General features: G+C 69.3%; 53 protein-coding genes (1 of these 53 only partly in view). 35 read left to right on the top strand and 18 right to left on the bottom strand.

The genetic code is table 11. The features are described 5' to 3' along the window. From atpD to AC1DW0_RS21715, 24 genes are all read left to right on the top strand, one after another. Window positions 1–1,408, top strand: partial view of a F0F1 ATP synthase subunit beta gene (gene atpD, locus AC1DW0_RS21830; RefSeq protein ID WP_056205542.1) — the 3' portion only. 8 nt of this gene lie to the left of the window's left edge; the window shows 1,408 of its 1,416 coding nt (coding positions 9–1,416); its start codon lies off the left edge, out of view; the stop codon is at window positions 1,406–1,408. A gap of 71 nt (window positions 1,409–1,479) precedes the next feature. Beyond that, window positions 1,480–1,896, top strand: a complete 417-nt coding sequence (locus tag AC1DW0_RS21825; protein ID WP_056205540.1) for a F0F1 ATP synthase subunit epsilon — start codon at window positions 1,480–1,482, stop codon at window positions 1,894–1,896. 63 nt (window positions 1,897–1,959) lie between these two features. Continuing rightward, entirely contained in the window at window positions 1,960–2,760 is an 801-nt protein-coding gene (locus AC1DW0_RS21820; RefSeq protein WP_477947972.1) for a beta-ketoacyl synthase chain length factor, read from the top strand. Beyond that, a complete protein-coding gene (locus tag AC1DW0_RS21815) occupies window positions 2,744–3,562 on the top strand; it encodes a lysophospholipid acyltransferase family protein (protein WP_157282225.1) in 819 nt (272 codons plus the stop codon). Before AC1DW0_RS21820 ends, AC1DW0_RS21815 begins: the two co-directional genes overlap by 17 nt. Beyond that, a complete protein-coding gene (locus AC1DW0_RS21810; protein WP_056205536.1) occupies window positions 3,540–3,803 on the top strand; it encodes a phosphopantetheine-binding protein in 264 nt (87 codons plus the stop codon). The genes AC1DW0_RS21815 and AC1DW0_RS21810 overlap by 23 nt, the downstream gene beginning before the upstream one ends. Window positions 3,804–3,823: 20 nt before the next feature. Then, window positions 3,824–4,117, top strand: coding sequence for an acyl carrier protein (locus AC1DW0_RS21805; RefSeq protein ID WP_056205534.1), 294 nt, complete (start codon window positions 3,824–3,826; stop codon window positions 4,115–4,117). Between the two features lie 19 nt (window positions 4,118–4,136). Then, window positions 4,137–4,679 (top strand): COG4648 family protein, encoded by a 543-nt coding sequence (locus AC1DW0_RS21800; RefSeq protein ID WP_157282223.1) that lies wholly within the window; start codon window positions 4,137–4,139, stop codon window positions 4,677–4,679. Then, complete coding sequence (locus AC1DW0_RS21795) at window positions 4,669–6,360, top strand: ApeI family dehydratase (protein ID WP_477947969.1); 1,692 nt, start codon at window positions 4,669–4,671, stop codon at window positions 6,358–6,360. Before AC1DW0_RS21800 ends, AC1DW0_RS21795 begins: the two co-directional genes overlap by 11 nt. Next, window positions 6,357–7,094: a glycosyltransferase family 2 protein gene (locus AC1DW0_RS21790; protein ID WP_477947968.1), complete on the top strand. Its 738-nt coding sequence runs from the start codon at window positions 6,357–6,359 to the stop codon at window positions 7,092–7,094. Before AC1DW0_RS21795 ends, AC1DW0_RS21790 begins: the two co-directional genes overlap by 4 nt. Beyond that, window positions 7,091–8,032 carry an LpxL/LpxP family acyltransferase gene (locus AC1DW0_RS21785; RefSeq protein WP_477947966.1) on the top strand — a complete coding sequence of 314 codons (942 nt, stop codon included), beginning with the start codon at window positions 7,091–7,093 and terminating at the stop codon, window positions 8,030–8,032. Before AC1DW0_RS21790 ends, AC1DW0_RS21785 begins: the two co-directional genes overlap by 4 nt. Then, a complete protein-coding gene (locus AC1DW0_RS21780; protein ID WP_477947964.1) occupies window positions 8,019–9,557 on the top strand; it encodes an HAL/PAL/TAL family ammonia-lyase in 1,539 nt (512 codons plus the stop codon). The genes AC1DW0_RS21785 and AC1DW0_RS21780 overlap by 14 nt, the downstream gene beginning before the upstream one ends. Further along, entirely contained in the window at window positions 9,544–9,975 is a 432-nt protein-coding gene (locus AC1DW0_RS21775; protein ID WP_477947962.1) for an acyl-CoA thioesterase, read from the top strand. The genes AC1DW0_RS21780 and AC1DW0_RS21775 overlap by 14 nt, the downstream gene beginning before the upstream one ends. Beyond that, on the top strand, window positions 9,972–10,559 hold the full coding sequence (locus tag AC1DW0_RS21770) for an outer membrane lipoprotein carrier protein LolA (protein ID WP_477947960.1): 588 nt from the start codon (window positions 9,972–9,974) through the stop codon (window positions 10,557–10,559). The genes AC1DW0_RS21775 and AC1DW0_RS21770 overlap by 4 nt, the downstream gene beginning before the upstream one ends. Further along, window positions 10,552–12,849 carry an MMPL family transporter gene (locus AC1DW0_RS21765; RefSeq protein ID WP_477947958.1) on the top strand — a complete coding sequence of 766 codons (2,298 nt, stop codon included), beginning with the start codon at window positions 10,552–10,554 and terminating at the stop codon, window positions 12,847–12,849. Before AC1DW0_RS21770 ends, AC1DW0_RS21765 begins: the two co-directional genes overlap by 8 nt. Then, a complete protein-coding gene (locus AC1DW0_RS21760) occupies window positions 12,830–14,062 on the top strand; it encodes an NAD(P)/FAD-dependent oxidoreductase (RefSeq protein WP_457350568.1) in 1,233 nt (410 codons plus the stop codon). Before AC1DW0_RS21765 ends, AC1DW0_RS21760 begins: the two co-directional genes overlap by 20 nt. Further along, window positions 14,050–14,604, top strand: coding sequence for a DUF3261 domain-containing protein (locus AC1DW0_RS21755; RefSeq protein WP_477947956.1), 555 nt, complete (start codon window positions 14,050–14,052; stop codon window positions 14,602–14,604). Before AC1DW0_RS21760 ends, AC1DW0_RS21755 begins: the two co-directional genes overlap by 13 nt. Next, window positions 14,604–15,776, top strand: coding sequence for a beta-ketoacyl-ACP synthase (locus tag AC1DW0_RS21750; RefSeq protein WP_477947954.1), 1,173 nt, complete (start codon window positions 14,604–14,606; stop codon window positions 15,774–15,776). The genes AC1DW0_RS21755 and AC1DW0_RS21750 overlap by 1 nt, the downstream gene beginning before the upstream one ends. Next, window positions 15,766–16,230: a hotdog family protein gene (locus AC1DW0_RS21745; protein ID WP_477947952.1), complete on the top strand. Its 465-nt coding sequence runs from the start codon at window positions 15,766–15,768 to the stop codon at window positions 16,228–16,230. The genes AC1DW0_RS21750 and AC1DW0_RS21745 overlap by 11 nt, the downstream gene beginning before the upstream one ends. Beyond that, the gene (locus AC1DW0_RS21740; RefSeq protein ID WP_457321175.1) at window positions 16,227–16,961 is read left to right on the top strand and encodes a 3-ketoacyl-ACP reductase FabG2; all 735 of its coding nucleotides are present in this window, start codon (window positions 16,227–16,229) and stop codon (window positions 16,959–16,961) included. The genes AC1DW0_RS21745 and AC1DW0_RS21740 overlap by 4 nt, the downstream gene beginning before the upstream one ends. Before the next feature lie 124 nt (window positions 16,962–17,085). Continuing rightward, window positions 17,086–18,321 (top strand): beta-ketoacyl-ACP synthase, encoded by a 1,236-nt coding sequence (locus tag AC1DW0_RS21735; RefSeq protein WP_056205506.1) that lies wholly within the window; start codon window positions 17,086–17,088, stop codon window positions 18,319–18,321. A 27-nt stretch (window positions 18,322–18,348) separates the two neighbouring features. After that, on the top strand, window positions 18,349–18,861 hold the full coding sequence (locus AC1DW0_RS21730; protein ID WP_056205505.1) for a hypothetical protein: 513 nt from the start codon (window positions 18,349–18,351) through the stop codon (window positions 18,859–18,861). 94 nt (window positions 18,862–18,955) lie between these two features. Next, complete coding sequence (locus tag AC1DW0_RS21725; protein ID WP_056205503.1) at window positions 18,956–19,390, top strand: hypothetical protein; 435 nt, start codon at window positions 18,956–18,958, stop codon at window positions 19,388–19,390. A 16-nt stretch (window positions 19,391–19,406) separates the two neighbouring features. Continuing rightward, window positions 19,407–20,069: a 4'-phosphopantetheinyl transferase family protein gene (locus tag AC1DW0_RS21720; protein ID WP_477947949.1), complete on the top strand. Its 663-nt coding sequence runs from the start codon at window positions 19,407–19,409 to the stop codon at window positions 20,067–20,069. A 34-nt stretch (window positions 20,070–20,103) separates the two neighbouring features. After that, entirely contained in the window at window positions 20,104–21,009 is a 906-nt protein-coding gene (locus AC1DW0_RS21715; protein WP_477947947.1) for a polysaccharide deacetylase family protein, read from the top strand. Between the two features lie 121 nt (window positions 21,010–21,130). Here AC1DW0_RS21715 and AC1DW0_RS21710 read toward each other — a convergent pair whose 3' ends face one another. Then, window positions 21,131–21,868 carry a class I SAM-dependent methyltransferase gene (locus tag AC1DW0_RS21710; protein WP_477947945.1) on the bottom strand — a complete coding sequence of 246 codons (738 nt, stop codon included), beginning with the start codon at window positions 21,866–21,868 and terminating at the stop codon, window positions 21,131–21,133. Window positions 21,869–21,932: 64 nt separating this feature from the next. Here AC1DW0_RS21710 and AC1DW0_RS21705 point away from each other — a divergent pair, with 64 nt between their 5' ends. Further along, the gene (locus tag AC1DW0_RS21705; RefSeq protein ID WP_457350555.1) at window positions 21,933–22,769 is read left to right on the top strand and encodes a D-hexose-6-phosphate mutarotase; all 837 of its coding nucleotides are present in this window, start codon (window positions 21,933–21,935) and stop codon (window positions 22,767–22,769) included. 15 nt (window positions 22,770–22,784) lie between these two features. Here the strand turns inward: AC1DW0_RS21705 and AC1DW0_RS21700 are convergent, their stop codons facing one another. The 3 genes from AC1DW0_RS21700 to AC1DW0_RS21690 are packed head-to-tail and all read right to left on the bottom strand — an operon-like array spanning window position 22,785 to window position 24,836. Then, window positions 22,785–23,303 (bottom strand): TPM domain-containing protein, encoded by a 519-nt coding sequence (locus tag AC1DW0_RS21700; protein WP_457321163.1) that lies wholly within the window; start codon window positions 23,301–23,303, stop codon window positions 22,785–22,787. Further along, window positions 23,303–24,211 (bottom strand): TPM domain-containing protein, encoded by a 909-nt coding sequence (locus AC1DW0_RS21695; protein WP_477947943.1) that lies wholly within the window; start codon window positions 24,209–24,211, stop codon window positions 23,303–23,305. The genes AC1DW0_RS21700 and AC1DW0_RS21695 overlap by 1 nt, the downstream gene beginning before the upstream one ends. A 7-nt stretch (window positions 24,212–24,218) precedes the next feature. Then, window positions 24,219–24,836 carry a LemA family protein gene (locus tag AC1DW0_RS21690; protein WP_477947941.1) on the bottom strand — a complete coding sequence of 206 codons (618 nt, stop codon included), beginning with the start codon at window positions 24,834–24,836 and terminating at the stop codon, window positions 24,219–24,221. Between the two features lie 95 nt (window positions 24,837–24,931). On the opposite strand from AC1DW0_RS21690, the gene hemE reads away from it, so the two are divergent. The 3 genes from hemE to AC1DW0_RS21675 all read left to right on the top strand — a co-directional run bounded on the left by hemE (window position 24,932) and on the right by AC1DW0_RS21675 (window position 29,924). Further along, window positions 24,932–26,011 (top strand): uroporphyrinogen decarboxylase, encoded by a 1,080-nt coding sequence (hemE, locus tag AC1DW0_RS21685; RefSeq protein ID WP_477947939.1) that lies wholly within the window; start codon window positions 24,932–24,934, stop codon window positions 26,009–26,011. Window positions 26,012–26,330: 319 nt separating this feature from the next. Then, on the top strand, window positions 26,331–28,397 hold the full coding sequence (locus AC1DW0_RS21680) for a primosomal protein N' (protein ID WP_477947937.1): 2,067 nt from the start codon (window positions 26,331–26,333) through the stop codon (window positions 28,395–28,397). An 18-nt stretch (window positions 28,398–28,415) separates the two neighbouring features. Continuing rightward, on the top strand, window positions 28,416–29,924 hold the full coding sequence (locus tag AC1DW0_RS21675; RefSeq protein ID WP_477947935.1) for an alkaline phosphatase D family protein: 1,509 nt from the start codon (window positions 28,416–28,418) through the stop codon (window positions 29,922–29,924). 10 nt (window positions 29,925–29,934) lie between these two features. Here AC1DW0_RS21675 and AC1DW0_RS21670 read toward each other — a convergent pair whose 3' ends face one another. The 6 genes from AC1DW0_RS21670 to AC1DW0_RS21645 form a co-directional block, all read right to left on the bottom strand. Continuing rightward, window positions 29,935–30,624 (bottom strand): hypothetical protein, encoded by a 690-nt coding sequence (locus AC1DW0_RS21670; protein ID WP_477947933.1) that lies wholly within the window; start codon window positions 30,622–30,624, stop codon window positions 29,935–29,937. A gap of 450 nt (window positions 30,625–31,074) precedes the next feature. Next, on the bottom strand, window positions 31,075–31,440 hold the full coding sequence (locus tag AC1DW0_RS21665) for a hypothetical protein (RefSeq protein ID WP_477947931.1): 366 nt from the start codon (window positions 31,438–31,440) through the stop codon (window positions 31,075–31,077). A gap of 266 nt (window positions 31,441–31,706) precedes the next feature. Next, window positions 31,707–33,758, bottom strand: coding sequence for an ATP-dependent helicase (locus AC1DW0_RS21660; RefSeq protein ID WP_477947929.1), 2,052 nt, complete (start codon window positions 33,756–33,758; stop codon window positions 31,707–31,709). Between the two features lie 147 nt (window positions 33,759–33,905). Continuing rightward, window positions 33,906–36,545: a hypothetical protein gene (locus tag AC1DW0_RS21655; protein ID WP_477947927.1), complete on the bottom strand. Its 2,640-nt coding sequence runs from the start codon at window positions 36,543–36,545 to the stop codon at window positions 33,906–33,908. Window positions 36,546–36,704: 159 nt separating this feature from the next. Beyond that, window positions 36,705–37,292, bottom strand: coding sequence for a PEP-CTERM sorting domain-containing protein (locus AC1DW0_RS21650; protein WP_457320802.1), 588 nt, complete (start codon window positions 37,290–37,292; stop codon window positions 36,705–36,707). Between the two features lie 81 nt (window positions 37,293–37,373). Next, window positions 37,374–38,417 (bottom strand): serine/threonine-protein kinase, encoded by a 1,044-nt coding sequence (locus AC1DW0_RS21645; protein ID WP_056205473.1) that lies wholly within the window; start codon window positions 38,415–38,417, stop codon window positions 37,374–37,376. A 105-nt stretch (window positions 38,418–38,522) separates the two neighbouring features. Here AC1DW0_RS21645 and AC1DW0_RS21640 point away from each other — a divergent pair, with 105 nt between their 5' ends. Beyond that, the gene (locus AC1DW0_RS21640) at window positions 38,523–39,482 is read left to right on the top strand and encodes an AEC family transporter (RefSeq protein ID WP_477947925.1); all 960 of its coding nucleotides are present in this window, start codon (window positions 38,523–38,525) and stop codon (window positions 39,480–39,482) included. A gap of 286 nt (window positions 39,483–39,768) precedes the next feature. Here the strand turns inward: AC1DW0_RS21640 and AC1DW0_RS21635 are convergent, their stop codons facing one another. The 3 genes from AC1DW0_RS21635 to AC1DW0_RS21625 form a co-directional block, all read right to left on the bottom strand. Next, window positions 39,769–40,827 (bottom strand): PEP-CTERM sorting domain-containing protein, encoded by a 1,059-nt coding sequence (locus AC1DW0_RS21635; RefSeq protein WP_477947924.1) that lies wholly within the window; start codon window positions 40,825–40,827, stop codon window positions 39,769–39,771. 62 nt (window positions 40,828–40,889) lie between these two features. After that, window positions 40,890–42,251, bottom strand: coding sequence for a sensor histidine kinase (locus AC1DW0_RS21630; protein ID WP_477947922.1), 1,362 nt, complete (start codon window positions 42,249–42,251; stop codon window positions 40,890–40,892). After that, entirely contained in the window at window positions 42,251–43,594 is a 1,344-nt protein-coding gene (locus tag AC1DW0_RS21625) for a sigma-54-dependent transcriptional regulator (protein WP_477947920.1), read from the bottom strand. Before AC1DW0_RS21625 ends, AC1DW0_RS21630 begins: the two co-directional genes overlap by 1 nt. 187 nt (window positions 43,595–43,781) lie before the next feature. Here AC1DW0_RS21625 and AC1DW0_RS21620 point away from each other — a divergent pair, with 187 nt between their 5' ends. The 6 genes from AC1DW0_RS21620 to AC1DW0_RS21595 all read left to right on the top strand — a co-directional run bounded on the left by AC1DW0_RS21620 (window position 43,782) and on the right by AC1DW0_RS21595 (window position 50,805). Next, complete coding sequence (locus AC1DW0_RS21620) at window positions 43,782–45,452, top strand: OFA family MFS transporter (protein ID WP_056205693.1); 1,671 nt, start codon at window positions 43,782–43,784, stop codon at window positions 45,450–45,452. Between the two features lie 149 nt (window positions 45,453–45,601). Then, a complete protein-coding gene (locus tag AC1DW0_RS21615) occupies window positions 45,602–47,914 on the top strand; it encodes an FdhF/YdeP family oxidoreductase (protein ID WP_477947917.1) in 2,313 nt (770 codons plus the stop codon). Next, window positions 47,898–48,146: a hypothetical protein gene (locus AC1DW0_RS21610; RefSeq protein WP_457320816.1), complete on the top strand. Its 249-nt coding sequence runs from the start codon at window positions 47,898–47,900 to the stop codon at window positions 48,144–48,146. The genes AC1DW0_RS21615 and AC1DW0_RS21610 overlap by 17 nt, the downstream gene beginning before the upstream one ends. 89 nt (window positions 48,147–48,235) lie before the next feature. Further along, complete coding sequence (locus AC1DW0_RS21605; protein WP_457320817.1) at window positions 48,236–48,394, top strand: hypothetical protein; 159 nt, start codon at window positions 48,236–48,238, stop codon at window positions 48,392–48,394. Continuing rightward, window positions 48,391–50,142 (top strand): methyl-accepting chemotaxis protein, encoded by a 1,752-nt coding sequence (locus tag AC1DW0_RS21600; RefSeq protein WP_477947915.1) that lies wholly within the window; start codon window positions 48,391–48,393, stop codon window positions 50,140–50,142. The genes AC1DW0_RS21605 and AC1DW0_RS21600 overlap by 4 nt, the downstream gene beginning before the upstream one ends. Before the next feature lie 39 nt (window positions 50,143–50,181). After that, window positions 50,182–50,805 carry a glutathione S-transferase family protein gene (locus AC1DW0_RS21595; protein ID WP_056205458.1) on the top strand — a complete coding sequence of 208 codons (624 nt, stop codon included), beginning with the start codon at window positions 50,182–50,184 and terminating at the stop codon, window positions 50,803–50,805. A gap of 6 nt (window positions 50,806–50,811) precedes the next feature. Here the strand turns inward: AC1DW0_RS21595 and AC1DW0_RS21590 are convergent, their stop codons facing one another. From AC1DW0_RS21590 to AC1DW0_RS21570, 5 genes are all read right to left on the bottom strand, one after another. After that, window positions 50,812–51,690, bottom strand: a complete 879-nt coding sequence (locus AC1DW0_RS21590; RefSeq protein ID WP_477947913.1) for a hypothetical protein — start codon at window positions 51,688–51,690, stop codon at window positions 50,812–50,814. A gap of 6 nt (window positions 51,691–51,696) precedes the next feature. Then, window positions 51,697–52,065 carry a hypothetical protein gene (locus AC1DW0_RS21585; RefSeq protein WP_457389440.1) on the bottom strand — a complete coding sequence of 123 codons (369 nt, stop codon included), beginning with the start codon at window positions 52,063–52,065 and terminating at the stop codon, window positions 51,697–51,699. 272 nt (window positions 52,066–52,337) lie between these two features. Next, a complete protein-coding gene (locus AC1DW0_RS21580; protein ID WP_477947911.1) occupies window positions 52,338–53,171 on the bottom strand; it encodes a hypothetical protein in 834 nt (277 codons plus the stop codon). A gap of 234 nt (window positions 53,172–53,405) precedes the next feature. Further along, window positions 53,406–54,932, bottom strand: coding sequence for a Do family serine endopeptidase (locus AC1DW0_RS21575; protein WP_457446790.1), 1,527 nt, complete (start codon window positions 54,930–54,932; stop codon window positions 53,406–53,408). Between the two features lie 977 nt (window positions 54,933–55,909). Then, the coding region (locus AC1DW0_RS21570) for a hypothetical protein (protein ID WP_477947909.1) at window positions 55,910–56,160 on the bottom strand (251 nt) is incomplete at its 5' end.

Here is a 56,160-nt window from a genome sequence, read left to right as displayed (position 1 = left end):
CACGCAAGCAGCAGTCGGCAAGATCGTTCAGTGCATTGGCGCCGTCGTCGACGTGGAATTTCCGCGCGACCGCATGCCCAAGGTGTACGACGCGCTCAAGATGGAAGGCTCGGCCCTGACGCTGGAAGTCCAGCAGCAGCTGGGCGACGGCGTCGTCCGCACCATCGCGCTGGGTTCGTCCGACGGCCTGCGCCGCGGCACCGAAGTCTTCAACACCGGCGACACCATCAAGGTGCCGGTCGGCAAGGCGACCCTCGGCCGCATCATGGACGTGCTGGGCAACCCCATCGACGAGCGTGGCCCGGTCTCTTCCGAGCTGACCGCCTCCATCCACCGCGCCGCGCCGGCCTACGACGAGCTGAGCCCGTCGCAGGACCTGCTGGAAACCGGCATCAAGGTGATCGACCTGATCTGCCCGTTCGCCAAGGGCGGCAAGGTGGGCCTGTTCGGTGGCGCCGGCGTCGGCAAGACCGTCAACATGATGGAGCTCATCAACAACATCGCCAAGGCGCACAGCGGTCTGTCCGTGTTCGCTGGCGTGGGTGAGCGCACCCGTGAGGGCAACGACTTCTATCACGAGATGTCGGACTCCGGCGTCGTGGTCCAGGACAAGCTGGAAGACTCCAAGGTCGCCATGGTCTACGGCCAGATGAACGAGCCCCCGGGCAACCGTCTGCGCGTGGCACTGACCGGCCTGACCATCGCCGAGTCCTTCCGTGACGAAGGCAAGGACGTGCTGTTCTTCGTGGACAACATCTACCGCTACACGCTGGCCGGCACGGAAGTGTCCGCACTGCTGGGTCGCATGCCTTCCGCCGTGGGCTACCAGCCGACGCTGGCCGAGGAAATGGGCCGCCTGCAAGAGCGCATCACGTCGACCAAGGTCGGCTCGATCACCTCCATCCAGGCCGTCTACGTCCCTGCGGATGACTTGACCGACCCGTCGCCCGCCACGACCTTCGCCCACTTGGACGCCACCGTCGTGCTGTCGCGTGACATCGCTTCGCTGGGCATCTACCCCGCCGTGGACCCGCTGGACTCGACCAGCCGCCAGATCGACCCCAACGTCGTCGGCGAAGAGCACTACACGACGACCCGTGCGGTGCAGCAGGTGCTGCAGCGCTACAAGGAACTGCGCGACATCATCGCCATCCTGGGCATGGACGAACTGTCGCCGGAAGACAAGCTGTCGGTCGCCCGCGCCCGCAAGATCCAGCGCTTCCTGTCGCAGCCTTTCCACGTCGCCGAAGTCTTCACCGGCTCGCCCGGCAAGTACGTGCCGCTGAAGGAAACCATCCGCGGCTTCAAGATGATCGTGGCCGGCGAGTGCGACCACCTGCCCGAGCAAGCTTTCTACATGGTGGGAACCATCGACGAAGCTTTCGAGAAGGCCAAGAAGATCCAGTGAGGTTGACGGGGACGTCTCGGCGTCCCGTCTCTCACCAGACTTCTTCAATGGTTAGCTAAGGAAGATTGAACATGGCAACCCTCCACGTCGACGTGGTCTCCGCCGAAGAGCTGATCTTCTCGGGCGAGGCCAAGTTCGTCGCCCTGCCGGGCGAGAGTGGCGAGCTCGGCATCCTGCCGAAGCACACGCCGCTGATCACCCGCATCAAGCCGGGCGCCGTGCGCATCGAGCGCCCGGACGGCACCGAAGAGTTCGTCTTCGTCGCCGGCGGTATTCTCGAAGTGCAGCCGAACCGCGTGACCGTGCTGGCCGACACCGCCATCCGCGGCAAGGACCTCGACGAAGCCAAGGCCATCGAGGCCAAGAAGCAAGCCGAGGAAGCGCTGAAGAACGCCAAGAGCGAACTCGACCAGGCCGCGATCCAGAACGAGCTGCTCACGCTGGCGGCCCAGGTCGCGGCGCTGCGTAAGTTCCGCGCGAAAAGCTAAGGGCATTCCCTGGCTCAACTGCAAGCCCGCCTCTTGGCGGGTTTTCTACTTTCAGACCCGCCCATGACCACGCCCACCGCTGCCCCCGTTGCCGCCCAGGACGGCCTGGCCCTGCACGTCGAGCAGTGGGCGGCGTGGGCGCCGGGTCTGGCATCCCAGGACGACTGGCGGGCCTGGCTGCGTCAGCCGCAACCGGTTACCGCCGACGCACCGGCCGCGCCACCGCTGCCGGAAGTGCCGGCGATGGCGCGGCGGCGCATCGACCCGCTGGGGCGCGCTGCCCTGCAGGTGGCCTATTGGGCCCAGCAGGGCGTCGACGCGGCGGCGCTGGCGGCCATGCCCCTGGTGTTCGCGTCGCGCTGGGGAGAATTGGCGCGCTCGGTCGCCATGCTGCAGGACCTGGCTCAGGGCGAGGCGCTGTCACCGACCGCCTTCAGCCACTCGGTGCACAACGCCATCGGCGCCCAGTACTCCATCCAGCGCGGCATCACCGCCAATGTCAGCGCGGTGGCCGCGGGCGAGGTCAGCGCCGCCGCCGGCTGGGTCGAAGCCCAGGCGCTGCTCGCCGCCGTCGCGCCGGCCGTGCTGCTGACCGTGTTCGACGCGCCGCTGCCGGCGCTGTACGCCCACACCGGGCTGGATGCTCTGATCGCGCCGCCGCATGCCTATGCCCTGCGCCTGCGTTTGGCGCGTCCGGGCGAACCAGCGGTGCAGCTCACACGCCAGGTGTCGCAAGGCCCCAAGGCGCCCAGCACGTTGTCACCCAATCTGCAGCTGCTGCAGTGGCTGCTCGACCCCGCCGCCGAGCTGCGCCAGGTGGACGGCGCCGCGGACTGGCAGTGGCGCCATGTCGTCGCTCGATAGCCTGCTGTCCGACTGGTCCCGGGCCTGGTCCCGCGCCTGGCGGGTGCCGGCCACGGGTCTGAGCTTCGCCTGCTTCGGTATTGGCGGCCTGCTGATGGGCGTGCTCGCCTTCCCGCTGATCAACCTGCTGGTGTGGGACCCGGTGCGCCGCATCCGCTGGTCACGTGCGCTGGTGGGGGCCAGCTTTCGCGGCTTTATCGGCCTGATGACGCTGCTCGGTCTGGTGCGCGTGCGCTGGACGGGCGCCGAGCGCTTGCAGCGGCGTGGCCTGCTGGTGCTGGCCAACCACCCGACGCTGATCGACGTGGTGGCGCTGATCGGGCGCACGCCCAACGCCGATTGCGTCGTGCGTGCCGGGCTGGGCGACAACCCCTTCACCTGGGGGCCGGTGCGGGCCTGCAACTATTTGCGTAACGACCGTGGCAGCGAGGTGTTGGAAGGTTTCAACGCCAGCCTCCAGGCGGGCAGCAATCTGGTAATTTTTCCCGAAGGCACCCGAAGCAGGCCCGGGCATGCTTTGCAGTTGCAGCGCGGTGCGGCCCAATTGGCCCTGCGCACGGGCGTGGCCATCACGCCAGTGCGCATTCGCTGCGAGCCGCTGGGATTGAGCAAAGGCTGGCCGTGGTGGAAAACCCACGACCGGCCGTTACACCTGAGTCTGGATGTGGGCGAGGACATCGCCGTGACACCCTTTCTAGAGGGTGCTCACGGAGAATTCCCGCTCGCTGCAAGACGGCTCACGGGATACTTGCGGGACTATTTTTCTGGGGGAAAAGGCGATGGAACAGAGCCTGGAACTTGAAATCAAGACCTTGCTCATCGACGCCTTGAATCTCGAGGACATGAGCGCAGACGACATCGACGCCGAGCAGCCGCTCTTCGTCGAAGGCCTCGGCCTGGATTCCATCGACGCGCTCGAGCTGGGCCTGGCGCTGCAAAAGCGCTATGGCGTCACCATGTCGGCCGATTCGGAGGAAACCCGCCGCCATTTCCGCTCCATCCGGGCTTTGGCAGCTTTCGTGGCCACGAGCCGCAAGGGCTGAATCGCCAGGGAGTTCACACCATGACCGAACACGACATCTACACGCGCCTGTCGGCCATCCTGGTCGAGACCTTCGACATCGAGCCCGAGCGCATCCGCCCGGAAGCCCGGCTGTACGACGACCTGGACATCGACTCCATCGACGCGGTGGACCTCATCGTCAAGCTCAAGCCCCTGGTGGGCAAGCGCCTGCAGCCCGAGGCCTTCAAATCGGTGCGCACGCTGCAGGACGTCGTCAACGCCCTGACCGCGCTGCTGCAGCAGGCCGAAGAAACCACCGGTGAAGACGAGGCCGCGCTGCCGCGCGCCGCCTGATCCCGTTTCTCGCCCCAGCGTGCGCAACATCCTCTGGGTGGCGCTGACCGCCCTCTATCCCGTTCTCGTCTACCTGGGCCTCGCACATGCCGAGCCTCGGGTACTGGCGTTGCTGCTGCTGGCGCTGGCACTGGCGCGCTACCTCGCCTCGCGCAGCCAGCAGGCCCTCGCGATCGCGCTGGCCGGCCTGGTGCTGGCCGCGTTGACGGCCTGGTCCAACCAGCTGTTGCCGCTGAAGATCTACCCGGTGGCGATGAACCTGGCCATGCTGGTGCTCTTCGGCGCCAGCCTGTTCAAGGGCCAGACCGTCGTCGAGCGCCTGGCGCGCCTGCACGACCCCGAGTTGGACGCCCACGGCGTGGCCTACACGCGCCGCGTCACCATCGTCTGGTGCGGCTTCTTCATCGTCAACGGCAGCATCAGCCTGGCGACGGCCCTGTGGGCCAGCGAGCAGACCTGGGCGCTGTACAACGGCTTCATCACTTACGGGCTGATGGGCACCCTGATGGGCGGCGAGTGGCTGGTGCGCCGCCGCGTACGAGCCGGCAAGCATGTGGCGTGAACTGCGCCTCGGCCTTGCCGGTGCCCTGAGCCCGGCGCGGGCCGCTCAGCCCGTGGGTTGGCGTTCCGGCCGGGCTGTCATGTCGGCCGAGTTCCTGGCCCAGGCCGCTGGCTGGTTCGCGCATTTCCAGGCGCTGGCGACGGGCGACGTCGCACTGCATTTCGAAGACACCCTGCACGCCACCGCCGCGCTGTTCGGCGCCTGGCATGCCCGCAAGACCGTCTGGTGGCCCGGTGACGCGCTGCCGGCCACGGCGCAGCGTCTGTCCGAGCAGGTGGGGGCGTTTGCCGGCGACTGGCCTGGCCGCAGCGATGCCACTGCTGCCGTGGCCGATGCGCCCGTGCCGGATTGGCAGTCGCTGGACCCGCAGGCCCCCCAGCTCGTCGTTTTCACTTCCGGCAGCAGCGGCGAGCCCAGCGCCATCCCCAAGCAGCTGCACCAGTTGTTCGACGAGGTGCGCGCGCTGGAAGCCGAGTTCGGTGCGCGCCTGGACGGCGCCACGGTTCACGCCACCGTCAGCCACCAGCACATCTACGGCCTGCTGTTCCGCGTGCTGTGGCCACTGGCCGCCGGCAGGCCCACCGCGGCGAACCGCGTGGCCTATCTGGAAGACCTGCATGCCGTGCCCGGCCGCATCGCGCTGATCGCCAGCCCGGCCCACCTGAAGCGCCTGCAGCTCGCCGTCACCGGCGACCTGCCCGAGCGCCTGGCGGCGGTGTTCAGCTCCGGCGGCCCGCTGCCAGCCGATGCGCTGGCCCCCTGCGCCGAGCGCCTGGGTCAGACGCCCATCGAGGTCTACGGCAGCAGCGAGACCGGCGGTGTGGCCTGGCGCCAGCGCCCGCCTGGTGCGGGTGATGCCGAGCCCTGGCGCGCACTGCCCGGCGTCGAATGGCAACTGGCTGAGGGCCAATTGCAGCTGCGTTCGGCCCATATCGGTGGCGATGGCTGGTACACGGCCGCCGACCATGCCCGCGCGGAAGGCCCCGGCTTCGTGCTGTTGGGCCGCGCGGACCGCATCGTCAAGGTGGAAGAAAAGCGCGTGTCGCTGGCCGCCGTCGAGCAGGCCCTGCTGGCCAGCGGCCAGGTGCAGGAAGCCCGCGCGCTGCTGCTGCCGGGCTCGCGCCAGGAGCTGGGCGTCGTGTTGGTGCCCACGCCCGAGGCCTGGGGCGCCATCGACCAGGCCGGCCGCGCTGCATGGCTCGCGCCGCTGCGCGAACGCCTGGCCGCCCAGCTGGAGTCCACCGTGCGCCCGCGCCGCTGGCGCCTCGTCAGCGAATTCCCCGCCAACACCCAGGGCAAGACCACTCAGGCCGCATTGCAGGCCTTGTTCGACCCCATGCGCCCGCCCGCCCGGGTGCTGATGCGTGAGGCGCTGACGGTGCGGCTGCGCGTCGACATCGAGGCCCGCCATCCCGGCTTCGAAGGGCACTTTGAGGGCCAGCCTGTGCTGCCGGGCGTCGTGCAGCTGGATTGGGCAGAGCGCTTTGCACGCGAGCTGTTCGCACTGCAGCCGGCCTTTGCCGGGCTGGACCAGCTCAAGTTCCAGCAGGTCATCCGCCCCGGCGGCACCGTGGACCTCGAGCTGACCATCAATGCCGACGGCAGCGAGCTGCGTTTCGCGCTGACCAGCGAGCGCGGCGCGCACGCCAGCGGCAAGCTGCGCTTCGGAGCCGGCGTGTGAAGGTTTGCGCCGTCATCCCGGTCTACAACCACGGTGGCACGGTCGGTGCGGTCGCGGCCAAGCTGCGCGAGCAGGGCCTGCCGGTGCTGCTGGTGGACGATGGCAGCGCAGCCGCCACGGCAGCGCAGCTCGACGCCTTGGCGCGGCAGGACGGCATCCAGCTGCTGCGCCTGCCGCACAACCAGGGCAAGGGCGTGGCCGTCATCGCCGGCATGCGCCTGGCGGTCGAGCAGGGCTACACCCATGGCCTGCAGATCGATGCCGACGGCCAGCATGACGCCTTCGATGCCTCGCGCTTCGTGGCCGCCGCCCTGGCGCACCCTGAGGCGCTGATCTGCGGCTGCCCCATCTACGACGCGTCCGTGCCGCGCGCGCGGCTGTACGGGCGCTATGCCACCCACATCTGGGTCTGGATCAACACGCTGAGCTTCTCGGTGCGCGACTCCATGTGCGGCTTTCGCATCTACCCGCTGGCCGCCACGCTGCCGCAGCTCGCGCATGCCTCCATGGGCCGGCGCATGGACTTCGACACCGAGATCGCCGTGCGCCTCGTCTGGGCCGGCGTGCCGGTCGTCAACCAGCCCACGCGCGTGCACTATCCGGTCGGCGGCATCTCGCACTTCCGCGTCTGGCGCGACAACGTGCTGATCTCGGCCATGCACACGCGGCTCTTCTTCGGCATGCTGTGGCGCGCGCCGTTGCTGCTGGCGCGCAAGCTGCGGAGCAATCCATGACAGTGCGCGCTCAGCACTGGGCGTCGTTGGGTGAAACGACCTTCGTCAGCGGTATCTGGCTGCTGTACGGCGTGCACAAGCTCTTCGGCCGGCGCCTGGTTCGCTGGGCCATGTTTCCCGTGGTGGTGTTGCATTGGCTGACGCGCCCGGCGCTGCGCCGCTCATCGCTGGACTATCTGCGCCATCTGCACCGTGCCGAACCGGGCGTGTTCAAGCGTGAACCCGATTGGCGCGAAGGGCTGCGCCACGTCGCCTGCTTTGCCGAGACCATGCTCGACAAGCTGCTGGCCATGGCCGGCCGCTACCCGGCCGAGTGCGTGCGCGAGCAGGACTTCTCTCTCGTCGACGCCATGGTGGCCCGGGGCCAGGGCGGCATCTTCATCACTGCCCACATGGGCTGCCTGGAGCTGTGCCGCATGGTGGGCCGCACCAAGCAGGACCTGAAGCTGACGGTGCTGGTGCACACCCGCCACGCCCAGGCCTTCAACCGCATCCTCAAGCGCCTGGACCCGAGCTCCGCTGTCAACCTGCTGGAGGTCACCGACTTCGGGCCGGCCATGGCCATGCAGCTCAAGGAGCTGGTGGACGCCGGCGGCTGGATCGCCATCGCCGGCGACCGCGTGCCCATCCAATCCGCGCAGACCGTCAGCGTCGACTTCCTCGGTGCACCGGCGCCGCTGCCCGTCGGCGCCTATGTGCTGGCCGGCGTGTTGCACTGCCCGCTGGTGCTGCTGACCTGTTTGCACCGGGGGGCCGGCTATGAGATCCGCTTCGAGGTGCTGACCGAGCACATCAGCCTGCCGCGCGCCGGGCGCCGCGAGGCTCTGGCCCAATACGCCCAGAGCTACGCACGGATCCTGCAGCGCCGCCTGCGCGAATCGCCCTATGACTGGTTCAACTTCTACGCTTTCTGGGACAGCCCGCATGCCGTTGCCTGAGATTGTTTTCGATGGCCGCCCGCTGAGCCTGGACGACATCGCCGCCATCTCCCGCCGCGAGGCCCGCGCGCGTCTGAGCACCGCGCCTGATTTCGTGCCCCACATCGACGCCGGCGCCGAGTTCATCGCCCGCCTGCTGGCTGAGGACGGCGTCGTCTACGGTGTCACCACCGGCTACGGCGACTCCTGCACCGTCAGCATCCCGCCGGCCCTGGTGGCCGAGCTGCCGCGCCACCTCTACACCTACCACGGCATCGGCGCAGGCCCCATGCTGGCGCCCGAGCAGGTGCGCGCCGTGCTGGCCGTGCGGCTGCAGTCGCTGGCGCAGGGCGTGTCGGGCGTGAGCTACGCCTTGCTGCAACAGTTGGCCGCCCTGATCGAGCACGACATCCTGCCCTTGATCCCCAGCGAAGGTTCGGTCGGCGCGAGCGGTGACCTTACGCCGCTGAGCTATGTCGCCGCCGTGCTGTGCGGCGAGCGCGAGGTGTGGTTCCAGGGCCGGCAGATGCCGGCGGCCGAGGCCCTTGCGGCCGTCGGCCTCAAGCCGCACACGCTGCGCCCCAAGGAAGGCCTGGCCATCATGAACGGCACGGCCGTCATGACGGCGCTGGCCTGCCTGGCCTTCCAGCGTGCCGAACGGCTGTCGCGCTTGGCCACGCGCATCACGGCGGCCAATGTCGTCGCCAGCGCGGGCAATGCCCACCACTTCGACGAGCGCCTGTTCGCCGTCAAGCCGCATGCCGGCCAGCAGCGCGTCGCCGCGCGGCTGCGCACCGACCTCGCCAGCGACCGCCCCAGCCGCAATGAGCAGCGCCTGCAGGACCGCTACTCGCTGCGCTGCGCGCCTCACGTTATCGGCGTGCTCGAAGACGCGCTGCCCTGGCTGCGCCAGCTCATCGAGAACGAACTCAACAGCGCCAACGACAACCCGCTGGTGGACGCCGTCGAGGAGCGCGTGCTGCACGGCGGCCATTTCTACGGCGGCCATATCGCCATGGCCATGGACACGCTGAAGACGGCGGTTGCCAACGTCGCCGACCTGTTGGATCGCCAGCTCGCCCTGCTGGTGGACACGCGCTTCAACCATGGCCTGCCGTCGAATCTGAGCGGTGCCCTGGGCGAGCGCGCCGCCATCAACCATGGCCTGAAGGCGCTGCAGATCAGCGTCTCCGCCTGGACCGCCGAAGCCCTCAAGCAGACCATGCCGGCCTCGGTCTTCAGCCGCAGCACCGAGTGCCACAACCAGGACAAGGTCAGCATGGGCGGCATCGCGGCCCGCGACGCGCTGCGCGTTCTGGACCTGAGCGAGCAGGTCGTCGCCGGCCTGCTCATCAGCGCCCGCCAGGGGCTGGGGCTGCGCCAGCGCCTGGGCGGCTTGCAGCTGAGCCCGTCGCTGTCGGCCTGGTACGAGCAGCTCTGTGCACGCCTGCCGCTGATCGACGAAGACCGCGCGTTGGATGTCGAGCTGCAGATGTTGCTGCGCGAGATCCGTTTGCCCCACGGAGCCCTGCATGCGCCTGCGTGAAGACCCGCGCCTGGCCCACGAGATCGAGATCACGCCGGCCTTCCACGATCTCGACCCGATGGAGATCGTCTGGCACGGCCGCTATGTGCAGTACCTGGAGCAGGCGCGCTGCGCGCTGCTGCAGCGCTTCAACTACGACTACCCGCAGATGCGCGCCAGCGGCTATGCCTGGCCCATCATCCATCTGCAGCTGAAATACGTGCGCCCGGCCGAATACGGCATGCGCCTGGGCGTGCGCGCCTGCATCACCGAGTGGGAGCACCGCCTGCGCATCGACTACACGGTGCGCGACATCGCTACCAACGCGCGCCTGACCCGGGCCCACACGCTGATGGTGGCCGTGGACATGCGCAGCAAGGAAATGCAGTTCGCCAGCCCGCCGGTCCTCTTTGAACGTCTGGGCATCCCCCTGCCATGAAGCGCCGCACCCTTCTTCTCGCCACCTTGCCGCTGCCGGCCCTGGCCGATGCCATCGCCCAGGTTCAGCAGCGCCTCGTCAGCACGCCGGTGCAGCGCGGTGGCTTCCAGCAGGACAAGCAGCTTGCCGGCTTCGCCAAGCCGCTGAAGAGCCAGGGTGACTACCTGTTGGTGCGCGGCAAGGGCCTGATCTGGCGCACGACGGCGCCGTTCGCCAGCCAGCTGGTGCTGACGCGCGACCGCATCGCCGGTGGTGGCGGCCTGCAGCTGGATGCCAGCAAGGAGCCCGGCATCCGCGTCGTGACCCAGCTGATGCTGTCGCTGCTGGACGGCGACCTCGGCGCGCTGCAGCAGGCCTTCGAGGTGCAGGCCAGCCTGCAAGGCGACAAGGCCTGGCGCGCCGCGTTGAAACCCAAGGCCGCAGCCCTGGCCCAGCTCTTCGCCCGCATCGAGCTGGAGGGCGATCGCCAGCTGCGCCGCATCGTCATGACCGAGGCCCAGGGCGACACGACGACGCTGCGTTTCGACGAGCAGGCGCGCGAGCCCGCTGCGCCCAGCGCCGACGAGGCCAAGCAACTTGGCTGACCGGCCCAGCCGCTTGGCGCCCTGGGCCTGGGCGCTCGCGCTGCTGCTGATGGCTGCAGGCCTGGCCCTGGCTGCATACAAGGGCCGCGTGCGCATCAACACCGATGTGCTGGCCATGCTGCCCAAGGACGAGCGCCGGCCCGAGGTCGAGCAGGCGATGACCGCCCTGGCCAAGGCAGGGGAGGGCCGCATCATCGTCATGCTGCGCGCGCCCCAGGGCAGTGAAGCGGCGATGGATCGCTTCATTGCCAAGCTGCAGGTCGAGGTGCCCGGCATCAAGCTCAGGCACCGTGTGTCCGACGCCCAGCAGGCCGACTGGCTGAGCTTCTTCGCCCCGCAACGCGGCGCCCTGCTGACCGACGCCCAGCGCCAGTCCCTGCAGACCGCCCCTTCGGAAGCGCTGGCTCAACAAGCGTTGACCAGCCTGATGCAGCCCATGGGCCTGCCGCGCGTGGGCCGCTGGATCGACGACCCCTTCAACACCCTCGGGGCATGGCTCGCCGAGCGAGCCCAGGGCAGCAAGGTGCGCGCTCTGGACGGCCGGCTGCGCCTGGCCGATGCCCAGGGCGACTGGATGCTGGCGTTGATCGACAGCGGCGCCAGCGCCTTCGCGCTGAGCGACAACGAGCGCATCGCCCAAGCCCTCGCCAAGGCCCGCGCTGCCGTGCCCGAGGCCCAGGTGCTGGCTGCCGGCGTGCCCCTGCATGCGCATGCCGCGGCCGCGCAGGCCCAGCGCGAGATGCATCTCATCGGCGTGGGCTCGCTCGTCGGCGTGTTTGCGCTGAGCTGGTTCGCCTTCGCCCGCATCCGGCCGCGCCTGCTGGTGTTGCTGTCGGTGGGCAGCGGCCTGCTGGTGGCCGTGGCGGCGACGTTGGCGGTGTTTGGCGAGCTGCACCTGATCACGCTGGTGTTCGGCGCCAGCCTTGTCGGCGTGGCCGAGAACTACGCCAGCAGCCACTACAGCAGCCGCATCGCCCAGCCGCCGGCGCAGCGCTTCGCCTTGATGCGCGAGCAACTGCCCACCATGGTGCTGGCGCTCAGCACGACGCTGGCCGGCTATGCGCTGCTGGCAACGACACCTTTCCCCGGCCTGCAGCAGGTCGCGCTGTTCTCGGCCGCCGGCCTGACGGCGGCCTTCGTCAGCACCTGGCTGTGGTTCCCGCATCTGGACGCCGGCCCCGTGCCCGTGCGGCCGCTGACGCGCGCGTTGGGCCGCGCCTGGCAGCGCTGGCCGCAGCTGACCTGGCGCAGCGGCCTGATCGGCGGCGTTGTCATCGCCGCTCTGTTGGCTGCTGCCGCCTGGCGCGGCCAGGCCAACGACGACATCCGCCTGCTGCAGAACACGCCGCCCGCGCTGATGCAGGAGCAGATCGACATCGGCCGGCGGCTGGACCTGCCCAGCCCGGCGCAGTTCTATCTGCTCACTGCGGGCAGCGAGGCCGTGCTTCTGGAGCGCGAGGAAGCTCTCAAGGCCAAGCTCGCCAGCACGCCCGGTATCGCCGGCTGGCAGGCCGTTTCCGACTGGGTGCCTTCGCCGGCCCGTCAGGCCGGCGATGCGGCCCTGGTGCAGCGCCGCTGGGCCGAGGTGTCGCTGCTGGTGGCCGAGCAACTGGGTCAGCCCCTGCCCCAGCGCGATGCCGTCGCGGCGCCGGTGCTGACGGTGGAGGCCTGGCGCACCGCCCCTGTCAGCGAGGCGGCGCGCCACCAGTGGCTGGGCCGCGATGCCGACGGCCGCTGGCACAGCGTGCTGATGCTGCGCGGCGTGTCGCGCGAGGTGCTGCCGCAACTAGCGGCACTCGCCGATGGCACGACGGTGCGCTGGGTCGACAAGGTGGCCGATGTGTCCGAGCTGCTGGCCCGCCAACGCATCCGCATGCTCGGCGTGCTGGTCATCGCCGTGGCGGCCGTCGCCGCCTTGCTGGCCTGGCGCCTCGGCGCTGCCTGGTGGCGGGCCCTGGTGCCCACCCTGCTGGCCGGCAGCCTGGCACTGGCTGCGACGGCCCTGGCCGGCCAGCCCTGGCAGCTCTTCCACGTGCTGGCCCTGCTGCTGCTGCTCGGCGTGGGGGTGGACTACGGCATCTTCCTGCTCGCCCAGCCCAGTCGGCGCGACCTGCGCGGCTTCGTCTCCATCACACTCGCGGCCGCCAGCACCTGGCTGTCCTTCGGGTTGTTGGCCCTGTCCGGCACGCCGGCATTGCGGGCCTTCGGCCTGACCCTGGGACTGGGAATTGCCCTGGCCTGGTTCCTCACCCCTTTCTTCGTCAACGACCATGACCCTCGAAACGACTGACGTCTGCATCATCGGCGCAGGCCCTGCAGGCGCCGTCGCTGCGGCCCTGCTGCGCCGCCAGGGCCTGGCCGTGACCGTGCTGGAGCGCCAGCTCTTTCCACGCTTCTCCATCGGTGAGAGCCTGCTGCCACAGTCCATGGCCTATATCGAGAAGGCGGGGCTGCTGCAGGACGTCGTCGAGGCCGGCTTCCAGTTCAAGAACGGCGCGGCCTTCTGCCGCGGCCCCAAGCGCACCGCTTTCGACTTCCGCGACAAGTTCACGCCCGGTTGGGGCACGACCTACCAGGTGCAGCGCGCCCATTTCGACCAGGTGCTGGCCAATGGCGCCGCCAAGGCCGGCGCCGATGTGCGCTACCGCCACGAGGTGACGGCTGTGCGCGTCGCGGCAGGTCAACGCCCGCAGATCGACGTGCAGCCGCTGGACGGCGGCGCGGCCTACACCGTCGAAGCCGGCCATCTGCTGGACGCCAGCGGCTTCGGCCGCACGCTGCCGCGCCTGCTGGACCTGGAGACGCCCTCGGCCTTCCCCGTGCGCGCCGCCACCTTCACGCATGTGCAGGACCGCATCAGCGACCCGACGTTTGACCGCACCAAGATCCTCGTCACCGTGCATCCGGACGACGTGGACGTGTGGTTCTGGACCATCCCCTTCAGTAACGGCCGTTGCTCGCTGGGCGTCGTCGCGCGGGCCGAATACTTCGACCGCTTCCCCGAGGACGCGACGGAGCGACTGAAGGCCGTCGTCGCCGAGACGCCCTCGCTGGCTGCGCTGCTGAAGGACGCCGTGTGGGACACCCCGGCCAACAAGCTGCAGGGCTATGCCGCCAACGTGAAGTCGCTGTGGGGCCCGGGCTTTGCGCTGCTGGGCAATGCGGGCGAGTTCCTGGACCCGGTGTTCTCCAGCGGCGTGACCATCGCCGTGAAGTCCGCCGACCTGGCCGTGACGGCGCTGCTGCGCGAACGCGCCGGCGAAGCGGTTGACTGGGAGAAGGACTACGCCAAGCCGCTGCGTGCCGGCGTGGACGCCTTCCGCGCCTTTGTGGAGAGCTGGTACCGCGGCGGCTTCCAGGACGTCATCTTCCACCAGGACCAGAACCCCGACATCCGCCGCATGATCTCGTCCATCCTGGCCGGCTACGCCTGGGACCTGACCAACCCCTACGTCGCACATCCCGAGCGCATGCGCACGCTGGAGCAGTTGTGCGCCCCCTGATCCTGCTCACGGCGCTGCTGCTGTCAGCCTGCCAGACGCTGCCGCCACCGGCCGCGCTGCCGCCGCTGCAACTGGCGCCGGCCGCCTTCGGTGCCGAGCTGTCGCTGGCCCAGCGGTTGACGGTGACAGACGCGCCCGACGATCCCAACGGCGCCGTCACCGAGCGCCAACTCGACACGCTGCTGCAGGTCGACGCGCAGCAGTTGCAACTCGCCGGCCTCGCTTTCGGTCAGCGCGTGTTGACGCTGAACTGGGACGGCCACGAGCTGAAGGTGCAGCGCCATCCCATGCTGCCCGCCGCCGTCGATCCGGCGCGCGTGCTGCGTGACATCGCCCTGGTCTTCGCGCCGCTGCCTGCATTGCAGGCCGCGCTGCCCGCGAGTTGGACCGTGGATGAGTCAGGCAACGAGCGCACGCTGCGCCAGTCCGGCGAGACGCGCCTGACCGTGCGCTACCTGGACGGCCGCGCGCGCGTCGAGATCGACAATCGCGCCGAGCACTATCAACTGCGCATCGAGTCGCGCCCTTTGGAGGGAGGCTGATGTCCTTCTACTTGAACGCCCTCGGCGTCGTCTGCGCCGCCGGCCATGACGCCGTCACGCTGGCTGAGTCGCTGTGGGCCACCACGCCCAGTGGCGTCGAGCCCGAGGCCTGGCGCGGCCGCACCCTGCACCTGGGTCGCGTGCGCCAGCCCCTGCCCCTGCCCGACGCCAACGCGCAACGCAGCCGCAACAACGCCTTGCTGCTGACCGCGCTGCAACCCATCCGCGTCGCCGTGGATGCGGCCATAGCGCGTTTCGGCCCGCTGCGCGTGGCCATCGTGCTCGGCACCAGCACCTCCGGCGTGGGCGAGAGCGAAGCCGCCTGGGGCCACCACCGCGAGCACGGCGAACTGCCGGTCTGGCACGACGTGCGCCAGCAGGAGATCGGCTCCGGCGCTGCGCTGCTGGCCGAAGAGCTCGGCACCTTAGGCCCGGCCTATGTCATCTCCACGGCCTGCTCGTCCAGCAGCAAGGCCCTGGCCAGTGCGGCGCGGCTGCTGCAGGCCGGCATGGCGGATGCCGTCGTCTGCGGCGGTGCCGACAGCCTGTGCGACTTCACCGTCGCCGGCTTTGCCTCGCTCGAAGCCGTCAGCGACGTGCGCTGCAACCCCATGAGCGCGCAGCGCTGCGGCATCAACATCGGCGAGGCCGGCGCGCTCTTCCTGATGACGCGCGAAAAAGGCGCCGGCCCCGCCGTGCGCCTGGCCGGCTGGGGCGAAACCAGCGACGCCCACCACATCTCCGCGCCCGAGCCCAGCGGGCGCGGCGCCGAGGCCGCGATGCGCGCAGCGCTGGACATGGCGGGCCTGGCGCCCGCCGACATCGGCTACCTCAACCTGCATGGCACGGCCACGCCGCACAACGATGCGATGGAGAGCGAAGCGGTAGCGCGGGTCTTCGGCCTGGACACGCCCTGCAGTTCCACCAAGCCGCTGACCGGCCACACGCTGGGCGCCGCCGGTGCGCTGGAGGCCGCCATCGGCTGGCTGACCCTGCTGGGCGACGGCGCCTTGCCGGCCCACCATTTCGACGGCGAGCGCGATGCCGCGCTGCCCGCCATCCGCCTGGTTTCACCGGGCGAGCGCCTGGCTGCCGCGCCGCGCGCCGTGTTGTCCAATTCCTTTGCGTTTGGCGGCAGCAACGCCGCCCTGGTGTTGACCCGTGAAGACTGAACCCGCCATCGCCGACCTCGTGCCGCACCGCGGCGCGATGAGCTGGCTCGACCGCGTCATCGAGGCCGATGCCGAGTCGCTGCTGGCCGAGGCCACCGTGCGCGCCGACCATCTGCTGGTGCAGGGTGGCCAGCTCAGCGCATCGGCCGGCGTCGAATACATGGCCCAGGCGGCCGCCGCATGGGCCGGCTATCAACGTCACATCAAGGCCGATGAGGGCGGGGCCGCCCGCATCGGCTTCCTGCTCGGCACGCGCCGCTACCAGTGCAATCGTGCCGCCTTTCGCGTCGGCGACGTGCTGCGCGTGCAGGTGCAACGCCTCTTCCAGGCCGACAACGGCCTGGGCCAGTTTGAATGCGTCATCAGCATCGATGGCGCCGAGGTGGCGCGCGCCAGCCTCAATGTCTTCGGGCCCGACGACCCCGAGGCTTTCCTGAACGGACAGACCCCATGAGTACTCCCCATACCGTGCTGGTGACCGGCTCCAGCCGCGGCATCGGCCGCGCCATCGCGCTGCGGCTGGCGCGCGACGGCTACGACGTCGTCATCCATTGCCGCAGCCGCCGCGACGAGGCCGAGGCCGTGGCCCAGGCCGCCCGCGAACTCGGCCGCAACGCCCGTGTGCTCGCCTTCGACGTGGCCGACCGCGCTGCCACCGCCGCCGCGCTGGAGGCCGACGTGGAGGCCCATGGCTGCTATTACGGCGTCGTCTGCAATGCCGGCATTGCCCGCGACGGCGCCTTCCCGGCGTTGACCGGTGAGGACTGGGACGCCGTCATCCACACCAACCTCGACGCCTTCTACAACGTGCTGCAGCCGCTGACCATGCCGCTGGTGCGCCGCCGCAAGCCCGGCCGCATCGTCACGCTGGCCTCGGTCTCGGGCCTGATGGGCAACCGCGGGCAGGTCAACTACAGTGCCGCCAAGGCCGGCATCATCGGCGCTAGCAAGGCGCTGGCCGTCGAGCTGGCCAGCCGCAAGATCACGGTCAACTGCGTGGCACCGGGCCTCATCGAGACGGACATGATCGACGCCGAAGTGCTGGAGCACGCGCTGAAGTTGATCCCGGCGCAGCGCGTCGGCCAGCCCGAGGAAGTGGCGGCCCTGGTGGCCTTCTTGATGAGCGAGGACGCCGCCTACATCACGCGGCAGGTGATTTCGGTCAACGGAGGGATGGTCGGATGAGGGCGGGCCGAGCGACGGGCCGCTCCCTAGCCGGCCCGCATCCCCTCGGGGGATCGGCCGGCGTACTCGGCGGACGAGGGGCAGACATGCTGCAAGTGATTTCCGTGAATGGGGGGATGGTCGGGTGAGCAACAAGAGAGTCGTCATCACCGGCATCGGCGCGTTGTCGCCGCTGGGGCATGACGCAGAAACCGTCATGGACAGCCTGCGCGCCGAGACCAACAAGGTCCAGCGCATGGCCGACTGGGCCGCCTACGAGGGCCTGAACACGCAGGTCGGGGTGCCCTGCGCACCCTTCGAGCTGCCGGCCGACCGCTACAACCGCAAGACCATGCGCAGCATGGGCCGCGTGGCGCAGATGGCCACGCGCTCGGCCGAGCTGGCACTGGAGCAGGCCGGCCTCATCGGCGACCCGCTGCTGACCAGCGGCCGCATGGGCGTGAGCTTCGGCAGCTCCAGCGGCACACCCAGCGCCATCGGCGACTTCGGCCGCATGATGACGGTCAAGAGCATCGAGGGCATCAACGCCAACACCTACGTGAAGATGATGTCGCACACCGCGACCGTCAACATCGCGGTGTTCTTCGGCATCACCGGCCGCATCATCACGACGAGCAGCGCCTGCACCTCGGGCAGCCAGGGCCTGGGCTATGCCTACGAGGCCATCCAGAGCGGCCGCCAGGTCGCCATGCTGGCCGGCGGCGCCGAGGAACTGGACCCGACGCAGGCGGCGGTGTTCGACACGCTGTTTGCCACCAGCACCAAGTACAACGACCAGCCGCGCCTGACGCCGCGCCCCTTCGACGCCGACCGCGACGGCCTGGTGTTGGGCGAGGGCGCCTGCACCTTCGTGCTGGAGGAGTACGAGCATGCCAAGGCGCGCGGCGCCAAGATGCTGGGCGAGATCGTCGGCTACGGCACCAACTGCGACGGCACCCACGTCACGCAGCCACAGTCCTCGACCATGGCCCAGGCCATGCGGCTCGCGCTGGAAGACGCCGGCCTGCCCGCCACTGCCATCCCCTACGTCAACGCTCACGGCACCAGCACCGACCAGGGCGACGTGGCCGAGAGCCAGGGCACGCAAAGCATCTTTGGCACCGGTGTGGCGATCTCGTCGCTGAAGAGCTATATGGGCCACACCCTGGGCGCCTGCGGTGCACTGGAGGCCTGGATGACGCTGGAGATGATGAACGCCGACTGGTTCGCGCCCACCATCAACCTCAAGCGCGTCGACCCGCGCTGCGGCGATCTCGACTATGTGTTGAGTGGCGGCCGCGTGCTGCAGACCGAGTTCGCGATGACGAACAATTTCGCCTTCGGCGGCATCAACACTTCGTTGATCCTGCGCCGCCTTTGATTTCGACAACCCGCCTGGGAGGGCCTGATGAAGCAGAGCGTACTGACCGTTGCAATGATCTTGGCGAGCGCTGCGGCGCAAGCCGGTTCGCCGGAACAGGAGTTGGCTGACGGCAAGCGGATCGCCGCCAGCTTGTCGCAGGAAGGTCGAGACCTCTGCGTCTTCGACAACGGTGCGCCGTCCGACATGCCGCACCAGAAACTGCAACAGCTCAAGGTCGCCAAGGGCACCTATGGCGGCGTCAAGGAGTTGCTGCCGGCCCTGGTGCAGCAGGCCCTGGCGAACAAGGCCGATGCCCTCGTGGACTACAACAGTTCGCAGCGTTTTGGCTTCTGGCCTTGGCGCGTCGTGCGCCCGGTGGTCACGGCAACCGCCATCCGCTGGAACGAGGCGCCTCGCAAGTCCTGCGAGGCCATGGGTGGCGTGCGCATGGAGGTCATCCTGACGACCAACAAGAGCCCCGAGGCGCTGGCGCAGGGCGTCGCGCCTCAGGCGCCCGCCGCCGCCACGGCCGATCAGGCGGCATCCGCGCCGCAGTGATCGCAGGGCTGCGCAGCGCATTTGCCGGCTTCCGCCTACCTGTGCGGCGCCCTTGATACGGCATCATCGAAAGCCCCGTTCAAGGAGCGTGCTCATGAAGTTTCGTCTTGTGGTCTTGGCCGCCGCTGCGTTGCTGTCGGCGCCAGCCTTCGCGCGCGACACCGTGCTGCATATCCCGCTGGCCGATGTGCTGGAACTGCCCGAGGCCAAGGAAAAACTGGACCCGGCGTTCAAGTTCTATTTGGCCGGTCAAGCGACGCCGAAGGTCAGCAGACGCCTCGCGACCTACGTGGCCAATCCGAAGACCAACGGCTTCGGCAAGGCGGACGACTATGGTTGCAAATGGGCCGCATTGAGTGCGCTGATCGATCTGCAGGATGGCGCCAAGCGCCACGGCGCCAATGCCGTGGTCGACATCGTCAGCTACTACCGGAAGGTGGAGTACAAGAGTGCGACCGATTTCGAGTGCCATGCCGGTGCCTTCGTCATTGGCGTCGCTTTGCGCGGCACTTTGGCCAAGGTTGAGTGACTGACCACGGCTCGCGGTGACCCTGCTCTGCCTGCTGGCCGCCGAGCCTGAGCTGCGGGTCGGCATGCCGTCACCGGGCGCCTGGCTGACGCCCTCCGAGCAGGCTCGCCTGCAGTCGCTGGGCACCGAGGCCCGGCGCGACACCTTCCTGGCCGGCCGCTGGCTGGCGCGCCGCGCGGTGCAGCGCTGGCTGGGCTCGGATGAGCCGCCCGCACTGGAGGTGGCCAGCAGCGGTGCCTGCCGCGTGGCGGGCCGTGGCGATGTGTTCGTGTCCATCAGCCACAGCGCCGGCACAGTCGCCTGCGCCGCGGCCGGGGTGCCGATCGGCATCGATGTGGAAAGCCTGGCTCGGCCGCGCGACCACCTGGCCCTGGCCGAGACGGTGCACAGCCCCGCGCAGCGCGCCGACCTGGCCGCCTTGCCGGTCGAGGCGCGCGCGCAGGTCTTTCTGCAGGCCTGGACGCTCAAGGAGGCCTGGCTCAAGGCGCGCGAACAGGGTCTGGACTTTGCGCTGATGCGGGCGCTGGACTTCAGCGACGACCCCGAGGGCGACGTGGCCGTCACGACCATCGGCGCTGTGGTGCTGGCTGTGGCCTGCAATCCCAAGTTGCCTGTGCGCATCGAAGGCCCCATGAATGCAGTGTGGCGCCGCTGCCGGGCGCGCAGGGCCGGCGAATAAACTGCTGGCCCCACGAAAGCAGTACGGAGGCAGGATGGCGCGATGGCGCTTCGCAGCGGCATTTGCAAGCCTGGCGTTGGTCGTCGCGACCCATGCCGCGGCCGACCCGTCGCCGCTGGCCGAGCATGTGTCGGTGAGCGCCCCGGTGCCCATCCGCCTGTTGCTGACTTTCGACGACGGCCCGAGCGCGCGGGAGACCGACAACCCGACGGTCCAGATCCTCGACAGCCTCGCGCGCAATGCCATCCAGCCGGGCATCAAGGCGCTGTTCTTCGTGCAGACGGGCGCCGTGAACGGCGGTGCGACACCGCGCGGCCAGGCGCTGATGCGCCGCACGCTGGCGGAGGGCCATGTGCTGGGTTTTCACACCGCGACGCCCGGCCACACCAGCCACACCAAGTTGAGTGATGAGCTGCTCGAAGGCAGCCTCAGCCAGGGCTTGGCGGCGCATATGGAATTGGCTGGCCGCCCCCCGGTGCTGGTGCGCCCGCCGCATTGGGCCTACGACGCGCGCACCTTCGCGGCCTATCAGCGCCATGGACTCAGCGTCGTGATGACGGACCTGTCCGCCAACGACGGCAAGATCCCCTGGCCCAATGCCAGCCTGCGCCGGCGCTCGCATTTCGAGCACCAGATGCGCGAGCTGCGCCGGCGGATCACCGAGCTGCCGCTGGTGGACGGCGTGCGGCCGGTGGTCGTGACCTTCCACGATGCCAACCCCTTCACCGGCAGCCATGTCGACGAGTATCTGCAGATCCTCGTCGATGGCGCCAACAAGGCCGGGCTGGTGTTGGCCGATTCGCCGTTCTACGACTCGGCCGAATCCTTGGAAGCCGCTGTGCGGGCGCGGGCGCTGACCGACCCGAGCGTGCAGATCCGCATCCCGGGCTTCTGGACTTCGCTGCTGGCCTGGATCCTGCCCGAGCCTCCGCTGGACTGATTGCGCATTGCGGGCCGAGCGCCGGGCCGCTCCCAAGCCGGCCCGCCTAGGGCGATGTGCTTGCCGGTCGAGCCGGCAAGCATCGCCGTCCCCTCGGGGGACCGACCGGACTTGTCGGCGTTCAGCCGTGCAAGGCTGGGCGAGGGGCTGGCTTTCTTGCCACGGCGTTCAGCAGCGTTTCCTCGCGATTTTTCGGCTGGCCCAAGCCCAGCCATTCGCGCGCACCCAGGTCGCTGCGGCTCCACCACAGATAGGGCGTGCTGATGCGGTCCGCGTCCACCTGGAAGCCGGCCTCGCGCACCAGGGCGATGAACTCGTCCGCCGTGCGCTGCACATGCATGGGGTGGCGGAACAGCAGCCGGATGATCCAGCTGTGGATGTAGGCGCGCGTGCTCTCGGCCAGCAGCAGCAGGCCGCCGGGCTTAAGCACGCGAAACGCCTCGGCCAGGGCTGCGGCCTGGTCGACGATGTGGTGCAGGGTCTGGTGGCACAGCACGATGTCCACCGACGCGTCCGGCAGCGGGATGCGCTCGGCATGCGCCGGGTGCAGGGTGACCGGCACGGGGCAGGCTTTCACCATCGCGGCGCAGCGGGCCTCGAAGTCCGGCTCGGGGTCGAGTGCATGGATCTGGGCCGGCGCAAAGCGTGCCGCCATCTCCGGCAGGGAGTGGCCCTGGCCGGTGCCGATGTCTAGCATGACGCCGCCGCGCGGCGCGTCCGGCGCCATGCGCTGCAGGTCGCTCAGCGCACGGCCCAGCACGTGCACGCGCCAGGTCGCGGTGGACAGGAACCACAGGCCGAAGCGGGTCTCGGGCACGAAGGCCAGTTTCTGGGAGGGGCGGGCGCTGGCTGTGTTCATGGGCGGCGGCCCCGAAAAAACAAGTCGGCGATGATAGGGCTTTGCCCCTTCGCGCCCGCCTGCCATGAGCTCCGAACCGTCCAGTTTCACCCTGCAAAGCCCCGATGGCGCGAGCGCCCAGTTCAGCTTGCACGGCGGCCACCTGCTGTCGTGGCGCCCACCCGGTGCCGGTGAGCAGCTCTATCTGTCGCCGCGCAGCGAATTCACGCCAGGCAAGGCCATCCGCGGCGGCGTGCCGGTGTGTTTCCCGCAGTTTGCCGAGCGCGGGCCGCTGCCCAAGCATGGCTTTGCGCGCACGCTGCCGTGGGAGCTGGTTCAGCAGCAGCAGGGCAAGGACGATGCGCTAGCCGTCATGCGCCTGCGCGACAGCGACGCGACGCGTGCGATCTGGCCGCATGCCTTCGAGCTGGAGTTGAGTGTGCGCGTGGGCGGCCGCAGCCTCGACATCGAACTCGCCTGTGAGAACCTCGGCGACGCACCGCTGCAGTTCACAGCGGCGCTGCATACCTATTTGCGCGTGGCCGACCTGGACGCGGTCAGCGTCGAAGGGCTGGCCGGCCTGCGCTATTTCGACAGCATCAAGCAGGCCGAGGCGTTGCAGCGCATGGATCTGCTGCTGACCGGCGAAAAGGGCGTGCTGGACCTGGACCGCATCTATTTCGGTGTCAAGGACCGTCCGCTGCTGGTGACCGAGGACCGCCGCCAGGTGGCCGTCCGCCAGCAGGGCTTTGAGGATGCCGTGGTCTGGAACCCCGGCCCCGAGCGCTGCGCCAAGCTGGCCGACATGCCGCCCGAAGGCTGGTCGGAGATGCTGTGCGTGGAGGCGGCATGCATCGGTCGCCCCATCGAGCTGCAAGCCGGCGATACCTGGGTCGGCCGGCAGAGCCTGGCCTTGCTGTAGCCAGGCGCGGGCCGCTCAGCCCAGCAGCGGCTCGTCCGGCAGTTCGTTCAGGCGCGGCGTGGCGGCGCTCGCGTCACGCGGGAAGTGCGCCACCAGCAGCGCGTCCACGGCCGCGATGGCGTCGACCAGGCCCGGCTCGAAGCGGCCGGCGCGGAAGGCCTCGCTCATGGCCTGGACCAGCTGCTGCCAGTGACCGGCGCCCACGCGGCGCGCCAGCGCGCGGTCGGCGACGATCTCGATGCGGTGCTCGGCCAGCAGCAGGTAGATCAGCACGCCGTTGTTGTGCTCCGTGTCCCACACGCCCAGCTTGGCGAACATCGTGACGGCCCGTTCGCGCGCCGGCGCGTCGCGCCAGAGGTAGCTCAGTGGCAGGCTGGCTTCGACGCAGACGCGGATCTCGCCGCTGTGGCGCTGCTCGCTGTCGGCCACGCGCTGCTGAAGCCGCACCAGCGCCTCGGGTGGCAGCACGCGGCGGGCATCGTCCTCGTCCCAGAGGCGATGGCGGATGAAGCGCTGGAGTGACAGGCGCGCCATCACCAGTCTCCCGAGGCGCCACCGCCGCCGAAGTTGCCGCCCCCGCCGGAAGAGAAGCCGCCGCCCCCACCCAAGCCACCACCCCCGCCGCCACCCCCGCCGAAGATGATGGGCGGGATCAGCATGCCGCCGCGGCGGCCGCTGAGTCCGGCAAGGCCGGAACTTCGTCGAGCGGCGCCGATGCCGAACAGGCCCACGAGCACCAGGGCCGCGACCGCGGCTATGCCGGCCACGACGAGGCCGCCGCCAAAGGCCCAACCCGCCGCGCCGGCGGCGCCTGCCGTGGCCAGGCTGCCCAGCTTGCGGCCGAACAGGCCGGTCAGCAGCATGCCGACGACCGGCACGCCGATAAAGAAGAGCATGCCGAGGTCCTGGAAACCAAAGCCCTCGTTGTCACCGGCGTGCGGCGCGGAAGCGGGGGCTGGCAGGCCTTCGCCGTTGATGCGCGCCTGCAGTTTCTCGATGGCCGCCTGCAGGCCGCCGGCGTAGTCGCCATTGCGGAAGGCCGGTTTCATGGCCGTGTCGATGATCTGCCGCGCGGCCAGGTCGGGCACCGCGCCTTCGAGGGCCTTGGCCACCTCGATGCGCATCTTGCGGTCGTTCTTGGCGACGACGATCAGCAGCCCATCACCCACTTCGCGGCGGCCGATCTTCCACTGGTCGGCGACGCGCTGGGCATAGGCGGCGATGTCCTCGGGCGCGGTCGTCGGCACCATCAGCACCACGATCTGCGGCCCCGACGCGCGCTCGTAGGCGGCCAGCCGGTCTTCGAGTGCCTGGCGCTGCGCGGCGTCGAGCGTGGTGGTCTGGTCGATGACGCGGGCATTCAGTCCCGGCACAGGCTGCACGCCCTGGGCCTGGACCCACGGCGCCGCCAACAGCAGCAGCAAGGCAGTCAGCCAGCGCATCGCGTGGCTACTTCGACGCGGCCGGTGCCGCCGGCCTGGCCGTCGTGCCGAAGTCCACCGTCGGCGCCGTCGTGATGGCCGCCTCGTTCTGCACGGTGAAGTTGGGCTTGGCCTTGTAGCCGAACAGCATGGCCGTCAGGTTGTTCGGGAAGCTGCGCGTGTGGACGTTGTAGCTGGCCACCGTCTGGATGTAGCGGTTGCGCGCCACGGTGATGCGGTTCTCGGTGCCTTCGAGCTGCACGCGCAGATCCTGGAAGCCCTGGTTGGCTTTCAGGTTGGGATAGTTCTCGGTGACCACCAGCAGCCGCGACAGCGCGCTGCTCAGCTCACCCTGGGCTGCCTGGAACTTCTTCAACGCCTCGGGGTCGTTGACCAGCTCCGGCGTGGCCTGCACGCTGGTCGCACGGGCACGCGCCTCGACGACGCGGGTCAGCGTCTCCTGCTCGAAATTGGCCTCACCCTTGACCGTGTTGACGATGTTAGGAATGAGGTCGGCGCGGCGCTGGTACTGGCTCAGCACCTCGGCCCAGCTGGCGCTGACCTGCTCGTCCAGCGTCTGGAACTGGTTGTAGCCGCAGCCCGACAGGCTGGCGGCGGCGGCCACGGTGACGAGGATTCGGATCATGGGCGCATCTCGCTGCTGGGAGGATGGCAGACAAGGGCAAACGACGCTCCCGCGACGCGCCGGATCGTGCCGGGGCCAGCAGGGATAATTTGGCCATGTTCGCCCCCCTGCAAAACGACACCTTCCTGCGCGCCTGCCTGCGCCAGCCCACCGAGCACACCCCCATCTGGCTGATGCGCCAGGCCGGCCGCTACCTGCCCGAGTACCGCGCCACGCGCGAGAAGGCCGGCAGCTTCATGGGCCTGGCGACCAACACCGACTACGCCACCGAGGTGACGCTGCAGCCGCTGGAGCGCTTCCCGCTGGACGCCGCCATCCTGTTCAGCGACATCCTGACGGTGCCCGACGCGATGGGCCTGGGCCTGTCCTTCCAGCAGGGCGAGGGCCCGAAATTCGCAAGGCAGGTGCGCGACGAGGCCGCGGTGGAAGCGCTGGAAGTACCCGACATGGACAAGCTGCGCTATGTCTTCGACGCCGTCACGTCCATCCGCGAGGCCTTGAACGGCCGCGTGCCGCTGATCGGCTTCTCCGGAAGCCCCTGGACCCTGGCCTGCTACATGGTGGAAGGCGGGGGCTCCGACGACTACCGCCTCGTCAAGAGCCTGATGTATTCGCGCCCCGACCTGATGCACCGCATCCTGGACGTGAACGCCCGCTCGGTGGCCGCCTATCTGAACGCCCAGATCGAAGCCGGCGCCCAGGCCGTCATGCTGTTCGACTCCTGGGGCGGCGTGCTGGCCGACGGCGCCTTCCAGCAGTTCAGCCTGGCCTATTCGCGCCAGGTGCTGAGCCAGGTGAAGACCGAGCACGACGGCGTGCGCATTCCTCGCCTGCTGTTCACCAAGGGCGGCGGCCTGTGGCTGGACGAGATTGCCGACGCCGGCGCCGACGTCGTCGGCCTGGACTGGACGATGAACCTTGGCGCCGCCCGTGCCCGCGTGGGCGATCGGGTTGCGCTGCAGGGCAACCTCGACCCCAATGTGCTGTTCGCGCCACCCGAAACCGTACGCGCTCAGGCCCGCGCCGTGCTGGACAGTTTCGGCAAGCCCGCTGCCGGCCATGGGCATGTGTTCAACCTCGGCCATGGCATCAGCCAGTTCACGCCGCCCGAGAGCGTGGAAGCCTTGGTGGACGAGGTTCACCAGCATTCGCGCCGCCTGCGAACTGCAGCCTGACAGGGCCGTCAAATCTGCAGTTCCGCGATGACTTATCCCCAAAATTCGGGAGGCGAGGGCGGCGGACTGTCGTTGGTGCGGCGCACCTAAGAGTTTTCCCGAATTCGTGCTAAGTGCTTGATTTTCAAGGCAGCACTCAAATGGCGCCGACGAACGGATTTGGGGCGGTTCGTCCCGCTCTGGCGCTCTATCGGCCCGCACGGGGCGATTTGCTCACAAACTTATCCACAGAAATTGTGGGCAACCCAAGAGCCTTTAAGAATCATGTACTTGCAGCCACTTGCTGAGCCACTGCTTCACAAGAAGCGCGGAGCTGCGCATGGCTGAAGCTGAAGGCCCTGCAACGGTGCGCGTGGCGGTCGACGCCCCTCAGCACAGCGGCTTGAATGGCCCGCTTGACTACGCGAGTGAGCAGGCGCTCGCATCAGGCACTTTGGTGCGGGTGCCGCTGGGCAAGCGTGAACTGCTGGGCATCGTCTGGCCGGGCGACGAAACCATGGCGCCAGACGTCACCCTGCGGCCGGTGGCCGCCGTTTTTGACGCGTTGACGCCGCTGGGCGCCGACTGGTGCCGGCTGCTGGATTTCGCCGCCGGCTATTACCAGCGCAGCGTCGGCGAACTGGCCAGCGCGGTGCTGCCGCCGCAGTTGCGTGAACTTTCGCCTGATCAGTTGGCTGCGCGTTTGCGCAAGCTGGACCGCAAGGTCGCCAAGGCGGTCGCCGTGCCGGAACCGGTCCGGCCCGAGCTGGCGCCGGAGCAGGCCGAGGCCGTCACCCGCATCACGGCCCAGATCGACGGCGGCGAGCGCAAGCCGCTGCTGCTGTTCGGCGTGACCGGCAGCGGCAAGACCGAGGTCTATCTGCGCGCCGCCGAAGCCGCGCTGGCGGCGGGCCGCCAGGTGCTGGTGCTGGTGCCTGAGATCAACCTGACGCCGCAACTGGAGGCCCGCTTCACCGAACGCTTCGCGGCGCTGCTGCCTCAGCCCCTGGCCATCGTGTCGCTGCACAGCGCGCTGACGCCGGCCCAGCGCCTGCAGAACTGGCTGGCCGCCCACCTCGGCCGCGCGCGGCTGGTGCTGGGCACGCGGCTGGCGGTATTCGCGTCGATGCCGGCGCTGGGGCTGATCGTCGTCGACGAGGAACACGACCCTTCCTACAAGCAGCAGGACGGTGCCCGCTATTCGGCGCGTGACCTGGCGGTCTGGCGCGCGCATGACCTTCAAGTACCCGTCGTGCTCGGCTCGGCCACGCCGTCGCTGGAGAGCTGGCAGCACGCCGAAAGTGGCCGTTATGAGCGCCTGACGCTGGCCGCCCGCATCGGCGGCGGCGCACTGCCCCGCGTCAGGCTCTTCGACATGAAGGCCCTGCCGCCCACCGCTGGCGTGACGACCGCACTGACCGCGCCGCTGCTGGCCGAGCTGAAGGCACGACTGGAGCGCGGCGAGCAAAGCCTCGTCTTCCTGAACCGCCGCGGCTATGCACCGGTGCTGCATTGCGGCGAATGCCAGTGGAAGAGCGACTGCCCCCACTGCAGCGCCTGGCGCGTCTTCCACAAGCGCGACCGCACGCTGCGCTGCCACCACTGCGGCTTCACCGAGCGCGTGCCGAGCGCCTGCCCCAACTGCGGCAACCACGACATCGCTCCCATCGGCCGCGGTACGGAGAAGCTGGAGGAGCAGCTCGGCGAGGCCTTGCCCGGCGCGCGCGTGCTGCGCATCGATGCCGACTCGACGCGGCGCAAGGGCGAACTGGAGACCCAACTGCAGGCCGTGCACGACGGCGACGTCGACATCCTCGTCGGCACGCAGATGGTCACCAAGGGCCACGACTTCCGGCGCATCCGCTTCGTCGCCGCGGTGAACCCGGATGGGGCTCTCTTCAGCAGCGACTTCCGCGCGCCGGAGCGCCTGTTCGCGTTGCTGATGCAGGCGGGCGGCCGTGCGGGTCGTGATGCATCTGGCGAGACGCCGGCCGAGATGTGGGTGCAGACCTGGCACCGCGACCATGCCCTCTACCAGGCGCTGGCACGCCACGACTATGTGCGCTTCGCCAGCGACCAACTGGCCGAGCGCCGCTCCGCCAGCCTGCCGCCGTTTGCCCACCTGGCGCTGCTGCGCGCTGAGGCGCGCACGGTGGAGGCGGCCAAGGCCTTCCTGACGGCCGCCGCGGAGCTGATGCATGACGACGGCGTGCTGGTCTACCCGCCGGTGCCGCACGCGGTGGCCCGCGTGGCGGACGTGGAGCGCATGCAGATGCTGGTGGAGGCCACGCAGCGAGCGCGGCTGCAGGCCTTTCTGCGCGGGTGGGTGCCCGAGCTGATCGCGCTCAAGCGCGAGCACAAGGCCGTGCTGCGCTGGGCCGTGGACGTCGATCCTTTGGCGATCTAACCAAGCCAGAATTCGGCGATGGACACCCATCGCCGCCACCTGCTCCAACTGTCCCTCGCCGCCGGCCTTGCGCCTGGATGGCTAAGCCATGCGCGCGCGGACGTGGCACCACGCTTCGCGCTCGGCATTGCCTCCGGTCACCCGACTGCTGAAGGCATGGTGCTATGGACGCGGCTGACCGGCACCGATCTGCCGGCGCGCGTCGAGGTGCGCTGGGAAGTGGCGGAGGACGAAGCCTTCCAGCGCCGCGTCGCCTCGGGCACCGAGATCGCTGAAGGCGCCTGGGCGCACAGCGTGCATGCCGAGCCCGCAGGGCTCAAGCCGGGCCGCTGGTACTGGTATCGCTTCGAGGCGCTGGGCCAGCGCAGCACGGCAGGCCGCACGCGCACCACGCCGGCCGCGGACGCGCTGGAGCCGCTGCGCTTTGCCATCGCCAGCTGCCAGCGCTGGGACCACGGCTTCTTCGCCGCCTGGCGCCACATGCTGGCCGAGGAGCTGGACCTGGTCATGTTCCTGGGCGACTACATCTATGAATACGGCGCGGCACCGGGCCGCGTGCGGGCCGTGGAAGGCGGTGCTGCCGTGACGCTGGACCAGTACCGCGGCCGCTACGCGCAGTACAAGTCCGACCCCGCGCTGCAGGCCATGCATGCCGCCGTGCCCTGGCTGTACGTGTGGGACGACCACGAGGTCGAGAACGATTACGCCGGGCTGCGCGGCGAGAAGATCGCGCAGGACTTCCCGGCGCGCCGGGTCGCCGCCTACCAGGCCTGCTGGGAGCACCAGCCCCTGCCCAAGGCCTGGCGCCCGCGCGGTGTGGAGATGCGCATGCATGGCCGCCACACCTGGGGGCGGCTGGCCGTCATCCATGCGCTGGACGACCGCCAGTACCGCGACCCGCAGCTGTGCACCAAGGCCGGCAGATACGGCAGCAACACGCTGCCGCTGCGGGAGTGCCCGGAGCTGCTGGACCCGAAACGCACGCTGCTGGGCGCGGCCCAGGAACGCTGGCTGGCCGAGGGCTGGGACACCACGCCGGGCCGCTGGAATCTCGTCGCACAGCAGACGTTGATGGCGCGCATGAACTGGAACGCGACTGAGCCCACCTACTGGACCGACGGCTGGGATGGCTACGCGCCGGCCCGCAACCGGCTGCTGGCGACCGTGCGCGAACGCCAGGTGCCCAACGTCGTCGTGCTGGGCGGCGACGTGCATTCGCACGTCGTGGCAGACCTGAAGGCCGACTTCGACGACCCCGACTCGCCCGTCGTCGCCAGCGAGTTCTGCGGCAGTTCCATCACCAGTTGGGGTGGCAAGCAGCAGCGGTTGGACGAGGTGTTGCCGCACAACCCGCACCTGCACTACGGCCGCAGCGACCAGCGTGGCTACATGGCCTTCGTGGTCGACAAGGCGGGGCTGCGGGCGGCGGTTCGGTCGCTGGACGATGCCCTGCAGCCTGACAGCGCCATCCGGACGGTGGCACGTTTCGCCGTGCAAGACGGCCGAGCCGGCGTGCAGCCCGCCTGACGGCAGCGGCTCAGCGCGGGCGCGGCGTGGGGGCCGTCAGCGCGGCGGCCAGCGCCGTGGCGCGGCGCGCCTCGGCCTGGCGGCGCAGCGTACGCGGCAGCAGCAGGCAGCCCGCCAGCGCGGCGAAAGTCAGCGCCAGGCTGCCGGGCTCGGGGATGCGGTTCAGGTTGACGTTGTCGAGGTTGCCGCCCAGGCCGTCGCTGGTGCCCACGGATGCGAAGCTCAGCAGGTTGCGGCCGGCCTGTGCCGTCAGGCTGAACTTGACCTCGGTCCATTGATTGCCGCTGCCGCCGAGGCCGCTCAGGGTGGCGCCGAGCTGCACGCCGTTCCAGAACGCCTGCATGCCGTTGGTCGACGCGGCCTGGAGCTCGCGCGGTGCATACCAGAAGCTCAGTTCATAGCGTGCGCCAGCGCTGAGGTTGTCGAGGTATTGACCGATCAGCGTGTTGCCGTTGGTGTCGAGCTCGAGGTAGTTGCGGCCGTCCTGGGCCGTGCCGGCGACGCTGTTGCGGACTTCGAAACCGCTGCCGGGCCCGCCGAGCCAGGTCCAGCCCGGCGTGGTGACCACGTTGACCCAGTTGCCGTTGGCCACGGCCGTGCTCTCGAAGCTGCCGTTGACGAGCAGGTTCACCGGCGCGGGGGCGGCCAGTGCGGAACTGCCGAAGGCGATCAGGGCAAGCAGGGACAGGGCACGTTTCATGGGCGGGGCAGGGGTTGGAGTGATTGGCCGCGATTCTTCGGCCTGCCCTGCCGGGCGCCGGGTGCAGAGTTCACACCCGCGAGCTCAACCCCCTCAGGCCGGTGTGCCGCATGTGAAGCAAGTCACTGAAAACGGTTGTTGGGGACTGAGGTATTTCGGGCCGAGCGCTGGGCCTGCCATGGGCCAGAGGCCCATGGCCTTGCGTAGGCACAAGCAGTCCGCAGGGACTGCTTGTGTCCGACTCCAGTTCACCGAGCCGGCCCGCTTGGGCGATGTGCTTGCGGCTCGATGCCGCAAGCATCGCCGTCCCCTCGGGGGCTTCGGCCGGACACATTGCGCCCGGTGGGCGCGATGTGCCTGCCGAAGAGCTGCGGCACTGCCGCAGCGCGGTCTGCAAGACCGATCAGGCACGCCTGCGTTCAGTAGGGCGTGGCTGGGCGAGGGGCAGTTTTACCGCGGCGTGTGCGCGAGGGTGCTGGCCAGTGCCGCGGCACGGCGCTGTTGCTCATGGCGACGCAGGGCGCGGCTCACGGGGCGCGCAACTGCCAGGGCCAGAGCACCCAGGACGATCAGCAGCGAGCCCGTGTCGACCTCGGCAGGCAGGGCGTCGAACTCGGTTTCGGCCTGGCGGTTGGCCGGCGTCCAATGGGCGTTGCCGTTGAACGACGTCAGGCTGGCCGAGCCGAGGCGGCCGGCATCGGCAATCACGGTGGCCGTCGTCGTGTCGACGATGGGTTGGCGCGCTTCACGCGTGGCGCCGGCCGGGGTCGAGGAACTCAGGGCAGCGAGGACGGCAGCAAGGACCAGGGCTTTCATGTGCAGGCTCACCGGAAAGAAGGGCTGGATCGCATTGTTCGCAGCCTACCGTGGCGAGGTTGTGAAGACTTCACGCGCTCGGGGGGTACCCCCGCGAATGAGCGCTTCAGTCTTGACTATTGAGAAGCCCCTCGTCCAAGGGGTACCTTGGCCGGTCCCCCGTGGGGACGGCGATGCTTGCGGCATCGAGCCGCAAGCACATCGCCAGCGCGGGCCGGCTCGGGGCGGCCCAGCGCTCGCCCCGCAGAAAGGCACTACGGCGGGGGCTATTGGGGTGCCGCCCGGGCGGCTGCCTTGGCGGCCAGTTCCTCGCGCATGCGCTTGAGCTTTTCCCGGGGATCTTCACGGGTGATGCCTTCGTGCAGCTTCATCTCGGCCAGGAAGCGGCTGGGAATGCCCACGACGGTGTCGCGGCCTTTCTTGCGCCGGCGCAACGTCGACACGGCCAGCGTCGTGCGCGCCCGCGTGATGCCGACGTACATCAGCCGCCTCTCCTCCTGCAGCGCCTCGGCCGTCAGCTCGGCTTCCTCGCGCTTGAAGGGCAACAGGCCCTCGTTGACGCCAGCCAGCACCACGTGGGGCCATTCCAGGCCCTTGGAGGCGTGGAGCGTGGTCAGCGTGACCTGGTCCTGGTCGTCGCCGCGCTCGGCCAGCGACAGGATGACGCTGATGGTCTGGGCCACGTCCAGCACGCTCTGCTTGGGCTCGGTGAAGCTGACGCCGCCTTCCTCGCTGTGCTGGCCGCCGCAGCGCTTGGCGATCCAGTCGACGAAGTCCAGCACATTGCCCCAGCGCGCCTGGGCGACCTTCTCGTTCTCCTCGTTGTCGAGCAGATGGGCCTCGTAGGCGATGTCCTTGAGCCACTCCGTCAGCATGGCGTGAGCCGCGGTGTGGCCTTCGGTATGTTTGGCCTTGTATTGCAGCTCGTTCACAGTGCGGCCGAACTCGTGCAGGCCGTCCAGGGCGCGCTTGGTCAGCGAAGTGGCCAGGCTCTCGGAGAAGAGGGCCTCGAACATGCTGCACTTCCACTGCGCCGAGAAGGTGCCCAGGGCGCCCAAGGTCTGGTGGCCGATGCCGCGCTTGGGCGTCGTCACGGCGCGCAGGAAGGCCGGGTCGTCGTCCTGGTTCACCAGCAGGCGCAGCCAGGCACACAGGTCCTTGATCTCGGCCTTGTCGAAGAAGCTCTGGCCGCCCGAGACCTTGTAGGGGATCTGGGCGCGGCGCAGGGCCTGCTCGAAGATGCGTGCCTGGTGGTTGGCGCGGTACAGGATCGCAAAGTCGCGGTATTGAGGTCCCTTGCCATCGGCACGCAGCTGCTGGATGCGCGCCACGGCGCGCTCGGCCTCGTGCTCCTCGCCGTCAGCCTCCAGCAGCGCGATGGGCTCGCCGTCGCCGAACTCGCTCCACAGCTTCTTCTCGAAGATCTTGGGGTTGCCGGCGATGACGTTGTTGGCCGCGCGCAGGATGCTGCCGGTGGAGCGGTAGTTCTGCTCCAGCGGGATGACCTTCAGCTTGGGGTAGTCGGTCGGCAGGCGCTTCAGGTTCTCGATGGTCGCACCGCGCCAGCCGTAGATGGACTGGTCATCGTCGCCCACGGCCGTGAACATGCCGCGCTCGCCCACCAGCGCCTTCAGCAGCTCGTACTGCACGGCGTTGGTGTCCTGGTATTCGTCCACCAGCACATAGCGGAGCTTGTCCTGCCATTTCGCGCGCGCTTCGGCGTGCGTCGTCAGCAGCTTCAGCGGCAGCGTGATGAGGTCGTCGAAGTCCACCGCCTGGTAGGCGGCCAAGCGCTCCTGGTAGCGCACCATGACGGCGGCGGCCGAGCGTTCATCCTCGTCCTTGGCCACCTGCGCTGCCTGGGCCGCGTCCAGCCCCTGGTTCTTCCACAGCGAGATGGTCCACTGCCAGCGCCGCGCCTGGTTCACATCCGTCGTGCCGCCGGCGTCCTTCAGCACGTTGAGCACATCGTCGCTGTCGAGGATGGAGAACTGCTCTTTCAGCCCGACCCGCGAGCCCTCCTCGCGCAGCAGGCGCACGCCCAGTGAGTGGAAGGTCGAGATCGCCAGGTCCTTGGCCGCCTTGTTGCCGACGAGTGCCTTGGCCCGCTCGCGCATTTCCTGCGCAGCCTTGTTCGTGAAGGTGATGGCGGCGATCTGGCTGGGCCGGTAGCCGGACACCAGCAGTTGCGCGATCTTGGTCGTGATGACGCGCGTCTTGCCCGAGCCCGCGCCAGCGATGACGAGGCAGGGACCGCTCAGGTGGTAGACGGCTTCGAGCTGGGCCGGATTGAGGCCAGCGGCGGGCGGGGATGACATGTCTTTGGTGGCGGCTCTGCTTGCGGGCCGAGCGACGGGCCGCTCCCAAGCCGGCCCGCGCTGGCGATGTGCTTGCGGTTCAACGCCGCAAGCATCGCCGTCCCGTAGGGGGACCGGCCAAGGTACACCTTGGACGAGGGGCGCACATCATGCCACTCGCGCTACCCCTTCCCCTGGCAAGGCCCGCAGCCCCAGCCCCAGTAGCAGCAGCGTGAAGAAAACGAAGCCGACGCGGGGCACGTCCAGCAGGCTGTCGAAAGCGCCCACGGTACCGAAGCCGATCAGCGCGGCGACGATGGCCGGCGCCAGCGGATGGTCGCGACCGCGGCCGAGGCTCAGGCGCACCAGCACCAGCAGGTAGGCCCCACCCAGCAGGGCCAGGCCCACCAGGCCCTGCTCGAACAGCACGTGCAGGGCCGCGTTCTTGATATGCCAGGGCAGGTGGTGGCGGTCGCTGGAGAAGAACCAACGTGCCATCTCGCGGTTGAAATCGCCATTGACCAGCAGCTGGCGCCCCTGGGCGTCCTGCATCGCGATGCGAGCGATGTCGACGCGCGCCGCGCGCGTGTCCAGCGCCATGGAGAAGGTCACGAAGCGCGGGGCCCACCAGTCGCCGCCCAGCGCTGGCACCGGCCCGAGCTTGAATTCGCTGGTCTGCCAGGCACCCATGCCGGCTGTTGCCGCGGCAGGCGCCGTGGCTTCGGCGCCGCCTTCCGCCGGCGCCTCGGCCCGCAGCGGCTTGAGCATCGGCTCGACGCTGTGGCAGTTGTCCGGGTAGATGAGGTTCTTCTCGCAGATCTGCAGCACCAGATTCGCGTCGGCCGCCGTGCGGTGCACCAGGGTGATGGCAACAGGCCCGGCCGCCGGTGCGGTGATGCGCTGGCTGACGCGGAACTGTTCGCCGCGGCCCAGCGCATGCTTGCCGGCGGCCAGCGCCAGATAGGACTCGGTCGGGTCGTGGCGCAGCCGGTAGTCGCCCACCTGGCTGCTGACCGGGCCCTCGTAGAAATTGCTCGGCACAAAGCGCCCCGCGCCCTTGCCCAGCAGCCACTGGCGGCCGCCGTGCAGCAGGTGCAGGCCCTCGCGCCAATGCGTCAGGCGGGTCTGGCCGTCCTCCTTCCAGGTGGCCACCCGGTCACGCAGATAGGCGCCGCCGCCCAGGGCCGCGACGATGGCCATCACCATCAGCAGGCCGGCAACCAGCAGGGCGCGCTTGCGCCAGCCCGCGGCGCCGTGGCTGTCCTTGCCCTGCAAGGGCCACAGGCGCGGTTCCACCAGCATGGCCGCCCACACGCCGGCCAGGGCCAGGCCTGCTGCCAGCGCCGTCCAGCGGCCCGTGGTGCCGCTCCAGTAGTCGGCCACGATGACCATGGTGGCCAGCAGCCAGAACCAGGCCGTCGCGACCAGCAGCACATACAGGGGACGTGCCTGCCCCGGCTGGTCGCGCCAGCGCAGCGCGGCGCAGCACAGCAGCGCGACGACGTTGAGCATATAGGCCGCCTTCGGCACGGCCATGGACAAGGCCCAGCTCGCGCCACCGAGCAACAGGGCCAGCAGGCCGCCCATGATCAGCGCCGTCAGCCGCTGGCTCAAGGTGGGCAGCCACAGGCTGGCCGGCATGGCCAGCAGGATGACCATGACAAAGAACAGGGCCAGCAGGCCGCGGTAGCCACCGCTGCCGAATATCAGAGCGGCGGCCAGCGCGAAGGCGCCGGCCATGGCCAGCGCCCCGACCTTGGCCAGGCGCGGCAGCGGCTCGTCGACAGCGCCCAGCGTGCTGTCGATCTGGCTGCTGTCGGGGCCGGAGGCTGCGGCGCGGCGGCGCTGAGCGTCGGCCAGCATGACCATGGGGACGAGAGCCAGCGGCAACGCCAGATAGACGCCGCGCGAGAAAGTGGTGAGGCAGGCATAGGCCGCCAGCAGCGCGATGACCAGGCCGATGGCAAAGCGCCAGGGCGAGCGCGTGCGCAGCAGGGCCAGCAGAGCGAAGGGCAGGGTCAGCACCAGGAAGCCGTCCAGGGCCGCGCCGCCGACATGCATCTCCCAGAAAAGGGCCGTGGTGCGGTAGTCGGTCGAGAAGTCCAGCACGCCGGGGTAGGCCAGGCGCTCCCACAGCGCGGCGGCACTGGCGCCGGCCAGGGCCAGCACCAGGCCGAGCAGCAGGCCGCGCGAGAAACCTCTTGGACGCGCGGTGGCTGCGGCCGTCCACAGCGGCAGCAGGGCCAGCGCCAGGAAGATGGCCTTGGCGTTGCGCACCGAGTTCATCGCCTCGTGATAGCCATGGAACCAGCCGAAGGTGAAGCCACCGGCGTCGGCGAAACCGCGCCTGATGCTCCAGGCCGCCGACAGCGCCAGGGCCATCATCAGCACGACGACGACCGGCGAATAGACGAGGCCGTGGCGCCAGGCCGGCGCGCGGTCGCGCGCGTTCAGCTGCAGCGCATAGGCCAGATAACCGCCGCAGCCGCAGGCGGTGACGAGCAGGTCCATCTCCTCGAAGCTGATCCAGCCGGTCCAGGGGGCCAGGCCGACCAGCGGCAGCGGCGCGAGCACAAGAACGGGCGTCTTGACCCAGAACAGCGCCGCCAGCAGCACAGCGGCGCCCCAGGCAGCCAGTGCGAGCGGCCCCGACAGCGGGTGGTGCCAGGCCAACTCGGCGCCCACGAGGCCAAAGCCGACGCCGGCCGCGAGGGCCAGCCACTGAGTCTTGGTGGCGGGCAGCTTGAGTTGCAGTTCGCCCAGGCCCATCAGGCCCTGGGTGGCGGGGGCGGCCCCGACCGCGGCCATCAGCACGCCCGCCGGTTCAAGCCGGCAGGGATCGGGACAAAACGGGTCGCGTATGACGGCGCAAGCAGCGGGCGGGCCATGAAACCTCCGGAGAAGCGCGCATTGTTGCCGAGCCCCGAAGGCCGTGCATCGCGGGCAACCCGGGCCGGCTGAACGGGTTCAGCGCCTGCGCCGTAGCGCCGCCAGCAGCCCCAGGCCGCCCAGCAGCAGTGCCGCGTGGGTGGGCTCGGGCACGGCCGTGACCTGGATGTTGTCGATGCCGACCACTTCGGTGACGCCAGCATGGAATTCGCCCTTGATCGTCAGGCTGGTCACGTTGGCCAGCACCTGCCAGGACGGCAGCACGAAACTGTAGTGATGCCACTGACCATCGGCCGGCGGGTTGTTCGCGGCCACCATGTCGAACACCACGCCGCCGCCGGCCCCGATGATGGTCACTTCACCGAAAGGCGCCCAGTCCGGCGCATCGCCGTTGATGTTCCTGGCGTCGAAGGACAGCGTGCCGCCGGCAAAGGCCGACCAGTTGCCCAACCAGGCAGTGGGCGCGTTCAGCAGGAAGTCGTCGTCCGTGATGTCGGTGACCTGGAGCCAGCCACCGCCGTTGCCGCCGCTAGCCATCCAGACCTGGGCGCCACCGTTGCTGGTGGTCCAGCCTTCGGCATCGGTGTTGAAACCGGCGGCCATCGCAGCCGAGGTGGCCAGCGACAGCGCGACGGCGACGAAAGGCGCAAGGAGAGAACGGGCCATGGCGGTGCTCCAGCATTGGTAGGGCGCGCATGTTGGCCGAGGGGCCGCTGCGGCGACATCCCTAGCCAACGTCCGGAAAGCTCAACCCTGGGGCAGACCGCGGGTGCCGGCCGTGGGGGCAGACGGCTCCGAAACGTGGGCCGCCATGGCGAGCAGGCCCACACCGGCCGCGGCGCCGAGCCACAGCCAGCGCTTCCACCAGGCGGCTCGAGCCTTGGCTTCGACGGCGGGGCCGGGTTCGGCAGCGCTGCCGGCGCTGCGTGGGGGGGCGAGGCCCAGCCACTCGCGCAGTTCGTCGGCGAGGCCCTCGGCGCCGCGCGTGCGCAGCTCGGGCGATTCGGCCATGGTGCCGCGCAGCAGGGCATCGAGCTTGATCTGCTGCGCCGACTTCATCAGCGGCCAGGCCTCGGCCACGCTGCCACGCAGCGGCGCCAAGCCCCGGGGTGTGTCCTCCCAGCCGCAGATGAAGACGCGGGCCAGGGCACCCAGGCCATAGATCTCGCTGGCGAGAGTGGGTGGTTCGCCGTTGCGGCGCTCGGGCGCCACGAAGGCCGGCGAAGCGCCGAGGCTCAGGCCGCGGTCGAAAGGGTCGGTCGGGTCGGGAATCTTGGTCAGGCCCAGGCCCATCAGGCGTACGCCGCCTTCGGGGCCGAGCCAGATCATGGCGGGGTCGATCTCGGCCAGCAGCCAGCCCTGTTGGTGGGCCGAGCGCAGGGCTTCGCAGAGCTGCACCAGCAACTCGACGCGCTGGCGCAGCCCCAACTGATGCAACTGCGGCAGCACCGGCTCGCCATGCTCCCCTTCGACGATCAGATAGGGGTGGGCATCGGGTGTCACGCCGCTGTCGCTGGGCACGGCGATGTGGAGGTGCTGCAGCTTGGCGAGGTCACCGGCCTGGTCGGCGTAGCGCAGCATGACGCCGGCGCCCTGGTCGCTGCGGTCCAGCACGAGGACGGCCGCCTTCTGCTCCGTGGCCATTGCATGGTGGGCGCTGTACCACTGGCCGGCATGGGCCTGCTCGCCGTCGGCCAGCGGTTTCTCCAGCCGCCACACGCCCAGCGCCTGCCCTTCGTCCAGGGGCGCGGCGGCGGCTGGCGGTGGCAGGGAGAGATTGGGCATGCGCATGGCGCGGCATATTAGGGGTGACCCCAGGGGGCTGCCATCCCCCTTTGTTACAAAGCGGGCCGGTCCGCGCATTCGCTCACGGCCCTGGATACTCGCCCCCGGACAATGCTTGCCGTTCTCGCCACGACCTTTCCGTTCTTCGCGCTGGTGCTGTGCGGCTGGCTGGCCGCCGAGCGCGGCCTGCTGCCGGACAGCGCCATTCCCGGCCTGAATGGGTTCGTGCTTTTCTTTGCGCTGCCCTGCCTGCTGTTCCGCTTCGGGCGCGACACGCCGCTGCTGGAGCTGCTGAACCCCGCCCTGCTCGGCGTCTATCTCAGCTCGGCGCTGCTGATCGTCTTCTTCACGGTGGCAACGACGCTGTCCGAGCGAGTGGGCATGAAGGACGCGGCCTTTGGCGCCCTGGTGGCGGCCTTCCCCAACACCGGCTTCATGGGCGTGCCGCTGATCGTCGCGTTGTTGGGCAATGCCGCTGGCGGGGCTGTCGTCAGCACCATCCTGGCCGACCTCTTCGTGACGAGCTCGCTGTGCATCGCCCTGGCCCAGACGGGGGCCAGCGGCCATGCCGGCCGGGCGGCGTTCGTGCAGGCGCTGAAGGCGGCCGCTTCCAATCCGCTGCCCTGGTCCATTGCCCTGGGTGCGGCTTTGGGCGTCAGCGGCCTGGTGTTGCCGGGGCCGCTGGCCAAGGTCATTGCCATGCTGGGGGATGCGGCCTCGCCGGTGGCGCTGTTCTCCATTGGCGCGGTGCTCAGCCGTTCGGGCCGTGCCAACCGCAAGGCCGGCCGTGTGACGCCGGCGGCGCTATACCTGCCGGTGGCTGCCATCAAGCTGCTGCTGCATCCGGCGCTGGTCTTCGCCTTGGGTGCCGCGGCGCGCTGGCTGGGGGCGCCGCTGGCCTGGCCGCAGCTGGTTGCGCTGACGCTGGCGGCCGCGCTGCCCAGCGCCAGCAATGTGTCGCTGCTGGCCGAGCGCTACGGCGCAGACAACGGCCGCATCGCGCGCATCATCCTGGCGTCGACCGGCCTGGCCTTTTTCAGCTTCAGCGGCCTGGCGGCCCTGCTGATCTGACCTATGAAGCTTGCGGGCCGAGCGCCGGGCCTGCCATGGGCCAGAGGCCCATGGCCTTCCGTAGGCACAACCAGTCCGCAGGGACTGCTTGTGTCCGACTCCAGTTCACCTAGCCGGCCCGCCGTTGGCGATGTGCTTGCCGGTCGAGCCGGCAAGCACATCGCCGTCCCCTGGGGGGCTGAGGCCGGACACATCACGCCCAGTGGGCGTGATGTGCCTGCCGAAGCGCTGCGGCTCAAGCCGCAGCGTGGTCCCGACCGCGTACCCGCGGGCGAGGGGCTTCAGTTCAGCGACGGCGACGCGCCACCCAGGCGATGACGCTCAGGCCCGACAGCAGCAGCGCATAGGTCTCGGGTTCGGGAATCGGCAAGCCGCCACCGGTCGCACAGGCGAGGTTCTGGCAGATCGTGCCGCTGCCATTGCCGGCGAAGCTGATGCCGTAGTCCGCCGCAGCGGCGCCAGACATCACATAGACCGTCGAGCCCTGCGGCAACTGCATGCCCGTGAACTGCACGGTGTTGGAGAAGTCCGCGGCACCGTTGCCGCTGATGCTCGTGCTCAGCTCGGACTTCAGGTACAGCGCCGTGCCATAGGTGAAGCTATAGCTGCCGATGACATCCTCGTTGATCGTCAGCGTGCCGTTGCCGTCCGTGTAGGTCCACAGGCCGTCGCTGTAGATGCTTTTGTTCCAGTGGTCCGAGCCCGCGTCGTAGTAGGCGTAGACCGACGCGACGATCTGGTTGGAGAAGGAGCGCAGCGACCAGTCGATGGACGCGCCGCCATTGCCCGTCGTGATGCCGGCGAGACTGCCGTCGATGTGGATGGTGCCGGTGAAGGTGCCCGTGCCGGTGCCGCCGCCGATCTGGTAGAGCTCCTCCCAGGCCGAGCGCCCGACCGCATAGGTCAGGTTGTTGCTTTCCACGTGCATGGGCCAGCTGGTCGCGCCGACGACGAACTGGCCGTCGTAGCTCTGGCTCACCGGCGTGAAGCCGGCCAGCGAGGCGCTGGCGTGGTTGCTGCCCCAGTCCGTCATGCCGTAGGCATTGGCGGTGACGGGCGTCATGCCCTGGCTGGCGTCACCTGCCCAGACGCCACCGGCCGTCACATTGGGCAGGGGCGTGGCTTGATCGTAGGCGGCGCCGCTGCGGTAGTCGGAGCCGTAATAGACGCTGCCGTAGACGGTATTTGGGTTGCCGTTGGCGTCCAGGCCGAAGACGGGGCTGGTCGTCTGGATGCTGTTGTAGTAGCCGGCATACGACTCGGCAAACAGGCGGTATTGCGACTGCGCCTGGGCGGTGCAGGCGAGGGAAGCGAGACCCAGCAGGGTCAAGGCACGAAGAGACATGGCACGGCTCCCAAGGCAGCGAGCCGGCGGTGGCCCGCTGAAACAAGTTGTGCACTCTGTCACTAATTGCTTGTCTTGGCATCCCCATTCGACAGGACGGCACGCCCTGGCAGCCGGATCGTCACCCGCAGCCCGCCACCGTCCCGGTTGGCCAACGCGATATGGCCGTCGTGGGCTTCGGCGATCTCCCTTGCCAGCGCCAGCCCCAGGCCCGTACCGCCCTGGGAGCCGGGTTCGGAGCGCTTGGTGGAGTAGAAGGGCAGCAGCGCCTGGGCCAGCACCGCCTCGCTCATGCCGGGGCCGCGGTCCAGCACTTCGATGCGCAGCTCGTCGCCCTGGCTGGTCAGGCGCAGCAGGATCTCGTCGGGGTCGCTGCCCGACTCATGGGCGTTCTTGATCAGGTTGAGCAGGGCTTGTTCGATCTGGGCCGCATCGAACCAGCCGGGCTGATCGGGCGGCGCGCCCTCGACGCGGAATTCGCCCAGCGTCGCCAGCCGGGCGATAAAGGCCGACCAGTCCACCGCGGCGCGGCGCGGTGCCGGCAGCTTGGCGAAGGCCGCGTAGCCGCTCAGGAAGACATGCAGATGTGCCGCGCGCTCGCCGATGCTGGCCAGCACCTGCAGCAGGCGCTCGGTGTTGCCGCGCCGCGCCAGCTCCGCGCCGCTGTGGGCCAGCGACGAGATCGGCGCCAGCGAGTTGTTCAGCTCGTGGCTCAACACGCGGATGACGCGCTTCCACGTCGCGACTTCGGCCCGCGACAGCTCCCGCGTCATGCGTCGCAGGAGCCGCAGCCGATGCGGCTGGCCCTGCAGCCTGAACGTGCGCGTGCTGTGGTGGAAGGTTTCCTCCGACCCATCGGGCAGCGTCACCGCGAAAAGCCGGTCGCCGTCGCCGGCGAGGGCCTCGCGCAGCGCCTCCGGCAGGTGGGCGATGACGGTGGTGAAGTCCAGCCCGGTCAGGCTGCGGCCGTCGCCCAGCAACTGGCGTGCGGCCAGGTTGGCAATGGCGATGCGCTCGCTCGGCGCCGTCAGCACCAGCGCGACGGGCGTGTTCTGCACGACGGTGTCCAGCAGCAACTCGCGCTGGGCCAGGTGCTGGCGCTGCTCGCGCAGGGCCAGGCCGAGCTCGGCGTGCAGTTGCGTCAGCTCGATCAGCTCACGCGGACCGTCTGGCGCGAGATTGAGGCTGAAGTCGCCGTCCCGGTAACTCAGCACGGCCCCTTCGAGTGCGCGCGTGAGCCGCAGCAGCGGCGTCAGCCAGAACGCCGCCAACCAGCCGATCAGCGGCAGCATGACGATCACCGCCACGGCCAGCGCGATGCCTGCATCCAGGCCCGCTCGGCGCACGCCGAGGATGACCAGGGGCGGCACGACCGCCGCCGCGCCGAGTGCCAGCAGTGCGCGTGCGCGCAGCGACAGCGGCATCAAAGGTCTATCCCATAACGCTCCAGCCGCCGGTACAGCGCCTGGCGCGACAGACCCAACTGGCTGGCCGCGCGGCTGACCACGCCGCCTGCCGCGTTCAGCGCCGCGACGACGGCCTCGCGGCTGGGCTCGTCGAGGTTGCGCCAGGCGCCCCCGCCGTTGCCATTGGCTTCCTCCAGCCCCAGCAGGGCCGGCGTGATCTCACCGCCCTGGCACAGCAGGGCCGCGCGTTCGACGGCGTTCTTCAGTTCGCGCACATTGCCGGGCCAACGGTGGGCAAGCAGGGCCTCGCGCGCGGCCTCGCTCAAACGCGCCCGGCCGGCCAGGAAGTGTTCAGCCAGCGGCAGCACATCGTCGCGGCGCTCGGCCAGGGGCGGCAGCCTCAGCTCGATGAGGTTGAGGCGGTAGAACAGGTCCTCCCGGAAGGCGCCGGTCTTGACCATGGCGCGCAGGTCGGCGTTGGTCGCGCTCAGCACGCGCACCCGCACCTGGCGCGTCTTGCTCGAGCCCAGGCGCTCGAACTGGCCCGTCTCCAGCACGCGCAGCAGCTTGACCTGGCCGGCCAGCGGCAGGTTGCCGATCTCGTCGAGGAAGAGGGTGCCGCCATCGGCCGCCTCGAAGCGGCCCACGCGCGCCTTGGCCGCACCGGTGTAGGCGCCGCTGTCGCTGCCGAACAGCTCGGCCTCGATGAGGTCGGCCGGCAGGGCGCCGCAATTCAGCGCGACGAAAGGGCCGTCATGCGCACTCGAATTGGCATGCACGAAGGCCGCAATGCGTTCCTTGCCGGCGCCGTTCGGTCCGGTGATCAGTACCGGCACCGGTGCCGCGGCAATCTGGCCGGCCAGTTCGAGCAAATTGGCCATCGCATCGGAGCCGAACACGAGGCCGGCGAGGTCGTAGCGCCGTGCCAGCGCTGCGCGCCTGGCGGCCCGCGCCTCGCGCAGCTGTGCGATTTCGCGGTTGGCCTCGCCCAGCTCCAGCAGGTTCTCGACGGTCGCGATCAGCTTGGCGTCGTCCCAGGGTTTGGCGAGGTAGTCGGCCGCGCCGGCCTTGACGAGGGCCACGGCCGCGTCCAGCCGTGTCCAGGCCGTCAGCAGGATGACGGGGAGGTCGGGGCGGCGCGCGCGGATGGCACGAAAGAGCTGCTCGCCTTCCTCACCCGAGGTCGTGTCGGCCGTGAAGTTCATGTCCTGGATGACGAGGCCGAAGGCGCGCTTGTCCAGCAGGGCCAGGCCCTCCTCGGGGCTGGTGGCCATGCTGGCCTCGATGTCGTGCAGGGACAGCAGCAGTTCCAGCGCCTGGCCCACGCCGGGGTGGTCGTCAATGATCAATACGCGTCGCATGGCGCAGCAGGATAGCCGCCCATCCAACCGTGCCATCTGCCCGGATTTTCCGCACGACGCGCTAGGTTTTTCCCTAGATCGCCACTTCAACGGCGGACTCGTCACAAAGCAACCCGTATCCTGCGCCGCCTCGGGCGGGCTGATGGTGGTTGCGCACGAGATTCACATCAACGTCGAAGGGAACACCATGTCTTCAGTGGGATTGGATGCCGTACCCGGTCCGGGTCGGAGTGCGGGCTGGCTCGACAAGGAAAGAACCATTGCCGGCGTCGGCTTCAACCGCTGGCTGGTGCCGCCGGCGGCCCTCGCCATCCATCTGTGCATCGGCATGGCCTATGGCTTCTCGGTGTTCTGGCTGCCGCTGTCCAAGGCCCTGGGCATCAAGGAGGCGATCAAGTGCGGCGCCGACGTGGGTTTCTTCCAGGAACTCTTCGTCAGTGGCTGCGACTGGAAGGTCTCGACGCTGGGCTGGATGTACACGCTGTTCTTCGTCTTCCTGGGTTGCTCCGCGGCGATCTGGGGTGGCTGGCTCGAACGCGCCGGCCCGCGCAAGGCCGGTGTCGTGTCGGCCCTGTGCTGGTGCGGCGGCATGTTGATCTCGGCGCTGGGCATTCATCTGCACCAGTTCTGGCTGATGATCCTGGGCAGCGGCGTCATCGGTGGCATCGGCCTGGGCCTGGGCTACATCAGCCCGGTCAGTACGCTGATCAAGTGGTTCCCGGACAAGCGCGGCATGGCCACCGGCATGGCCATCATGGGCTTTGGCGGCGGCGCCATGATCGGCTCGCCACTGGCGGCCGAACTGATGAAGACCTTCGCCACGGCCACCGACGTCGGCGTGACGCAGACCTTCATCGTCATGGCCCTCGTCTACTTCGTCTTCATGATCGGCGGCGCATTCGGCTATCGCGTGCCGCCCACGGGCTGGAAGCCGGCCGGCTGGACCGCACCGGTCGCCCAGGGCAGCAACGCCATGATCACGCAGCGCCACGTGCACGTGAAAAAGGTCTGGGGCATTCCGCAGTTCTGGCTGGTCTGGATCGTGCTGTGCATGAACGTGTCGGCCGGCATCGGCGTCATCGGCATGGCCAGCCCGATGCTGCAGGAAGTCTTCGGCGGTTCGCTGATCGGCCTGACGGCCAAGTTCGGTGAGCTGGACAAGGCGCAACTGGCCAAGATCGCCGCTGTGGCCGCCGGCTTCACGGCGCTGCTGAGCCTGTTCAACATCGGTGGCCGCTTCTTCTGGGCCAGCCTGTCGGACAAGCTCGGCCGCAAGGTCACCTATGTCGTCTTCTTCCTGCTTGGCGGGCTGATGTATGCCAGCATCCCCAGCAGCGCGGCTGCCGGCTCCAAGCTCGCCTTCGTCGGCGCGATCTGCGTCATCCTGAGCATGTACGGCGGCGGTTTTGCGACCGTGCCGGCCTTCCTCGCCGACCTGTTCGGCACGCAGATGGTGGGTGCGATCCATGGCCGCCTGCTGACGGCCTGGGCCACGGCCGGCATCCTGGGCCCCGTCGTCGTGAACTACATGCGCGACTACCAGCTGGAGCTGGGCCTGCCGCGCGAGCAGGTCTACAACCAGACCATGTACATCCTCGTGGGCATGCTGGTCGTCGGCCTGATCGCCAATCTGATGATCCGTCCGGTGGCCGACAAGCACTTCATGACCGAGGCCGAGCTGGCCGAGGAAAAGCGCCTGGCGCACGAGCGCGCTGCGGCCGCCGAGGTGGGTTCGGGGTCGGGCGCCAGTGCCGCGACTTCGCCCGCGGTGGTGGCGCTGGCCTGGGCCGCGGTGGGCATCCCACTGGCCTGGGGTGTGTACAAGACCCTCATCAACGTGGGCAAGTTCTTCAACTGATCCGGTCCTGCTAGGCTGACAAGCCCCGCTGCCTGTGCAAGGCGCGGGGCCTTTTTCTTGGTGTATGACCTTACAGCCCCCACGTTCGCGCTGCTCACTGCCCCCCGAGGGGGTGCGTCAGCGGCTTCGGGCGGCCGGGCACCACTGACATGAGTGAACAAAAGATCGAGCTGTACGACGGCCCCGCCGGCGGTTGGGGCGCGCTGAAGAGCGTGGCCAAGCACCTGAACGAGCAGGGCGTGGCCGTGAAGGGCGCCAAGACGCTGCTGCATGCCAACCAGACCGACGGTTTCGACTGCCCCGGCTGCGCCTGGCCCGACCGTGACCACCGCTCCACCTTCGAGTTCTGCGAGAACGGCGCCAAGGCCGTCGCCGCCGAAGCCACTGCGCGTCGGGCGACACCGGAGGTCATTGGCGCCAAGACGCTGAAGGAATGGGCCGAGGCGTCGGACTACGACCTGGAAGCCACCGGCCGCCTGACCGAGCCCATGGTCTACGACGCCCAGACCGACCGCTACCGGCGCACCAGCTGGGACGCCGCCTTCGCGCTGATCGCCCGCGAGCTGCAGGCGCTGCCTGATCCCAACGAAGCCATCTTCTACACGTCGGGGCGCACCAGCAACGAGGCCGCCTTCCTCTACCAGCTGTTCGTGCGCGAGTACGGCACCAACAATTTCCCCGACTGCTCCAACATGTGCCACGAGCCCAGCGGCTCCGGCATGCGGCCGACCATCGGCGTCGGCAAGGGCACGGTCACGCTGCACGACTTCGAGCAGGCCGACACCATCTTCGTGTTCGGCCAGAACCCCGGCACCAACCACCCACGCATGCTGGGCGAGCTGCGCGCGGCCCGCAAGCGCGGCGCGCGCATCGTCAGCTTCAACCCGCTGCGCGAGCGCGGCCTGGAGCGCTTTGCCGACCCGCAGAACGCCATCGAGATGGCGACGCTGGGCGATTCGCCGATCAGCAGCCACTACTTCCAGCTCCAGGTCGGCGGCGACTTCGCGCTGCTCAAGGGTATGTGCAAGCGTGTCGTCGAACTGGACGATGCCGCGCTGGCGGCCGGTAAGCCGCGCGTGCTGGACGTCGCCTTCATCGCCGAGCACACTCAAGGCTTCGAGACCTTCATCGCCGAGCTGCGCGAGCAGCCCTGGGAGCCGCTGGTCGCGGCCTCGGGCCTGACACGCGAGCAGATCGTGCAGGCCGCGGACATCTACGCGACCAGCGAGCGCGTCATCGCCTGCTGGGGCATGGGCATCACCCAGCACCGGCACTCGGTCAAGACCATCCAGATGATCGTCAACCTGCTGCTGCTGCGCGGCAACCTGGGCCGCCCGGGCGCGGGCGCCTGCCCGGTGCGCGGCCACAGCAATGTGCAGGGCGACCGCACCATGGGCATCTACGAGAAGCCCGCACCGGCCTTCCTGGACAAACTGGGCCAGGTGTTCGGCTTCGAGCCGCCGCGCGAGCACGGTCATGACACCGTGGGCGCCATCCAGGCCATGCTCGATGGCCAGGGCAAGGTCTTCATCGCCATGGGTGGCAACTTCGCCGCTGCCACGCCCGACACGGCCGCCACCTGGCGCGCGCTGCGCCAATGCGAGCTGACGGTGCACATCACCACCAAGTTCAACCGCAGCCATGTCGTGCACGGCCGCAAGGCGTTGGTGCTGCCAGTGCTCGGCCGCACCGAGATCGACGTGCAGGCCAGCGGCCCGCAGGGCGTCACGGTGGAAGACTCGATGAGCATGGTGCACCTGTCGGCCGGCATGAATGCGCCGGCTTCCGAGCACCTGATCTCCGAGCCCATGCTGGTCGCGCGCATGGCCGCTGCCACGCTGACGAAGAGCCGCACGCCGTGGCTGGCGCTGGCCAGCAACTACGCCACCATCCGCGACAAGATCGAGGCCGTGCTGCCCGACTTCGCCGGCTTCAACGAGAAGATCAAGGCGCCCGGCGGCTTTCGCCTGCGCAACACCGCCAGCGAACGCGTCTGGGCCACGGCAAGCGGCAAGGCCGAGTTCAGCACGCACGCCATGCCCACCGATCTGGCTGTGCAGCGCATTGCCGAGCGCCAGCGCGACGTTCGCGTCTTCACGCTGACGACGCTGCGCTCCCACGACCAGTACAACACCACCATCTACGGCCACGATGACCGCTACCGCGGCGTCTATGGTCACCGCCGCGTCGTCTTCATCCATGCCGAGGACCTCAAGGACCTGGGGCTCAAGGCCGGCGACTGGGTGGACATCACCAGCCTCTACATCGACGAGGCCGGCGGCGACGTCGAGCAGCGCCACGCCGAGCGTTTCCTGCTCGTCGCCTACGACATCCCGCGCGGCTGCCTGGCCAGCTACTACCCCGAGACCAACCCGCTGGTGCCGCTGCAGAGCTTCTCCGTCACCGCGCGCACGCCGACGTCCAAGTCCATCCCGGTCGTGCTGAGTGCGCACGCCGGCTGAGCTGCTGCATGAGCTGGGCGATGGCGCCCGGGCCGTGCCGCTGACGCGCCTGGCCAAGCGCCTGGACGCCCGCGTCAGCGAGTTGCTGCGCGAGTTCACGGCCCTGAGTGACGCCCGGCTCGGTGGCGTGGCCGGGCCGGGCTGGGTCAGCCTGCATTGCGACGACACGGGCCGCTGGACGGTGACCCTGACCGAGGCGGGCCGCGCGCAGCAGTCGGCGACACAGGGCTAGCCGCCGTGTAGCCGCAGGCAGATCCCGTGCCTGTCCGGAGGCACGGCCGAGGCACGGAGGGCAGCTTGCGGCGTCTCAAGTTCCCTGTCATGCTGGCTCTTCAGGGCAGCCCAGTAGCGGCGCCCTTCAGCAAGCGCCGCCCCAGGCGCAGCGCGGTGCAGGCGGACAACGGCGTCCTGCCGACCGACTTCCGGCTGAGTCGACGATGTCGCCAGCCGCTCGACTCCTTCGACGAGGTCAAGCCATGAACTTCAATGCTTTCAAGGTTTCCACCCGATTGGCCCTGGGTTTCGGCTCGGCGGTGCTGCTCGGCCTTGTGATCGCCGTCTTCGGCATGCTGCGGATGGGCTCGCTGGCCGCCAAGGTCGACGAGCTGGCCCTTGATCGCATGCCCAAGATGGACAAGTTCGCCGACATCAAGGACAACCTCAACACGAGCGCTCGCGCGGTGCGCAATGTGCTACTGACGACCGATGCGACCGTCCGTGCTGCCGAGGTGAAGCGCATCGGCGAGATGCGTGCGGCCACCGACCAGTCGATCGCCATGCTGGACAAGGCGCTCGCACAGCCCAAGAGCCGGGCGCTGCTCAAGCTCATCACCGACAACACGCCCGCCTACCGGCACGGGCTGGACCAGGTGTTGGCGCTGGCGAGCGAGGGCAAGACAGCCGAGGGCGCTGCGATGCTGACCGGCGAGGTGCGTGCCCGGCAGAGCACGATCTTCAAGGCCGTCGATGACTCCATCGAGTTGCAGAGCCAAGTCGCCAACCAGCTCGCCAAGGATGCCGGCCAAGTCGCCGCCAGCAGCGGCATGGAGATGCTCGGTGGCGCGGTCGCGATGGCCTTGCTGGGCGGTCTCGTGGGCTGGGCACTGTCGCGCAGCCTGAGCCGCGCACTTGGTGCCGAGCCGGGCGAACTCAGCGAGGCCGTGCAGCGCGTGGCCGATGGAGACCTGGCCCAGCCGGTACCGGTGCGGTCAGGAGACACGACGAGTACCGTGGCTGCTGTGGCGCGCATGCAGGAGGCGCTGGCCCTCATCGTGAGCACCGTACGCGCCAACTCCGACAGCGTGGCCATCGCCAGCGCCCAGATCGCGCAGGGCAACCAGGACCTGTCCAGCCGCACCGAAGAGCAGGCCAGCGCCCTGGAGCAGACGGCGGCGTCGATGGAGCAGCTGGGCTCGGCCGTGCAGCAGAACGCCGACAACGCCCGTCAGGCCAACCAGCTGGCACAAGGCGCCAGCGAGGTGGCCGTGCGGGGTGGCGCCGTCGTCAACGAAGTGGTGGCGACGATGAGAGACATCCAGCAGAGCTCGCAGCGCATCTCCGACATCATCGGCACCATCGACGGCATCGCCTTCCAGACCAACATCCTTGCGCTGAATGCGGCGGTGGAGGCCGCGCGAGCCGGCGAGCAGGGCCGCGGCTTCGCGGTCGTGGCCGGCGAGGTGCGCCTGCTGGCCCAGCGCAGCGCCCAGGCGGCCAAGGAGATCAAGTCGCTGATCATGGCCAGCGTCGAGCGTGTCGAGCGCGGCACCGTGCTGGTGGATCAGGCCGGCTCGACCATGACCGAAGTGGTCGACGCGATCCGCCGCGTCACCGACCTGATGGGCGAGATCAGCAGCGCCAGCGGCGAGCAGAGCAGCGGCGTGGCGCAGGTCGGCGAAGCGGTCATGCAGATGGACCAGACCACGCAGCAGAACGCCGCACTCGTCGAGCAAGGCGCCGCCGCCGCCGAGAGCCTCAAGGAGCAGGCCCGCCAGCTCGTGGCGGCGGTGGCGGTCTTCCGGCTCGCGCACGAGGCTCATGCGGCCGTGCCGGCGCCCCGGCCACGCAAGTCCTCGCCACCCGTGAGCCGGCCGTCGACGCGACCGGCGGTCAAGGCCGTCGTGCGCAGACCGGCACCCGTCGAGCCGCGCGTGCCCTCCAGGCCTGCCGCCAGCCCGGCCGTCGTCAAGCCCCCGGCGGCGGCCGATGGTGAATGGGCCGACTTCTGAACCGACACTGCAGGCTCCGTTGACTCGCCCGCATCTCCCATGCCTGCTCTCCGTCTCCTCGGCCGCCTCACCTCCATCAACGTCCGCAAGGTCATGTGGACCGCCGCGCAGCTCGATCTCGAGCTCGACCGCGAGGACTGGGGGGCGGGTTTTCGCTCGCCGCAGGAGCCGGGCTATCTGGCGATGAACCCCAACGGCCTGATACCCGTGCTCATCGATGGTGACTTCGTGCTGTGGGAGAGCAATGCCATCTGCCGCTATCTCGCCACCAAGCTCTACGCAACCACGCTGCTGCCGACCGAGCCGCAGGCGCGCGCCAGGGTCGAGCAATGGATGGACTGGCAGGCCGGCGAGCTGAACAACAGCTGGCGCGTCGCCTTCATGGCGCTGGTGCGCGGCCAGCCGGCCACGCCCGAGGCCATCACTGCAGGCGTGGCGAACTGGAACAAGCACATGGGCATGCTGGAAGTGCAGCTCGCCAAGACGGGCGCCTTCGTGACCGGGCCTGAGTTCACGCTGGCCGACGTCGTGCTCGGCCTGTCGGCCCAGCGCTGGAAGAACGCGCCGATCGAGCGCGTGGAACTGCCGGCGGTGGAGGCCTGGCTGCAGCGCTTGAGCGCGCGGCCGGGGTTTGCCGACTACGTGGACAACGGCATGCCTTGAGCGACCTCAGGGCTTGCCGCCAGCAGGCCGGCGCGCCAGGATCTGCTGCGCCGCCTCCCTGGCCGCGGCCATCTGCTGCGGTGTGGGCGGCGCGGCCAGGTGAAGCGCACCCCGCTCCAGCAGCGACTTGGCCATGCCCTTGGCCTCAGGGTGATCGGGCAGTTCGGCGTAGGCCATCAGAAAGCTCAAACGCTCGGCGTCGCTCAGTCCCCACGCGGGGTTGGACGTCGCCGCATTGATGAGGCTGAGCCCGTCACCGGCGAGCGCGTCACGCCGCATCGCTTCGGCCACCTGCTGGCACTGCGCGGCGGTCAGGTCGCCGGGGAAGGTCGCGGCGGCAAAGGCCGAGGCCGCCTCGGCCACGCCGGCCCGCACCGCCCGTGAGGCCAGTTCCGGCAGCATCACGCGGTGCTGGGCGGTCACGGTCTGGCAGCGCCTCGACTCGGCATCGGCCTCCACCATCATCTGGGTCATCATTTCCGGCGATATCCCCTGGTTGCGGACGGTCTCGAAGCTGTTGCGCCGCGTCTCGTTCGACGCGCAAAGCCGCAGCCAGCGCACCGCCTCCCAGGCGGCCGCCGCATCGTCGCCGGCCATCGCACGATCGATGTGCGGGCCGTACCCTTCCGAGCCGATGCGCGGTGCGGCCGGCCTTGCGGAGGTGGGTGTCGGCGAAGCCGTTGCGGAGGCGGCGCGCGCCACCGCGCGGATGGTTGTCGAGGCTGCTGAAGCCGCCAGGGGCGGCGTGGCGGGCAGGGCGGCCACGGTTGTGGGCTGGGAGGGCAAGGCCGGGTTGGCTGGCGGCTCGCTCAGGCCCAGCCACAGGGCGGCGGCAGCTGCCGCGCCAACCGCGATGAGGATGAGAACCCAGCGAATGGCGTCCATGGCGGCTCAGCTCGCGAAGTTGTAGCGCACGACGGCGACCGTCAGCGCGAACAGGTAGCCGTAGGCGAAGCGGTCAATGCGCAGCACGGGGTCACCACGGCGCGATCGCCACAGGCCCATCAGCGTCATTGCGAAACCGGCGATCACGGGCGTGACGACGAGGTTGGCCAGGCGGGGCCAGCCATCGCGCGTCAGGTGCTGGGGCATCAGCCACAGGCTCAGCGCGCCGACGATGCCGCCCAGCAGCACATAGCCGAGCACAGCCACCCAGACGCTGGGCTGCTTGCGAAAAGGCTCGGCCACGGCATGCAGGCCGAGTTCGACGAGCAGTTCGCCGAAGACCTGGAAGACGAGTTCGAGCAGCAGTTCAAGCAAGATCTCCAGGGCGGTCTCCGCAGTCGGTGAGATGACACGCAGCCTAGCGCAACCGGCCGGCCGGCAGGCGGCCGCGTGAGTTTTCACCGGCTGGAGCTCTGATGAGAAAGGGCCCGCGGCAGGGCGCTGCGGGCCAGGTACGGGGTGGCGCCTGCCGCCTTGCTGTCGAGATGTTTCAGCCGATCCGCACCGGCACGAAGATCTCTGTCCGTCCTGCCCGACGAGCAGGGCTACCTGCTTCGTTATGTCGGCAACGGCCTGCTCTGAGCGCCTCAGGACGGCTTGCCGGCGCGCACGCGGTCGACGAGCTGCTGCGCCGCCTGCCTGGCCGCCGCCAATTGCTCCTGGGTGGGTGGTGTTGCCAGCTCGAGGGCGTTCGAAGTCAGCAAGCGATCGACCACGATCTCTCCCGCATACGGGTCCAACATGCCATAGGCCAGCAGGAAACTCAGCCGCTCGGCATCGCTCAGCCCCCAGGCAGCATTGGACGTCGCCGCGTTGACCAGGCTCATCTCGTCACCCGCGTGCGCGTCGCGCCGCATCGCCTCGGCCACTTCCTGCCGTTGCGCGGCGGAGAGGTCGGCCGCAGAGGCCGCGTGCGCATAGGCCGAGGCGGCCTCGGGCACGCCCCCACGCATCGCCTGCGCGGCAAGCTCGGCCAGCAGCGCCTGGTGCTGGGCGGTGACGGTCTGGCAGCGCCGCGCATCGGCATCGGCCGCGATCATCCTTTGCGTCATCCTCTCCTGCGCCACGCCCTGGTCGCGCATGGCTTCGAGGTGGCTGCGCCACTGCACGTTCGACGCACATAGCTTCAGCCACTGCACCGCTTTCCAAGCCTTTGCCGCGTCATTGCCCGCCAACGCGCGCTCGATGTGCGGGCCATAGCCATCGGAGCCCACGCGCGGCGAGGCAGGCGCCGGGGCCGCGGCCTGCTGCGGCGCCGCCGGGCGAGGCGCGGGACCGGCCGTGGCTTCGGAGGCCGGTGTGGCGGCAGCCAGCGACAGCGCGGCCACCGGCTCCGGCGCTGACGCCGAGGGCACCTCGGCCGGCCTGCTCACGACGAAGGTCAGAAGGGCGCCGCCGGCCAGCATCGCGAGCAGGATCAACGCCCAGCGCGTGGCCCTCATGCCCATGCCGCCGCAAGCAGGTCGCCAGCGGTCCGCAGACGCAGTTCAGGCAGCGGTTCGAATAGGGTTTCCATCAGGGGCGAGACAGGCTTGTTGCGACGGCGCGCAGCCTAGCGCAGCCTGGTGATGCGGCAGTCGACTGCTCGCCATTCAGCGCGCGGAAATCTTCACCGCCCGGTGGGCAAGCCCCAGGAGGGGCTTTCGCCGGCTGTGTCAGCCGAGTCGCACCGGCACAAAGATCTGCTGGCCGTCACGCGCCACCAGCAAGGCCACCGAGGCCGGCTTGCCCTTCAGCGCGTCGCGCACCTGCTCCACGCTCTGCACCGGCTTGCCGTTCAGCGCCAGCAGCACGTCGCCGGGCTGCACGCCGGCCAGTTGGGCCGGGCCGGTCACGCCTTCGATCAGCAGGCCATGGTCCAGCCCCGAGCCGCGCAGCTCCTGGCGCTCCAGCGGACGCAGCGCCAGGCCCAGCGAGCCGCCCTGGGGCGTGGCATTGGCTTCCTGCGTGTCCTTGTCGGCGCGGCCCAGGCTGACGGTCTCGCTGACGCGGGACTTGTCGCGCCACAGCTCCAGCTTGAGCTTGTCGCCGGGGCGGGCCAGGCCGACGCGGCTGGAAACGTCGCCCGCCACGCGCACCGGCTCGCCGTCGATGGCGGTGATGACGTCACCCGCCTTCAGCCCGGCCTTGGCGGCGGCGCTTTCAGGCTGCACGCTGGACACCAGGGCGCCATCGGGTGCGCCCAGGCCGAAGGACGAGGCCAGCGGCGCCGACAGGTCCTGCAGCGTGACGCCCAGGCGGGCATGCTCGACCTTGCCGTGAGCGACGATCTGGTCCTTGACCTTCAGCGCCACGTCCACCGGGATGGAGAAGGCCAGGCCCTGGAAGCCGCCGCTCTGCGAGAAGATCTGCGCGTTGACGCCGACGACACGGCCGGCCGCGTCGAACAGCGGGCCGCCCGAGTTGCCGGGGTTCACGGCCGCGTCGGTCTGGATGAAGGGCACGACGCTGTCGCCGGGCAGCGAGCGGCCCTTGGCGCTGACGATGCCCTGCGTGGCCGTCTGCTCGAAGCCATAGGGCGCGCCGATGGCCAGCACATAGTCGCCCACCTGCACCTGCTTGGGGTCGCCGAGCTGCACGGTGGGCAGGCCCTTGGCGTCGAGCTTGAGCACGGCGATGTCGGTGGCCGGGTCGCTGCCCAGCACCTTGGCCGAGAACTCGCGGCGGTCGCTGAGCTTGACGGTGACCTGCTTGGCGTCGCGCACGACGTGGGCGTTGGTCAGCACGACACCGTCGCTGCTGATGATGAAACCGGAGCCCTGGCCGCGGAAGGGCTGCGGCCCCTGCTGCGGCATGCGCAGCCCGGGGATGCCGCGGAAGAAGCGGAAGAAGGGGTCATCGTCACCCCGCGCGACGGGGCCTTCGTCGCCGTCGTCATTGCCCACCTTGTGCAGGCCGGCCACGGTGATGCCGACCACGGCAGGGCCCTGGGTCTGCACGATGGCGCGGTAGTTGGGCAACTGGGCGGGGGGAAGGGCCACGGCGGGTGCCGGTGTGGTGGCCGCAGCGAGGGCCACGGTGGTCGGGGCGGCGCCGCCGGGCGTCGCGTCGGTGGCCGCTGCGGCGGGCGCCTTGTGAAACCCGGGCAAGGTCCAGCCCGAAGCCGTGGTGGTCAGCGTCACACCGGCAGCCAGCAGCGCAGCGGCCGCGGCAGTCACCGTCATCTTGGCGGTCTGGGTCATCGAGAACTCTCCTCTAGGGGCGGGCTGCGGCGCAGCCGTTGCCGTGGACTCTAGGGAGGGGAGGTGAGGGCTCGATGAGGGGAAGGTGAGGTGAAAGTTAAGGCGACGTGGGACGTGGAGTCTGCGGTGGCGGCTTCAGGCTGGTCTGCGACATTTGCAGGCTCGAAGCATGAGCGGCAGGATCCACGAAGACCAGTCACTGAGTCCCGCTGGGCCGGACCGGCAGCTTCACCCCCGGGACCGGTCGCTCGACGGCAGCGCAAGCATCGTGCCGTCATGAACGACCGCTCTGGCCGCCCGCGACAGTCGCATCACGACCCTGAGCGGAAATCGACCTCAACGGATTGAGCGCCGCAGAGCGGACGCTCACCTCCGCAGATCGTCAGAACTGATTTCAAGGAGAAATGGCGGCCCCGGCTCCGCTGGATTCCATCTTCTGGCACGGGCAAGGCGCACAACGGCGGCTACGTCCGCTGGCTTCAAAGTTGGATACCGATCCGGGACCTCAACCTTTGGGAAGTCGAGCCAAAAGTCGCGGGTAAATAGTCCATGTGCCTTCAAGATTTGGCCGCGACCCGTCCCCATCTGAACCGTGAGATTCATAGGGTGCAGACCATCCTCTCCCGCCTTCGACATGGAGACCGTGTACCGCAACGGCACCGCGTCGACCTCAATACGACGGCTAATCTTCTTCGGAAGCGTCATGACCAATGGCTCAAGGTTTGGCGTTCGATCCCGATAGCTGCCGTCGCGAGCGGCCGGTAGTGGCCGAGACGTGACCTTCTGGGCGAGCAGTCTGACTGGCAGCTCCCGCTGGAAAGCCGTCGCCGCTGCTGACGGTCTGACGCGGCCGGCGGCCCTAGGCTGGAAACGGTCACACGGCACAAGTGCAGCGATACGCACTCGCGAGATTCAAAGGCGGCTAGCCGCGTCGCTGGTCGAGGCGCGCCACGTTGCAGCGATGCCCCTTAAGCGCGTCAGACCCTGCGGCGGATCCTCATGGCAAACATCAGACCTAGGCCGGCACACAGTAGAGCATGGGGTGCAACTTCCGGAACTGCGCTGACTCTGAAGCCAAGGTCCATTTCGTCGAATCGATTCCAGTTGCCGTTGAATCCCTGCCATTCTTCGCCGAGTGGCATCGGGGCGCCCCATGGCATGTTTGCCGAAAACCAGTCAGGTGAGCCAATTGTGAAACCGTATGTGCCCGCAGGGACTGTCCAGTTCA

The sequence above is a fragment of the Roseateles sp. P4_D2 genome, assembly GCF_056401875.1.
The sequence above is the reverse complement of the archived record's forward strand: the minus strand, read 5'-3'. Positions and strand labels throughout refer to the sequence as shown.

Coding starts and splice junctions, on each gene's coding strand:
- AC1DW0_RS21825 (WP_056205540.1), top strand. CDS start 1,480: ATGGCAACCCTCCACGTCGACGTGGTCTCCGCCGAAGAGCTGATCTTC.
- AC1DW0_RS21820 (WP_477947972.1), top strand. CDS start 1,960: ATGACCACGCCCACCGCTGCCCCCGTTGCCGCCCAGGACGGCCTGGCC.
- AC1DW0_RS21815 (WP_157282225.1), top strand. CDS start 2,744: ATGTCGTCGCTCGATAGCCTGCTGTCCGACTGGTCCCGGGCCTGGTCC.
- AC1DW0_RS21810 (WP_056205536.1), top strand. CDS start 3,540: ATGGAACAGAGCCTGGAACTTGAAATCAAGACCTTGCTCATCGACGCC.
- AC1DW0_RS21805 (WP_056205534.1), top strand. CDS start 3,824: ATGACCGAACACGACATCTACACGCGCCTGTCGGCCATCCTGGTCGAG.
- AC1DW0_RS21795 (WP_477947969.1), top strand. CDS start 4,669: ATGTGGCGTGAACTGCGCCTCGGCCTTGCCGGTGCCCTGAGCCCGGCG.
- AC1DW0_RS21785 (WP_477947966.1), top strand. CDS start 7,091: ATGACAGTGCGCGCTCAGCACTGGGCGTCGTTGGGTGAAACGACCTTC.
- AC1DW0_RS21780 (WP_477947964.1), top strand. CDS start 8,019: ATGCCGTTGCCTGAGATTGTTTTCGATGGCCGCCCGCTGAGCCTGGAC.
- AC1DW0_RS21775 (WP_477947962.1), top strand. CDS start 9,544: ATGCGCCTGCGTGAAGACCCGCGCCTGGCCCACGAGATCGAGATCACG.
- AC1DW0_RS21770 (WP_477947960.1), top strand. CDS start 9,972: ATGAAGCGCCGCACCCTTCTTCTCGCCACCTTGCCGCTGCCGGCCCTG.
- AC1DW0_RS21760 (WP_457350568.1), top strand. CDS start 12,830: ATGACCCTCGAAACGACTGACGTCTGCATCATCGGCGCAGGCCCTGCA.
- AC1DW0_RS21750 (WP_477947954.1), top strand. CDS start 14,604: ATGTCCTTCTACTTGAACGCCCTCGGCGTCGTCTGCGCCGCCGGCCAT.
- AC1DW0_RS21740 (WP_457321175.1), top strand. CDS start 16,227: ATGAGTACTCCCCATACCGTGCTGGTGACCGGCTCCAGCCGCGGCATC.
- AC1DW0_RS21730 (WP_056205505.1), top strand. CDS start 18,349: ATGAAGCAGAGCGTACTGACCGTTGCAATGATCTTGGCGAGCGCTGCG.
- AC1DW0_RS21725 (WP_056205503.1), top strand. CDS start 18,956: ATGAAGTTTCGTCTTGTGGTCTTGGCCGCCGCTGCGTTGCTGTCGGCG.
- AC1DW0_RS21715 (WP_477947947.1), top strand. CDS start 20,104: ATGGCGCGATGGCGCTTCGCAGCGGCATTTGCAAGCCTGGCGTTGGTC.
- AC1DW0_RS21710 (WP_477947945.1), bottom strand. CDS start 21,868: ATGAACACAGCCAGCGCCCGCCCCTCCCAGAAACTGGCCTTCGTGCCC.
- AC1DW0_RS21705 (WP_457350555.1), top strand. CDS start 21,933: ATGAGCTCCGAACCGTCCAGTTTCACCCTGCAAAGCCCCGATGGCGCG.
- AC1DW0_RS21700 (WP_457321163.1), bottom strand. CDS start 23,303: ATGGCGCGCCTGTCACTCCAGCGCTTCATCCGCCATCGCCTCTGGGAC.
- AC1DW0_RS21695 (WP_477947943.1), bottom strand. CDS start 24,211: ATGCGCTGGCTGACTGCCTTGCTGCTGCTGTTGGCGGCGCCGTGGGTC.
- AC1DW0_RS21690 (WP_477947941.1), bottom strand. CDS start 24,836: ATGATCCGAATCCTCGTCACCGTGGCCGCCGCCGCCAGCCTGTCGGGC.
- hemE (WP_477947939.1), top strand. CDS start 24,932: ATGTTCGCCCCCCTGCAAAACGACACCTTCCTGCGCGCCTGCCTGCGC.
- AC1DW0_RS21680 (WP_477947937.1), top strand. CDS start 26,331: ATGGCTGAAGCTGAAGGCCCTGCAACGGTGCGCGTGGCGGTCGACGCC.
- AC1DW0_RS21675 (WP_477947935.1), top strand. CDS start 28,416: ATGGACACCCATCGCCGCCACCTGCTCCAACTGTCCCTCGCCGCCGGC.
- AC1DW0_RS21670 (WP_477947933.1), bottom strand. CDS start 30,624: ATGAAACGTGCCCTGTCCCTGCTTGCCCTGATCGCCTTCGGCAGTTCC.
- AC1DW0_RS21665 (WP_477947931.1), bottom strand. CDS start 31,440: ATGAAAGCCCTGGTCCTTGCTGCCGTCCTCGCTGCCCTGAGTTCCTCG.
- AC1DW0_RS21660 (WP_477947929.1), bottom strand. CDS start 33,758: ATGTCATCCCCGCCCGCCGCTGGCCTCAATCCGGCCCAGCTCGAAGCC.
- AC1DW0_RS21655 (WP_477947927.1), bottom strand. CDS start 36,545: ATGGCCGCGGTCGGGGCCGCCCCCGCCACCCAGGGCCTGATGGGCCTG.
- AC1DW0_RS21650 (WP_457320802.1), bottom strand. CDS start 37,292: ATGGCCCGTTCTCTCCTTGCGCCTTTCGTCGCCGTCGCGCTGTCGCTG.
- AC1DW0_RS21645 (WP_056205473.1), bottom strand. CDS start 38,417: ATGCGCATGCCCAATCTCTCCCTGCCACCGCCAGCCGCCGCCGCGCCC.
- AC1DW0_RS21640 (WP_477947925.1), top strand. CDS start 38,523: ATGCTTGCCGTTCTCGCCACGACCTTTCCGTTCTTCGCGCTGGTGCTG.
- AC1DW0_RS21635 (WP_477947924.1), bottom strand. CDS start 40,827: ATGTCTCTTCGTGCCTTGACCCTGCTGGGTCTCGCTTCCCTCGCCTGC.
- AC1DW0_RS21630 (WP_477947922.1), bottom strand. CDS start 42,251: ATGCCGCTGTCGCTGCGCGCACGCGCACTGCTGGCACTCGGCGCGGCG.
- AC1DW0_RS21625 (WP_477947920.1), bottom strand. CDS start 43,594: ATGCGACGCGTATTGATCATTGACGACCACCCCGGCGTGGGCCAGGCG.
- AC1DW0_RS21620 (WP_056205693.1), top strand. CDS start 43,782: ATGTCTTCAGTGGGATTGGATGCCGTACCCGGTCCGGGTCGGAGTGCG.
- AC1DW0_RS21615 (WP_477947917.1), top strand. CDS start 45,602: ATGAGTGAACAAAAGATCGAGCTGTACGACGGCCCCGCCGGCGGTTGG.
- AC1DW0_RS21605 (WP_457320817.1), top strand. CDS start 48,236: ATGCTGGCTCTTCAGGGCAGCCCAGTAGCGGCGCCCTTCAGCAAGCGC.
- AC1DW0_RS21600 (WP_477947915.1), top strand. CDS start 48,391: ATGAACTTCAATGCTTTCAAGGTTTCCACCCGATTGGCCCTGGGTTTC.
- AC1DW0_RS21595 (WP_056205458.1), top strand. CDS start 50,182: ATGCCTGCTCTCCGTCTCCTCGGCCGCCTCACCTCCATCAACGTCCGC.
- AC1DW0_RS21590 (WP_477947913.1), bottom strand. CDS start 51,690: ATGGACGCCATTCGCTGGGTTCTCATCCTCATCGCGGTTGGCGCGGCA.
- AC1DW0_RS21575 (WP_457446790.1), bottom strand. CDS start 54,932: ATGACCCAGACCGCCAAGATGACGGTGACTGCCGCGGCCGCTGCGCTG.